The 56,087-nt window shown below is 70.7% G+C and carries 59 protein-coding genes (2 of these 59 only partly in view); 22 read left to right on the top strand and 37 right to left on the bottom strand.

All coding sequences use genetic code 11. The annotated features are described in order from the left end of the window. A protein-coding gene (locus tag MUY22_RS10505; protein ID WP_247059202.1) for a hypothetical protein crosses the window boundary here: on the bottom strand, positions 1–325 show its beginning. The gene continues 1,544 nt to the left of window position 1, outside the view; 325 of the gene's 1,869 nt are visible here — the first part of the coding sequence; the start codon lies at positions 323–325; the stop codon falls past the left edge of the window. Between the two features lie 864 nt (positions 326–1,189). Further along, complete coding sequence (locus MUY22_RS10500; protein WP_247059200.1) at positions 1,190–2,770, bottom strand: GMC family oxidoreductase; 1,581 nt, start codon at positions 2,768–2,770, stop codon at positions 1,190–1,192. A gap of 173 nt (positions 2,771–2,943) precedes the next feature. On the opposite strand from MUY22_RS10500, the gene purS reads away from it, so the two are divergent. Together purS and purQ are read left to right on the top strand one after the other, a co-directional pair. Then, positions 2,944–3,183, top strand: coding sequence for a phosphoribosylformylglycinamidine synthase subunit PurS (purS, locus tag MUY22_RS10495; protein WP_247059198.1), 240 nt, complete (start codon positions 2,944–2,946; stop codon positions 3,181–3,183). Further along, positions 3,180–3,857, top strand: a complete 678-nt coding sequence (gene purQ / locus MUY22_RS10490; protein ID WP_247059195.1) for a phosphoribosylformylglycinamidine synthase subunit PurQ — start codon at positions 3,180–3,182, stop codon at positions 3,855–3,857. The genes purS and purQ overlap by 4 nt, the downstream gene beginning before the upstream one ends. Positions 3,858–3,986: 129 nt before the next feature. Here the strand turns inward: purQ and MUY22_RS10485 are convergent, their stop codons facing one another. From MUY22_RS10485 to MUY22_RS10475, 3 genes are all read right to left on the bottom strand, one after another. Then, positions 3,987–4,415, bottom strand: coding sequence for a pyridoxamine 5'-phosphate oxidase family protein (locus MUY22_RS10485; protein ID WP_247059193.1), 429 nt, complete (start codon positions 4,413–4,415; stop codon positions 3,987–3,989). A gap of 66 nt (positions 4,416–4,481) precedes the next feature. After that, positions 4,482–6,227, bottom strand: a complete 1,746-nt coding sequence (locus tag MUY22_RS10480) for an ABC transporter ATP-binding protein (protein WP_247059190.1) — start codon at positions 6,225–6,227, stop codon at positions 4,482–4,484. After that, on the bottom strand, positions 6,224–7,858 hold the full coding sequence (locus tag MUY22_RS10475) for an ABC transporter ATP-binding protein (RefSeq protein WP_247059188.1): 1,635 nt from the start codon (positions 7,856–7,858) through the stop codon (positions 6,224–6,226). Before MUY22_RS10475 ends, MUY22_RS10480 begins: the two co-directional genes overlap by 4 nt. Positions 7,859–8,135: 277 nt before the next feature. Between MUY22_RS10475 and purL the strand changes: the two genes are divergently transcribed. Continuing rightward, positions 8,136–10,442 carry a phosphoribosylformylglycinamidine synthase subunit PurL gene (gene purL, locus MUY22_RS10470; RefSeq protein WP_371827600.1) on the top strand — a complete coding sequence of 769 codons (2,307 nt, stop codon included), beginning with the start codon at positions 8,136–8,138 and terminating at the stop codon, positions 10,440–10,442. A gap of 72 nt (positions 10,443–10,514) precedes the next feature. On the opposite strand, the gene MUY22_RS10465 is transcribed toward purL, so the two are convergent. The 5 genes from MUY22_RS10465 to MUY22_RS10445 all read right to left on the bottom strand — a co-directional run bounded on the left by MUY22_RS10465 (position 10,515) and on the right by MUY22_RS10445 (position 15,496). After that, positions 10,515–11,618 (bottom strand): pentapeptide repeat-containing protein, encoded by a 1,104-nt coding sequence (locus tag MUY22_RS10465; protein WP_247059186.1) that lies wholly within the window; start codon positions 11,616–11,618, stop codon positions 10,515–10,517. A 4-nt stretch (positions 11,619–11,622) separates the two neighbouring features. Then, positions 11,623–12,549: a hypothetical protein gene (locus MUY22_RS10460; protein ID WP_247059184.1), complete on the bottom strand. Its 927-nt coding sequence runs from the start codon at positions 12,547–12,549 to the stop codon at positions 11,623–11,625. Positions 12,550–12,723: 174 nt separating this feature from the next. Continuing rightward, positions 12,724–13,599, bottom strand: a complete 876-nt coding sequence (locus MUY22_RS10455) for a lysozyme (RefSeq protein ID WP_247059182.1) — start codon at positions 13,597–13,599, stop codon at positions 12,724–12,726. Between the two features lie 266 nt (positions 13,600–13,865). After that, complete coding sequence (locus tag MUY22_RS10450; protein WP_247059180.1) at positions 13,866–14,708, bottom strand: lysozyme; 843 nt, start codon at positions 14,706–14,708, stop codon at positions 13,866–13,868. 80 nt (positions 14,709–14,788) lie between these two features. Continuing rightward, positions 14,789–15,496 carry a type VII secretion system-associated protein gene (locus MUY22_RS10445; RefSeq protein ID WP_247063795.1) on the bottom strand — a complete coding sequence of 236 codons (708 nt, stop codon included), beginning with the start codon at positions 15,494–15,496 and terminating at the stop codon, positions 14,789–14,791. 56 nt (positions 15,497–15,552) lie between these two features. Between MUY22_RS10445 and MUY22_RS10440 the strand changes: the two genes are divergently transcribed. Then, a complete protein-coding gene (locus MUY22_RS10440; protein ID WP_247059178.1) occupies positions 15,553–15,933 on the top strand; it encodes a sterol carrier family protein in 381 nt (126 codons plus the stop codon). Here the strand turns inward: MUY22_RS10440 and MUY22_RS10435 are convergent, their stop codons facing one another. Continuing rightward, positions 15,934–16,767: an SAM-dependent methyltransferase gene (locus tag MUY22_RS10435; protein ID WP_247059176.1), complete on the bottom strand. Its 834-nt coding sequence runs from the start codon at positions 16,765–16,767 to the stop codon at positions 15,934–15,936. 164 nt (positions 16,768–16,931) lie between these two features. Between MUY22_RS10435 and MUY22_RS10430 the strand changes: the two genes are divergently transcribed. The 6 genes from MUY22_RS10430 (at position 16,932) to arfB (ending at position 21,808) form a co-directional block, all read left to right on the top strand. After that, positions 16,932–17,810: a helix-turn-helix transcriptional regulator gene (locus MUY22_RS10430; protein WP_247059174.1), complete on the top strand. Its 879-nt coding sequence runs from the start codon at positions 16,932–16,934 to the stop codon at positions 17,808–17,810. A 251-nt stretch (positions 17,811–18,061) separates the two neighbouring features. Further along, on the top strand, positions 18,062–18,301 hold the full coding sequence (locus MUY22_RS10425; protein ID WP_247059172.1) for a DUF397 domain-containing protein: 240 nt from the start codon (positions 18,062–18,064) through the stop codon (positions 18,299–18,301). Beyond that, complete coding sequence (locus MUY22_RS10420; RefSeq protein WP_247059170.1) at positions 18,288–18,596, top strand: hypothetical protein; 309 nt, start codon at positions 18,288–18,290, stop codon at positions 18,594–18,596. The genes MUY22_RS10425 and MUY22_RS10420 overlap by 14 nt, the downstream gene beginning before the upstream one ends. Positions 18,597–18,715: 119 nt before the next feature. Continuing rightward, complete coding sequence (purF, locus tag MUY22_RS10415) at positions 18,716–20,245, top strand: amidophosphoribosyltransferase (protein ID WP_247059168.1); 1,530 nt, start codon at positions 18,716–18,718, stop codon at positions 20,243–20,245. A 26-nt stretch (positions 20,246–20,271) separates the two neighbouring features. Further along, positions 20,272–21,342, top strand: a complete 1,071-nt coding sequence (purM, locus tag MUY22_RS10410) for a phosphoribosylformylglycinamidine cyclo-ligase (RefSeq protein ID WP_247059166.1) — start codon at positions 20,272–20,274, stop codon at positions 21,340–21,342. A gap of 34 nt (positions 21,343–21,376) precedes the next feature. Beyond that, a complete protein-coding gene (gene arfB, locus MUY22_RS10405; protein WP_247059164.1) occupies positions 21,377–21,808 on the top strand; it encodes an alternative ribosome rescue aminoacyl-tRNA hydrolase ArfB in 432 nt (143 codons plus the stop codon). A gap of 16 nt (positions 21,809–21,824) precedes the next feature. On the opposite strand, the gene MUY22_RS10400 is transcribed toward arfB, so the two are convergent. The 3 genes from MUY22_RS10400 to MUY22_RS10390 form a co-directional block, all read right to left on the bottom strand. Then, positions 21,825–22,577 (bottom strand): GNAT family N-acetyltransferase, encoded by a 753-nt coding sequence (locus tag MUY22_RS10400; protein ID WP_247059162.1) that lies wholly within the window; start codon positions 22,575–22,577, stop codon positions 21,825–21,827. A 172-nt stretch (positions 22,578–22,749) separates the two neighbouring features. Continuing rightward, positions 22,750–23,409, bottom strand: a complete 660-nt coding sequence (locus MUY22_RS10395) for a VanZ family protein (RefSeq protein ID WP_247059160.1) — start codon at positions 23,407–23,409, stop codon at positions 22,750–22,752. A 265-nt stretch (positions 23,410–23,674) separates the two neighbouring features. Then, entirely contained in the window at positions 23,675–24,586 is a 912-nt protein-coding gene (locus MUY22_RS10390) for a Gfo/Idh/MocA family protein (protein WP_247059159.1), read from the bottom strand. Between the two features lie 77 nt (positions 24,587–24,663). Here MUY22_RS10390 and MUY22_RS10385 point away from each other — a divergent pair, with 77 nt between their 5' ends. From MUY22_RS10385 to MUY22_RS10370, 4 genes are all read left to right on the top strand, one after another. Then, positions 24,664–25,290 carry a hypothetical protein gene (locus MUY22_RS10385; protein WP_247059157.1) on the top strand — a complete coding sequence of 209 codons (627 nt, stop codon included), beginning with the start codon at positions 24,664–24,666 and terminating at the stop codon, positions 25,288–25,290. Next, positions 25,287–26,366: a CbiQ family ECF transporter T component gene (locus tag MUY22_RS10380; RefSeq protein WP_247059155.1), complete on the top strand. Its 1,080-nt coding sequence runs from the start codon at positions 25,287–25,289 to the stop codon at positions 26,364–26,366. Before MUY22_RS10385 ends, MUY22_RS10380 begins: the two co-directional genes overlap by 4 nt. Continuing rightward, a complete protein-coding gene (locus MUY22_RS10375) occupies positions 26,363–27,973 on the top strand; it encodes an ABC transporter ATP-binding protein (RefSeq protein ID WP_247059153.1) in 1,611 nt (536 codons plus the stop codon). Before MUY22_RS10380 ends, MUY22_RS10375 begins: the two co-directional genes overlap by 4 nt. 499 nt (positions 27,974–28,472) lie before the next feature. Next, the gene (locus MUY22_RS10370) at positions 28,473–29,321 is read left to right on the top strand and encodes an ECF transporter S component (RefSeq protein ID WP_247059150.1); all 849 of its coding nucleotides are present in this window, start codon (positions 28,473–28,475) and stop codon (positions 29,319–29,321) included. On the opposite strand, the gene MUY22_RS10365 is transcribed toward MUY22_RS10370, so the two are convergent. The 3 genes from MUY22_RS10365 to MUY22_RS10355 form a co-directional block, all read right to left on the bottom strand. Further along, on the bottom strand, positions 29,297–30,232 hold the full coding sequence (locus MUY22_RS10365) for an alpha/beta hydrolase (RefSeq protein WP_247059148.1): 936 nt from the start codon (positions 30,230–30,232) through the stop codon (positions 29,297–29,299). The two genes, MUY22_RS10370 and MUY22_RS10365, sit on opposite strands and share 25 nt — an antisense overlap. Positions 30,233–30,325: 93 nt before the next feature. Further along, positions 30,326–31,180 (bottom strand): 3-hydroxybutyryl-CoA dehydrogenase, encoded by an 855-nt coding sequence (locus tag MUY22_RS10360; protein ID WP_256475830.1) that lies wholly within the window; start codon positions 31,178–31,180, stop codon positions 30,326–30,328. Positions 31,181–31,290: 110 nt separating this feature from the next. Next, entirely contained in the window at positions 31,291–31,479 is a 189-nt protein-coding gene (locus MUY22_RS10355; RefSeq protein ID WP_247059144.1) for a DUF3073 domain-containing protein, read from the bottom strand. Positions 31,480–31,686: 207 nt separating this feature from the next. On the opposite strand from MUY22_RS10355, the gene MUY22_RS10350 reads away from it, so the two are divergent. Then, entirely contained in the window at positions 31,687–32,583 is an 897-nt protein-coding gene (locus MUY22_RS10350) for a hypothetical protein (protein ID WP_247059142.1), read from the top strand. Here MUY22_RS10350 and MUY22_RS10345 read toward each other — a convergent pair whose 3' ends face one another. Genes MUY22_RS10345 through MUY22_RS10335 form a run of 3 tightly spaced genes read right to left on the bottom strand, consistent with a single transcriptional unit; the run spans position 32,584 to position 35,262 of the window. After that, positions 32,584–33,519 (bottom strand): asparaginase, encoded by a 936-nt coding sequence (locus tag MUY22_RS10345; RefSeq protein ID WP_247059140.1) that lies wholly within the window; start codon positions 33,517–33,519, stop codon positions 32,584–32,586. Further along, the gene (locus MUY22_RS10340; RefSeq protein WP_247059138.1) at positions 33,516–34,082 is read right to left on the bottom strand and encodes an aerial mycelium formation protein; all 567 of its coding nucleotides are present in this window, start codon (positions 34,080–34,082) and stop codon (positions 33,516–33,518) included. Before MUY22_RS10340 ends, MUY22_RS10345 begins: the two co-directional genes overlap by 4 nt. A 49-nt stretch (positions 34,083–34,131) precedes the next feature. Beyond that, complete coding sequence (locus MUY22_RS10335) at positions 34,132–35,262, bottom strand: folate-binding protein YgfZ (protein WP_247059136.1); 1,131 nt, start codon at positions 35,260–35,262, stop codon at positions 34,132–34,134. Between the two features lie 31 nt (positions 35,263–35,293). On the opposite strand from MUY22_RS10335, the gene MUY22_RS10330 reads away from it, so the two are divergent. Next, on the top strand, positions 35,294–36,142 hold the full coding sequence (locus MUY22_RS10330) for an aminodeoxychorismate lyase (RefSeq protein WP_247059134.1): 849 nt from the start codon (positions 35,294–35,296) through the stop codon (positions 36,140–36,142). Here the strand turns inward: MUY22_RS10330 and MUY22_RS10325 are convergent. From MUY22_RS10325 to MUY22_RS10280, 11 genes are all read right to left on the bottom strand, one after another. Continuing rightward, positions 36,121–36,540, bottom strand: coding sequence for a hypothetical protein (locus tag MUY22_RS10325; protein WP_247059132.1), 420 nt, complete (start codon positions 36,538–36,540; stop codon positions 36,121–36,123). The genes MUY22_RS10330 and MUY22_RS10325 overlap by 22 nt on opposite strands. Before the next feature lie 259 nt (positions 36,541–36,799). Next, the gene (locus MUY22_RS10320; RefSeq protein WP_247059130.1) at positions 36,800–37,657 is read right to left on the bottom strand and encodes a biotin-dependent carboxyltransferase family protein; all 858 of its coding nucleotides are present in this window, start codon (positions 37,655–37,657) and stop codon (positions 36,800–36,802) included. Next, positions 37,654–38,250, bottom strand: a complete 597-nt coding sequence (locus MUY22_RS10315; protein ID WP_247059128.1) for an allophanate hydrolase subunit 1 — start codon at positions 38,248–38,250, stop codon at positions 37,654–37,656. The genes MUY22_RS10320 and MUY22_RS10315 overlap by 4 nt, the downstream gene beginning before the upstream one ends. A gap of 11 nt (positions 38,251–38,261) precedes the next feature. Then, the gene (locus MUY22_RS10310; protein ID WP_247059125.1) at positions 38,262–38,876 is read right to left on the bottom strand and encodes an FABP family protein; all 615 of its coding nucleotides are present in this window, start codon (positions 38,874–38,876) and stop codon (positions 38,262–38,264) included. Positions 38,877–39,003: 127 nt separating this feature from the next. After that, complete coding sequence (locus MUY22_RS10305) at positions 39,004–40,362, bottom strand: DHA2 family efflux MFS transporter permease subunit (RefSeq protein WP_247059124.1); 1,359 nt, start codon at positions 40,360–40,362, stop codon at positions 39,004–39,006. 145 nt (positions 40,363–40,507) lie between these two features. Continuing rightward, positions 40,508–40,819 (bottom strand): DUF1416 domain-containing protein, encoded by a 312-nt coding sequence (locus tag MUY22_RS10300; protein WP_247059122.1) that lies wholly within the window; start codon positions 40,817–40,819, stop codon positions 40,508–40,510. Next, complete coding sequence (locus tag MUY22_RS10295; protein ID WP_247059120.1) at positions 40,819–41,655, bottom strand: sulfurtransferase; 837 nt, start codon at positions 41,653–41,655, stop codon at positions 40,819–40,821. Before MUY22_RS10295 ends, MUY22_RS10300 begins: the two co-directional genes overlap by 1 nt. A 30-nt stretch (positions 41,656–41,685) precedes the next feature. Next, positions 41,686–42,120 (bottom strand): DUF4395 domain-containing protein, encoded by a 435-nt coding sequence (locus MUY22_RS10290; protein ID WP_247059118.1) that lies wholly within the window; start codon positions 42,118–42,120, stop codon positions 41,686–41,688. 91 nt (positions 42,121–42,211) lie between these two features. Further along, positions 42,212–42,307, bottom strand: a complete 96-nt coding sequence (locus tag MUY22_RS49725; RefSeq protein WP_371827599.1) for a putative leader peptide — start codon at positions 42,305–42,307, stop codon at positions 42,212–42,214. A 142-nt stretch (positions 42,308–42,449) separates the two neighbouring features. After that, positions 42,450–42,884, bottom strand: a complete 435-nt coding sequence (locus tag MUY22_RS10285; protein ID WP_247059115.1) for a thioredoxin family protein — start codon at positions 42,882–42,884, stop codon at positions 42,450–42,452. Positions 42,885–42,893: 9 nt separating this feature from the next. Continuing rightward, positions 42,894–43,793, bottom strand: a complete 900-nt coding sequence (locus MUY22_RS10280) for a DUF2993 domain-containing protein (RefSeq protein WP_247059112.1) — start codon at positions 43,791–43,793, stop codon at positions 42,894–42,896. A 174-nt stretch (positions 43,794–43,967) separates the two neighbouring features. Here MUY22_RS10280 and MUY22_RS10275 point away from each other — a divergent pair, with 174 nt between their 5' ends. The 6 genes from MUY22_RS10275 (at position 43,968) to pstB (ending at position 49,878) form a co-directional block, all read left to right on the top strand. Then, positions 43,968–44,723: a response regulator transcription factor gene (locus MUY22_RS10275; RefSeq protein WP_247059110.1), complete on the top strand. Its 756-nt coding sequence runs from the start codon at positions 43,968–43,970 to the stop codon at positions 44,721–44,723. Between the two features lie 68 nt (positions 44,724–44,791). Then, entirely contained in the window at positions 44,792–45,697 is a 906-nt protein-coding gene (gene mshD, locus MUY22_RS10270) for a mycothiol synthase (protein WP_247059108.1), read from the top strand. A 227-nt stretch (positions 45,698–45,924) separates the two neighbouring features. Continuing rightward, positions 45,925–47,055 carry a phosphate ABC transporter substrate-binding protein PstS gene (gene pstS, locus MUY22_RS10265; protein WP_247059106.1) on the top strand — a complete coding sequence of 377 codons (1,131 nt, stop codon included), beginning with the start codon at positions 45,925–45,927 and terminating at the stop codon, positions 47,053–47,055. 199 nt (positions 47,056–47,254) lie between these two features. Beyond that, positions 47,255–48,175 carry a phosphate ABC transporter permease subunit PstC gene (gene pstC, locus MUY22_RS10260; protein ID WP_247063793.1) on the top strand — a complete coding sequence of 307 codons (921 nt, stop codon included), beginning with the start codon at positions 47,255–47,257 and terminating at the stop codon, positions 48,173–48,175. A gap of 2 nt (positions 48,176–48,177) precedes the next feature. After that, positions 48,178–49,092: a phosphate ABC transporter permease PstA gene (gene pstA, locus MUY22_RS10255; protein WP_247059104.1), complete on the top strand. Its 915-nt coding sequence runs from the start codon at positions 48,178–48,180 to the stop codon at positions 49,090–49,092. A gap of 9 nt (positions 49,093–49,101) precedes the next feature. Then, positions 49,102–49,878 (top strand): phosphate ABC transporter ATP-binding protein PstB, encoded by a 777-nt coding sequence (gene pstB, locus MUY22_RS10250; RefSeq protein ID WP_247059102.1) that lies wholly within the window; start codon positions 49,102–49,104, stop codon positions 49,876–49,878. Positions 49,879–50,038: 160 nt separating this feature from the next. Here the strand turns inward: pstB and phoU are convergent, their stop codons facing one another. From phoU to MUY22_RS10220, 6 genes are all read right to left on the bottom strand, one after another. Continuing rightward, positions 50,039–50,704: a phosphate signaling complex protein PhoU gene (phoU, locus tag MUY22_RS10245; protein ID WP_247059100.1), complete on the bottom strand. Its 666-nt coding sequence runs from the start codon at positions 50,702–50,704 to the stop codon at positions 50,039–50,041. An 83-nt stretch (positions 50,705–50,787) separates the two neighbouring features. After that, positions 50,788–52,248 (bottom strand): LCP family protein, encoded by a 1,461-nt coding sequence (locus tag MUY22_RS10240; RefSeq protein WP_247063791.1) that lies wholly within the window; start codon positions 52,246–52,248, stop codon positions 50,788–50,790. Between the two features lie 1,083 nt (positions 52,249–53,331). Then, the gene (locus MUY22_RS10235; RefSeq protein ID WP_247063788.1) at positions 53,332–54,036 is read right to left on the bottom strand and encodes a GGDEF domain-containing protein; all 705 of its coding nucleotides are present in this window, start codon (positions 54,034–54,036) and stop codon (positions 53,332–53,334) included. A gap of 120 nt (positions 54,037–54,156) precedes the next feature. Continuing rightward, positions 54,157–54,720 (bottom strand): isopentenyl-diphosphate Delta-isomerase, encoded by a 564-nt coding sequence (gene idi / locus MUY22_RS10230; protein WP_247059098.1) that lies wholly within the window; start codon positions 54,718–54,720, stop codon positions 54,157–54,159. A gap of 82 nt (positions 54,721–54,802) precedes the next feature. After that, on the bottom strand, positions 54,803–55,636 hold the full coding sequence (locus MUY22_RS10225; RefSeq protein ID WP_247059097.1) for an alpha/beta fold hydrolase: 834 nt from the start codon (positions 55,634–55,636) through the stop codon (positions 54,803–54,805). Continuing rightward, positions 55,633–56,087 carry the end of an NACHT domain-containing NTPase gene (locus MUY22_RS10220; RefSeq protein WP_247059094.1) on the bottom strand. Its footprint extends 2,716 nt past the window's final position, so the window shows 455 of its 3,171 coding nt (coding positions 2,717–3,171); its start codon lies off the right edge, out of view; its stop codon occupies positions 55,633–55,635. The genes MUY22_RS10225 and MUY22_RS10220 overlap by 4 nt, the downstream gene beginning before the upstream one ends.

The following is a 56,087-nucleotide window of genomic DNA, read 5'->3' as shown; positions in this document are numbered from 1 at the left end:
CGTATCCGGCTCGCCATGCGGTCGCAACGATCAGGCTGCCACTGAATGTGGCCAGGCTGGCGCCGACTGCACTGAACTCCAGTGTGGAAACGCCAAAGATGCTCGCGATCGGCGATTGCGCTAACGCGATCATTGATCCTAGGGCGAAAATTCCCGCGACGGTGGCGGTCGACATGTTTCGAAGAGCCCTGCTGTCCGGGTCACGGGATTTGCCGACCCAGCGCAGTACGATAAAATACGGGAAAAAATAGATGACGGCCAACGCGGCGTACTCGGCGGCAAAAGATGACCCGTGATTAATGAACTCGTCGGTCTCGGGAATCATCCAAGCGTTATTGGAATCCTTTTCAGACTTGGCTAATACATATGTGTCGACGGAAGGCTTCCCGTCAAATGTGATTGTAGTCGGTCCTTGCTTCGTAGGCACCGGACCCTGAGAGCCGACAATGGACAATCCAACTGTTTCGATCGTGATACTGCGTTTTGTTACGCGATTTGACAGGCGATTAGTGTCCTTCTCTTCGCTCAGTTCGAGAGGTAGCTCAACTATGTTCGAGCTCTGATTCGTAGTGCTGATGGAATAACTAAGAGATCCCTTAACGTGTATCTGAGCCACGGGTGAACCGGGCAGTAGATCTACTGTCGGAAGGCCGTCTTGTAGTATGTCGACCGCAGTAACCGCGGACATGAGTGCGTAGACGTCGCTGCTGCCTGATCTGATGCTTGTGAGTATTGGATCTTTTTGGTCGACGGTGACGTCACAATTTCCGGTTGCGGTAAGCTTTTCCGATGTTCCGTCGATCAGGAATCTGCATGACTCCGAGCGAGGTGGATGTGGGCCTGGCAAGAGCGTCAAGGGCGGTACTTCGTGGACAATGTCAGGCTTTTCCCTGTTGGGTGAAAGCTGGGTGCTCACTTGATGAACAAACCAGGAACTGCTTGCAATGACAGTGGTAAACAGAAATGCGACGGCAACTGTTCTGCATATGTGAATTACCCGCGTCCACACGCTACCACCCAGCTCTGTTGACAGATGTCGAACCTCTGGAGAGTGGGTCGCGTGCGACAGGCTGTTGTTACGGTCTCCGGGGTGGCTTGGTGTAGATGTGATCGAAGTGTTGAAACGCCGCGAAGTGGCGGCTCGGAGGTGTCTGTGCCGAGGGCGCTCCGCTGCCGGTCAACTCCGTCCTCAGCGCCCCCGGATGAGGTCCGCCGCCTTCTCCGCCACCATGATCGTCGGCGCGTTCGTGTTCCCGCGCGGCACCACCGGCATCACCGACGCGTCCACCACCCGCAGCCCCTCGACCCCGCGCACCCGCAGCTGCGGGTCGACCACCGCCTGCTCGCCCGTGCCCATCGCGCACGTGCCGACCGGGTGGTACAGCGTCTGCGTGTTCTCGCGGATGTGCTCCACGAACTCGGCGTCGGTCAGGTCGTGCCGCGCGGGCAGGAACGGCTTGTCGAGGAATCGCTTGAGCGGCCCCGACTTCCCGATCTCGACGAGCGCCTTCAGTCCGGCGATCATCGCGTCCATGTCCTTCGGCTCCGCGTAGTAGGCCGGGTCGATTTCCGGTTTCCACAACGGATTCGCCGACTTCAGCCGCAGCCGGCCGCGGCTGGCGACGTCCACCAGCGTCGCCGCCGACGTGAAACCGGGGACGGTCGGTTCGCGCATCCCGTTGTCGTAGAACAACGTCGGCGCCACGTGGATCTGCATGTCCGGCGCGGGCAGGCCGTCGCCGGTCGGGAAGAACGCGCCCGCCTCGCCGATGTTCGACGCCAGCGGCCCGCGCTTGGTCAGCTGGTAGCGCACGAGTCCGGCCGGCGTGGCGGCGTTCACCAGGTCGGTGGTGCCGCGGGTGGACCAGATGATCCCGCACGCCGGGTGGTCGTGCAGGTTCTCGCCGACGCCGGGCAGCGCGGTGACGACGTCGATGCCGTGCTCGCGCAGGTGCTCGGCGGGGCCGACACCGGAGACCATCAGCAGCTGCGGTGAGTTGACCGCGCCGCCGCTGAGCAGCACCTCGGCCGACGCGCGCGCGGTGCGCTCGACGCCGTTGTCCACATAGGACACGCCGACCGCGCGGGTACCCTCGAACACGATCCGGGTGGCCTGCGCGCCGGTCTTCACCGTGAGGTTCGGCCGGTCGAGCGCCGGGCGCAGATAGGCGTCCGCAGTGGACCAGCGACGGCCCTTCTTGCAGGTCACCTGGTAGTTGCCGGCGCCTTCCTGGCTCTCGCCGTTGAAGTCGTCGGTGCGCTTGAGGCCCCACGCGACGGCGGAGTCGACCCACGCGCTCGACAGCTCGTGGGTGAACCGGCGGTCCTCGACGTGCAGCGGGCCGTCGGTGCCGTGCAGCGGGCCGCCGAGGCGCTGGTTGCCCTCGGCGCGCTTGAAGTAGGGGAGGACGTCGTCCCAGCCCCAGCCTTCGGCGCCGTGGGAATCGCGCCAGCCGTCGTAGTCGGCGCGGTTGCCGCGGATGTAGATCATGGCGTTGATCGACGAGCAGCCGCCGAGCATCTTCCCGCGCGGCCAGTACGCGGACTTGCCGGTGTGCTTCTGCTCGACGGTCTCGTAGTTCCAGTCCCACCGGGTCTTGAACAGCGACGCGAACGCGGCCGGAATGCGGACCTCGTCGGCGGTGTCCTCGCCGCCCGCCTCCAGCAGCAGGACCTGCGCCGACGGATCCTCGGTGAGGCGGTTCGCCAGCACGCACCCGGCGCTGCCCGCACCGACGATCACGTAGTCAAAGGAGTCCTGGACGGCCACGGTGCCTCCACTCGCTGTTGGCGCGATGTCAACGACTCATCATGGCGCAGGGCCGCGCCGTGGGCCAGTCTAGGTTTTCCGGTGGCCCTCGCCACCTGGGCGCGGGTCCGGTGAACCGGGTGAACTATGCTCGCCGGGTACCCACGACCTGCGTGAATAAGGAGCAGCCTGCCGTGGCCCGAGTTGTCGTCGACGTCATGCCCAAGCCCGAAATCCTCGACCCGCAGGGACAGGCCGCGCTCGGCGCCGCCGGCCGTCTCGGCTTCACCGGGATCAAGGAGATCCGCCAGGGCAAGCACTTCGAGATCGAGGTCGACGACTCCGTCGACGACGCGACGCTCGAGAAGATCGCCGAAGGTTTCCTCGCGAACCCGGTGATCGAGCAGTGGACCATCACGCGGGTCGGCGCGTGAGCGCCCGCATCGGCGTCATCACCTTCCCGGGCACCCTCGACGACGGCGACGCGGCCCGCGCGGTCCGCTACGCCGACGCGGAGGCCGTGCCCCTGTGGCACGCCGACGAGGACCTGCACGGCGTCGACGCCGTGGTCGTCCCGGGTGGCTTCTCGTACGGCGACTACCTGCGCGCGGGCGTCATCGCCCGGTTCGCGCCGGTGATGACGTCGGTGATCGAGGCCGCGCGGGCCGGGATGCCGGTGCTCGGCATCTGCAACGGGTTCCAGATCCTCTGCGAGGCCGGCCTGCTGCCGGGCGCGATGATCCGCAACCAGGGTCTGCACTTCATCTGCCGCGACCAGTGGCTGCGCGTCGAGAACACCTCGACGGCGTGGACCTCGCGCTACGAGCAGGGCGCCGAGATCCTTATCCCGATGAAGAACATCGACGGCTGCTACGTGGCCGAGCAGTCCACTTTGGACGCGCTGGAGGCCGAGGACCGGGTCGTGTTCCGCTACGTCGGCGGCAACCCGAACGGCTCCCGCAACGACATCGCGGGCATCCGCAGCGAGAACGGCCGCGTGGTCGGGCTCATGCCGCACCCGGAGCACGCGATCGACGCGCTCACCGGCCCGTCCGACGACGGTCTCGGCATGTTCTACAGCGCGGTGGACGCGCTGATCAAGGCTTGACGCACCGGCCGGGGGAGGTTCCACTTCCCCCGGCCACCGCGCCGACCCTCCCGGCACGCGACCCGACTCCCCAGGTGCGCGACTCGTTCATCCAGGTACGCGTGTCGTCCCGCTGATCACGCGTGCCGATCAGGTCTTGCTCTGGTCGTTCGAGAGCCACTTCTCCGGCCGCACCCGCACGAGCACCGACTGCGGGCCCAGCGCCGAGTCGACGTACTCCCTCGCCTGCTCCGCCGGCCAATACCGGCCTGCTATCCGCAACGCCTGGTCGCGCGTCGGGGGCTCGTCGTTCGCGATCACCGGGCCCTCCACCGTCACGTACCTGTACGGCGGTGTCTCGTCCTGTGCGGCCAGGCTCAGCCGGCCCGCCGCGCGGATCGCGCGGTCCTTGACCGTGTCGCGTTCCATCCAGATCAGCAGCTCGCCGCCCGGCGCGTAGTCGTACCAGACCGGGACCGCCAGCGGTGCGCGTCCGGCGCGCTCCACCGCCAGCACCCCGACGTGCACCCCGCTCAGGAACGCTTCGCGCTCCACAGCCGTCATGACGAAAGACGACATGTCACTCCCCAGGTAGCCGGTCATCTACCGGGGAGCAACACGTCGGCGAGTCCGGACATTCCGGACTCAGCTCGCCGCCGCCACCAGGCGGGCGTACGAACCGCCCGCCGCCAGCAGTGACGCGTGCGGGCCCAGCTCCGTGATGCGGCCGCCCTCGACCACCGCGACGCGGTCGGCCGCCGCCGCGGTGTGCAGGCGGTGGGCGATCGCGATCACCGTGCGTCCGGCCAGCACGCTGTTCAGCGAACGCTCCAGGTCGCGCGCCGAGCCCGTGTCCAGCAGGGACGTCGCCTCGTCGAGCACCAGCGTGTGCGGGTCCGCGAGCACGACCCGGGCCAGCGCCAGCTGCTGCGCGACCGCCGCCGGCACCGGGTACGCGCCCGAGCCGATCTTCGTGTCGAGGCCGTCCGGCAGGCCCGCGACCCAGCCGGACGCGCCCGCCGACTCCAGGGCCGCCGTCAGCTCGGCGTCCGGCCAGTCGCCGCCCGCGCGGCGGGCCGGCAGGGCCAGGTTCTGCCGGAGCGTCCCCGAGAAGACGTGGTGCTCCTGGGTCAGCAGCAGGACCTCGCCGCGCAGCACGTCGTCGGCCAGCGCCGAGACGTCCTGGCCGCCGATCCGCACCGAGCCCGCGGACGGCACCGCGATGCCGGCCAGCAGCCGCCCGAGCGTCGACTTGCCCGCGCCGGACGGGCCGACGATCGCCAGCCGCTCGCCGCGCGGGACGCGCAGGTCGATGCCGTGCAGCACTTCGCGGTCGGCGGTGTAGGCGAACCGGACGTCGTGCACGTCGATGTCACGCCCGCGCGGCACCTGCGTCACCTTCGGGGTCTCCTCGACCGCGACCTCGCGGATGCCGAGGATCCGGCGGGCCGCGGCCGCCGCGACCTGCAGGTCCTCCAGCCAGAACAACGCGGAGTTGAGCGGGTTCGCCATCGCCTGCATGTAGAGCAGCATCGTGGTGATCTCACCGAGCCCGGCCCAGCCGCGCGTGTACGCGAGCAGCCCGAGCAGCAGCATGACGGCCAGCGGCAGCACGTAGCTGATCTCCAGCGACGGCAGCCAGCGCAGCTGCAGCGCCCGCATCCGGCGTTCGCCGAGGATGCTCCGGTCCAGGTCGTCGTGAGCGCCGGTGACCCGGCGTTCGGTCAGCCCGAGCGCCTCGACCGTCCGCGCGCCCTCGGCCGTCTCGTGGACGCTGGTCGTGAGGTCCGCCCAGCGGTCCAGCATCGCCTGCATCAGCGCCGGGATCCGCCGCTGGTACCAGACGTTGACGCTGATCAGCAGCGGTGCCGCGACCAGCAGGCCCAGGGCCAGCAGTGGTGACGTCAGCACCATCGCCGCCACCGTGAACACCACGGTCACCGCCGCGACCAGGATCTCCGGCGCCGCGAACCGCGCCGCGTGGTCGATCCGGCCGAGGTCGGTGGTGGCCCGGCTGAGCAGGTCGCCGGTGCCGGCCGCCTCGACGGTGCCGAGCGGCAGCTGCAGCGCCGTGCCGACGAACTCCTCGCGGGTCTCGGCCAGCACCAGCTCGGCGAACACCGCGCCGCGCATCCGCGCGACCTTCCGCGACAGCGCCTGCAGCAGCAGGATCACGACGAACACGCCCGCCAGCACGTCGACGTGCGTGGTCGTGGTCCCGGCCGCGACGGCGTCGACCAGCGAACCGAGCAGCTGCGGGCCGGCCAGCCCGATCAGCGTGGACGCGGCGAGCGCGCCGAGCAGCAGCGCGACCTCGCGCTTGTGGGCCGCCGCCGTCCGCAACGCCCAGCGGCGGACGTCCCGCCGGGACGCCGTGGGGAGCCGCTTCACACCGTCACCACCTTCGTCGTGAATACCTCGTCGGCCACATGTGTCCACAATGGACTCTGGCTGAACACCACCGTCGTCTTGCCGCGGCGCAGGGCCGCGACGCGCTCGGTGATGCGTGCCTCCGTGTGCGCGTCGACCGCCGAAGTCGGTTCGTCCAGCACCAGGACGTCCGCGTCCACGGCCAGCGCGCGGGCCAGGTTCAGCCGTTGCCGCTGGCCGCCGGACACCTCGCGGCCGCGCTCGCCGATCACCTCGTCGACGCCGTCGGGCAGCGCCTCGACGATGTCGTCGGCGTCGGCCGCGTACAGCGCTTCGGTGATGTCAACGCCGCTCGGCCGCGCCGGTGTCAGCTGCTCGCGCAGCACGCCGGAGAACCAGATGTCCTGGTTGTGCGCGTACACCACCCGCCGCCGCAGCTCCACGAGCGCGACCTGGTCCGCCCGGACCCCGCCGACCAGCACTTCCTCGCCCGCGGCCGGGTCGGCGAACCGGGCCAGCCGGTCGGCCACCGCCTCGCCGCCGGCGCCGAAGTCGACGACCGTCAGCTGCCCGGCCACGACCCGCACCCCGGACTCCGTGTCCGCCAGGTCCAGCGGCCCGTCGGGCAGCCGCACCGGCGTTTCGGGGTCCGCCAGCGCCGGGTGCAGCGCCAGCAGCGCCACCACCTTCCGCGACGCCACCAGGCCGGACGTCAACGACCCGACGGCTTCCGTTGCGGCGGAGACCGGCCAGATGAGGAACATCGAAACGCCGTAGAACGCCACCAGCTGCCCGAGGTCGATGGTGCCGCCCACGGCCAGCCGCGCGCCCAGCCACGTGATCACCACGGTGACCAGGCCGGGCATCGCGACCTCGGCCGCGGCCAGCCACGACTCGGCCTTGCCGACCTCGACGCCGGCCCGGCGCACCCGCTGGCTGGTCTCGCGGAAGCGGCCGGAGAACCGCCGCTCACCGCCGATGCCACGCAGGATCCGCAGGCCGGACACGATGTCCGCGCCGAGGGCGTTGACCTCGCCGCGCATCTCGCGCTGGCTCGCCTTGCGCTTCTGCAGCGGGGCCAGCAGCGGCCCGATGCCCAGCACCGCGAGCGGCACGCCGACCAGCGCGACGACGCCGAGCAGCGGCGACGTCGAGACCAGCCAGATCGCGACCACGACGAACGCCAGCAGCGAGCCGAACGCCCGGCCGGCCATTTCGACGGTGTTGCCGATGTGGTTGATGTCGGTGGTGGCGATCGCGACCAGGTTGCCGGTGGTCGTCTGCTCGCGCAGGCCGGCGCCGACGCGCGTGGTGTGCGCCGACACGAGCCGCTGGGTGGAGCCCGCGCCGTGCAGCCACAGGCCGTAGTTGATGAAGTGCATCCAGGTCCCGGACACGGTCTGCACGACGCCGAGCACGGCCGCGGCCAGCGCCCAGCGCCCCACGCCCGCGCCGTCGTGCGCGGTGATGGCGCCGATGCCCTGGCCGATCACCAGGGGCAGCAGGGCGCCCGGCAGCGCCCACACGACGCCGATCGTCGCCGAGCCCAGCACCGTGCCGAGGCGAGCCCGGAACACGGCGAGCAGGAACCGGCTCGCGGTCGGCCGTGCGGGCAGCCGCAGCGGCGGAAAGGGATATGTGGCGGAAAGCACGATTCCCGACGTTAAGCCGACGACCCGGGGTTGGCGACCGATTTTCGCGACCACGGCCCAGCGTCGTCCGGCCCCATGCGCCCCAATGTGGCGTTCGGTGCGTCAGACGCACCGAACGCCACATTGGGTGCGTTGGACGCACCCAACGCCACATTGGGGCGCTCCGGCCGGTGGCGACCGGGGGCGCGGTGTCGGCTCCGTCACACCCGGAACGGCGAGATCCGGTGGGGCGGCCCAGTGTCCGGGGCACCCGGGCCCGGCACGTACCCTGGCGGCCGTGGCGAACCCTGACACGGACACCGTGACCAGCACCGTTGACACCACCGAGCGGGCCGGGGCGACCCCGGACCACACCCAGCCCTATCGCGAGCTCGGGCTCGCCGACGACGAGTACGCCCGCATCCGGGAAATCCTCGGCCGCCGGCCCACCGACGCCGAGCTGGCCATGTACTCGGTGATGTGGAGCGAGCACTGCTCCTACAAGTCCTCCAAGAAGCACCTTCGCTACTTCGGCGAGACCGCGACCGACGAGATGAAGGCCAAGATGCTGGCCGGCATCGGCGAGAACGCCGGCGTCGTCGACATCGGCGAGGGCTGGGCGGTCACCTTCAAGGTGGAGAGCCACAACCACCCGTCCTATGTGGAGCCCTACCAGGGCGCCGCGACCGGCGTCGGCGGCATCGTGCGCGACATCATGGCGATGGGCGCGCGGCCGCTCGCGGTGGCGGACGCGCTGCGCTTCGGCCCGGCCGACGCCCCCGACACCAAGCGCGTGCTGCCCGGTGTGGTCGCCGGCGTCGGCGGTTACGGCAACTGCCTCGGCCTGCCGAACATCGGCGGCGAGCTGGTCTTCGACCCGTCCTACAGCGGCAACCCGCTGGTCAACGCGCTGTGCGTCGGCGCGATGCGCGTCGAGGACCTGCACCTGGCCTTCGCGTCCGGCACCGGCAACAAGATCATCCTGTTCGGCGCCCGCACCGGCCTCGACGGCATCGGCGGCGTCTCCGTCCTGGCGAGTGACACCTTTTCGGGTGACGAGTCGTCGGGTGGCCGCAAGAAGCTGCCGAGCGTCCAGGTCGGCGACCCGTTCACCGAGAAGGTGCTCATCGAGTGCTGCCTCGAGCTGTTCGCGGCCGACCTCGTCGTCGGCATCCAGGACCTCGGCGGCGCCGGGCTGTCCTGCGCGACGTCGGAGCTGGCCGCGGCCGGTGACGGCGGCATGCACGTCTACCTCGACCGGGTTCCGTTGCGCGCCACCGGGATGACGCCGGCGGAGGTGCTCTCCAGCGAGTCGCAGGAGCGCATGTGCGCGGTCGTCTCGCCGGAGAACGTCGAGGCGTTCATGGCCGTCTGCCGCAAGTGGGACGTCATCGCCACCGACATCGGCGAGGTCACCGACGGCGAGCACCTGGTGATCACCTGGCACGACGAGGTCGTCGTCGACGTCCCGGCGCACACCGTGGCGCACCAGGGCCCGGTGTACGACCGGCCGATCGAGCGACCGTCCTTTCAGGACGCTCTGATCGCCGACACCTCGGCGAACCTGCCGCGTCCGGCCACTCCGGACGAACTGCGCGCGGACGTGCTCAAGCTGATCTCGTCGCCGAACCAGGCGTCGAAGGAATGGGTGACGTCGCAGTACGACCGGTACGTACGCGGCAACTCCGTGCTCTCGCAGCCGTCGGACTCGGGCATGATCCGGATCGACGAGTCGAGCGGCCGCGGTGTCTCGGTGGCGACCGACTGCAACAGCAAGTTCGTCTACCTCGACCCGTACCGCGGTGCGCAGCTGGCGCTGGCGGAGGCGTACCGCAACGTGGCGACGGGCGGTGCGACCCCGGTCGCGGTGTCGGACTGCCTGAACTTCGGCGCGCCGACCGACCCGGGCGTGATGTGGCAGTTCGAGCAGGCCGTGCACGGCATCGCGGACGGCTGCGTCGAGCTGGGCATCCCGGTCACCGGCGGCAACGTGAGCTTCTTCAACCAGACCGGCTCGACGGCGATCCTGCCGACGCCGGTGATCGGCGTGCTCGGCGTGATCGACGACGTCACCCGCCGCATCCCCACCGGCATCGGTGCCGAAGCCGGCGAAACCCTGCTGCTGCTGGGCGAAACGCACGACGAGCTGGACGGCTCGGCGTGGGCCCGCGAGCTGCACGGCCACCTCGGCGGCGTACCCCCTCGTGTGGACCTCGCCCGGGAAAAGCTCCTCGCGGACATCCTGGTGGCGGGCTCCCGTGACGGCATGATCTCGGCCGCGCACGACCTTTCGGACGGCGGCCTGATCCAGGCGTTCGTCGAGACCGTCCTCATCGGACAGTGCGGCGCCCGGTTCTTCCTCGACGCCGACCAGGACCCGTTCGTCCAGCTGTTCTCCGAGTCGTCGGGCCGCGTGCTGGTGGCGGTCCCGCGCACGGAGGAGCTGCGCTTCACGGAGATGTGCACCGCGCGGGGCCTCCCGTGGCGCAAGACCGGCGTGGTCGACCCCGAGTCGGGCAAGCTGGAGCTGCAGGACATCACGGAGTTCACGCTCGACGAGCTCCGCGAGGCGTGGGAGAAGACCCTCCCGGCCCTGTTCGACTGAGACCTGTGGACAGCTGACCGGAGGGCACCGATTTCTGTCGGTGCCCTCCGCTGGCGTGGAAACGGGGGCTGCTCAGCCGGCTTCGGCGACGATCCGCTTTTCACCGTCGCGCAGTTCCTCGCTTCTCCAGCCGTCCGGAAGCTGAACGTCCTTTTCGGACCGAACCCGCGTGTTGTACAGCGAAACGGATTCGGGCAGTGACGCGAACCGCAGATCGGTCTGCCCGTCGAAGCGGGTTCGGCGCAGATCCAGCTCGCTGGTCACGCACACGTCGTGGAAGACGGCGTCGCGGAGGAACTCGGCGTCCTTGAACGTGGTCCGCCCCGCGAAGGTCGTCGCGGTGAAGTCCGCCAGCTCGGCGAACCGGGTACCGCTGAACCAGGCGTGGCTCTCGAAAACCGCGCCACGGCACCGGAAGTTGCCGATGAGCCGGCCCTTGTCGGTGCCCGCCGCCGTGAAGTAGACCCGGCCGGTGAAGCGGCAGCCGCTCAGGTTGGTGCTGCTGTGCAGCGCCGCGTACCGCAGCACCATCCCGCCGATCCGGCACCCGGAGAGATCGAAGTATTCGACGACCGCACCGGTCAGGTCGAGGTCGTAGTCCGGCGCGTCCGCCTGGTCGGCCGCCGGCAGCAGCTCCCGGATCAGCCGCTGCGCGGTCAACCGGACCTGCAGTTCCTGTTCCCGCTCGGGGGTGTCCCGCTTGGCGTCGCGGTCGTGCCGGTCGAGGCCGTCCTGGTACCGCACGTGCTCGAACGGCCGCCGCAGGTACGAGCACAGCACGTCCAGCACCGTCTGCGTGTACGCTGGGCGGCTCCGCGCCAGGCCCGCCAGTGCGTGCAGCGCGCCCACCCGCACCTGGTCGGCCGCGTGCCCGAGCAGCTCGACCGCCTTCGCGAACCGCTCGTCCGCCACCCGCTCGCGGTCCTGCTCCGCGCGTTGCGACTCCAGCTCGTGCCGCTGCCGCTCGATGTCCTGGCGGCGTTCCTCGACGCGGCGGCGCCGGTCGTTCAGCCAGAGCGCGTACAGCGCCACGATCGCGCCGCCGGCCAGGCCGCCGGTCTTGAGCGCGTCACTGCGGCTGGTGGCGGGGTCGGTCAGCAACCAGCCGCCGACCCCGAGCAGCAGCACCAGCGACGCGGCGAACGTCCACGCCAGCGGTGATCGCCACAGCTTCACCCGCTCAGGACACCAGCATGGTGCTGACGCAGAAGCCCTTGTCGTCGAAGTTCGTCGCGCTCAGCGTGCCCTTGACCGACTTGCCCGCGGACGTCCCGGTGACCTGGCCCTCGACGAGGTACTCGTCGTCCGGCACGTCGCCGAGCTCCAGCTGCAGCGGCGACTTGAGGAACGTCTTGAGCCACGAGTCGAGCAGGTCCTTCGAGTCCGAGCAGCCCATCGCGATCGCGGCGTTGTTGTCGCCGGCGTTCAGCTTGTCGATGAAGCCCTGCAGCACGACCTTGCCCTGCGCCGAGCCCGAGCCGCCGCCCGGCGTCGACGTCTTGGTGCTCGGCGTCGTCGACTTCTTCGGGGTGCTCTTCGGCGTCGACGGCTTGGCCGAGGTGCTCGTGCCCGGGGACGCCACGGTGTTGTCGTCCTTCGAGAGGAAGAACCCGGGCGCCACGAACCCGGTGATGCCCAGGCCCGCCAGCACCAGCACCACGACGGCGCCGACGGCGATCCACATCCCGGTCTTGCTCTGCTTCGGCGGCGCCGGCGGCCCGCCGAAGCCCTGCCCGTAGCCGCCCTGCTGGTCCCAGCCCGACATCTGGCCGCCGGCGTTCGGGTCCCACGCCTGCTGGCCGTACTGCTGGGCGTTCGGGTCCGCCCACGCCTGCTGCTGCTGGGCGTTCGGATCGGCCCAGCCCTGCTGCTGGTTCGGGTCGCCCCAGCCCTGCTGCGGGTAACCGGCGGTGCCCGGCTGCTGGTAACCCTGCTGGTTCGGGTCCCAGCCCTGCGGGTACTGCTGCGTCGGGTACGGCTGTTGCTGCTGGTTGGGGTCCCACCCGCCCTGCTGGGGATACGGCTGCTGCGGGAAGCCGCCGGACTGCGGCTGCTGGCCGTACGGGTCGGGCTGGCCGGGCTGGCCCGGCTGAGGCGGGTAGGTCATCGGTCATGCCTTCCGGGCGCGGGGTGTTCGTGCGCATCCGACGCCCGGCGGACGCGTGCGGTTCCCCCAGGAGTCGTGAGCAGCATTCTGCAAGCTCGGACGGTACGGCATGAAACCGGCTCCCGGCCGCGACGACGCGAAGTCGTCACGATCCGGGAGCCGGGGTGGTGCGGGTCAGCCGTTGGCGAGGGCCTGGAGCCGGTCGAGGGCGCCGTTGAAGGTGTCCTGGTCGAGCGGGCTCGAGGTGTACTGCCAGACGGTGTAGAAGCCCCAGTTGTAGGGCAGGGCGCCGGCCGACGACGCGTACCGCGCGACCCACAGCGGGGCCGTGCTGGAGAAGTCGGCGCTGACGCACTGGTTCCACCAGCTCTGGGACGTGTAGATCACCGGGTACCGGCCGGTCTTGGCGTGGTAGGTGTCGTGGAAGTCGAGGATCCACGACGTCATCGCCGCCTTGCTCAGCCCGTAACAGGTGGCGCCGTACGGGTTGTACTCCATGTCGAGGGCGCCGGGCAGGGTCTTGCCGTCCCTCGACCAGCCGCCGCCGTGGGCCAGGAAGTAGTTCGCCTGGGCGGCGCCGCTCGCCGTGTTCGGGGTGGCGAAGTGGTAGGCGCCGCGGAGGAAGCCCTGGTTGAAGGAACCGTTGTACTGCTGGGCGAAGTAGGGGTTGGTGTAGCTCGTGCTTTCGGTGGCCTTGGTCCAGACGAACCGCTTGCCCTGGTTCCACCAGCTCGCCCAGTCGACGTTGCCCTGGTAGCTGGCGACGTCGATGCCGGCCACCGTGGCCAGCACCTGGCCGGGGATGGCCTGAGCGGGTTGCGGCTGCTGCGCCGCCTTCTGCGTGTCCGGCGTCGACTTGTCACCTTCGACGCGCCGGATCTGCGAGCCCATGTCGTGGTTGTGCACGGCGATGTCCGCGTTGATCGCGGTCACCGGGTCGACCTCGGGGGAGATGGTGGCGGCCGTCGCCTGGACCGTGCTGCCGAGCAGGAGCAGCGTGGCGGAGACGGCCAGGGCAGCGAACAGCCGCCCTCTTCGGGAAGTGGACATCGTTGAATCCCTTCACAGATACCCTCGCTGAGGACGGCTTACTGCAGGTAGCCGTCCGAGCACGATTGTTAGCGACGCACCCGGGGTTTGTCACTCAGTTCCGTGAAATTGGGTATACGCGTGGGTGATTTTCTGCGGAAGTCGATCATCAATTGGTGACTGGTTAACACCTATTACCGATGAGCTGCGCCGTTCAGCCGAGCGAACGCGCCCGCAATCGGTCGGCCGGGCACGCCCGGGCCGTTCCGGTAGCCGGCGAACCGCGGTCAGCCGAGCGCCAGGACCCGCAGCCGCTCGGCCGCGCCGTTGAACCAGTTCTGGTCACCGGGCAGTGTCCCCTTGTCGGCGAACTGCCAGATCGTGTGCACGGTCCAGCCGGCCGGGAGCTCGCCGATGTAGGTGTTGTAGCGGGCGATCCAGAGCGGGTTGGCGCCGAAACCGCCGTTGTTCGCCGTGCACCGCTTCCACCAGCTCGTCGACGTGTAGATCGTCGGGTACCGGCCGGTGGCCGCGCGGTAGGTCTCGGAGAAGTCGCTGAGCCAGCGGACCATTCCGGCGGCGTCCTTGCCGTAACAGGTTTCGCCGTACGGGTTGTACTCCGCGTCGAGCGCGCCCGGCAGCGTCCGGCCGTCGGCCGACCAGCCGCCGCCGTGGGCGAGGAAGTACCGGGCCTGGGACGCGCCGTCGGAGACGTCCGGCCGGGCGAAGTGGTAGGCGCCGCGGATGAGCCCGGCGTCGTAGGACCCGTTGTACTGCTGGGCGAACTGCGGGTTGACGAAGCCGGTGCCCTCGGTCGCCTTGACGTAGACGAACTTCGCGCCCGCCCCCGCCGCGCCGCCCCAGTCGACCGGCCCCTGGTGCCCGCTGACGTCGTGGCCGAGCTGCTGGTCGTCGGCCGCGTACAGCACGTCCGGGAGCGCTTCGATCCCTTCGACCTTGGCGATCTGCGAACCGGCGTAGTGGTCCTCGGCGCCCTCGTACAGGTCGACGGCGGTCGCCGGGGTCTGCCCGGCGACCAGGAACGCGGCGGCGGCGAGGAGCGGCAGCGAACGGCCTCTTCGTGAACGGCCCAGCACCCTCTTGCCCCCCACCAGTCCCGTGAGTCTCATTGAGCCTCACGATGCACCCGTGTCGCCGGATCGGCTACCCGGTGCCACTCGAAAGTGTGAGGGGCTGAAGGGTGACGCCGTCAGCGCTGCTGTTCGTCCGCGAGCGCCTTCACCAGGTGTTCCGCCGGCACGACGGCGGTGATCAGGTCGTGCGGGTTGATCGCGACCGGGTGACCACCCAGCAGGCTGACGATGTCGCGGCCGACGACCGCGCGGGCGTGCGGCCACTCGCGCGGCACCAGGGTCTTGCGCGTGTACGCCGGCACCATGACCCGGCCGTCGGTGTTGTGGAAGCCGATGACCGTGCGCTGCACCGGCGACATCGCGTAGACGAACAGCGTCGAGTCGAGGACGATCTTCGGCAGGTCCGACGGCGGCCGGTGCTCGGTGCGCACGAGCTGCAGCAGGTGCTCGAGGTCGTTCGACGGCTCCGGGAACCCGAGGGCCTTGGGCGAGGGCCGGTAGCGGTCGTTCGGGTGGAAGTCCGCGACGACGTCGCCGGCGGCGTTCACCGGGTACGCGCCGACGACCGCCCACGACGGCACCGGGCCGTTCGGGTCGAAGGCCTCGTCGATGACGTAGAGCCAGCTGTCGGGGTTGGCGCGCGCGTTCGCGCGCATCTCCTCGGTGATCTCGGGGGTGCCGTGCTTGCCGGAGCGCCGGGCCTGCTGGCCGCCGCGCCGCGCCGACCGGCTGTGCTTGCCGTGCTTGCCGGGGCGATCCGGTCCGTTTCCGGCTGGCTGCTGCGAAACCATCCGATCTGCCTCGTCCCGCTGCGCCATCGTGATCCCCACGTTCTCGGGTGTGCCGGAAAACTCTTGGTGCGCCACTCTACTGTTTGCCCATGGCCTCTTCGCGTTCGGTCGACCCCGGACAGTTACGTGCGGCGGTGCAGGCGATTTCCCCGTGGCTGCAGGGCGACGGGCCCGACCCGGCCCGCGCGGAGCTCGCCGCCGCCGTCCGGCTCAGCCTGCGCGCGCTGGCGGCCGACGCTCCCGGAAGGACGGTCGAGGTCCGCGTGCCGCCGTTCGCGGCGGTGCAGTGCGTGGACGGACCGCGCCACACCCGGGGCACCCCGCCCAACGTGATCGAGACGGACCCGCGCACCTGGCTGGAACTCGCGACGGGCCGAGTGGACTGGACCACTGCGGTGGCCGACGGCCGGGTGTCCGCTTCGGGCACCCGGGCCGACCTCGCGCAGTGGCTCCCGCTCGTCCGCGTCTGACTACGGCTTGCGGCCGACGCCGCCCGCGATGGTGCGCTGCGCGACGTTGAGCTCCTTGAGGCGCGGGCCGTCCGGCCACCAGTCGGCGCACAGGGTCACGCCGGGTTCGACCATTTCGAGGCCGGGGAACAGGGCCTCGATGTCCTTCTGCGTCCGGAACGTGCCCGAGCCCATCGGGCTGTGCACGAAGAAGTCCTCCATGCGGCGCGCGGTCGCGGAGTCTTCGTTCTCCGGGTCGAAGAAGTGGCTGAGCCCGACGAAGGAGCCGGACGGCAGCGCGTCGACGTACTCCCGCATGATCTCCGCCGGCCGGTCGTACTCGCCCTTGAAGTGGTGCAAGGTGCCCATCTGCAACATGATCAGCGGCTGCGTGAAGTCGATGTGCTCGCGCACGGTCTCGTTCTCGAGGATCCGCGCCGGCTCGAAGATGTCCTCGGCGACGAAGTGGGTGTGCTCGTTCTCCTCGAGCAGCGCCCGGCCGTGGGCGAGGACCACCGGGTCGTTGTCGACGTAGACGACCCGGGTCTCCGGGTTGATCCGCTGGACGACCTGGTGGGTGTTCTCGGCGGTCGGGAGACCGGACCCCAGGTCGAGAATCTGGGTGATACCCGTTTGGCCCGCGAGGAAGCGGCACGCGCGGATGAGGAAACCCCGGTTTTCGAAGGCCAGGTCCTGCGCTTCGGGGGCGGCCTGCTGGACCTGCTTCAGGACCTCCCGGTCGATCTCGTAGTTGTCCTTGCCCAGCAGGAACGCGTCGTAGACCCGCGCGATGCTGGCCCGGGTCGGGTCGACTCCAACGGGAACTCGTTCGGTCCGGGTCGCGGCGTCGGGCATCTTGAACCTCGCAAGTTCTGTGTCGAAAGTCTCGTACTCTACGTAGAGTAGGACTACACAAGCATGCGGTAAACCGGGTCACCTCTTTGCGCAGGACGGCCCAACGTGTACTTTCGGTAGTCGGGCTAGAGCCCCCTGGTGACTGACGCGCGGAAGGTCCGGGAATGAACGCGGTGAACGCGTCCAGTGCTGAACAGAACATCGGCCCGACGGCGCGCCGGATGATCCTCGGCTCGCAGCTGCGTCGACTCCGTGAAGAAGCGGGCATCACGCGGCAGCAGGCCGGTTACAACATCCGCGGGTCCGAATCGAAGATCAGCCGCCTCGAGCTGGGCCGGGTCGGCTTCAAGGAACGCGACGTCACCGACCTCCTGACGATGTACGGCGTCGAGGAGTCCACCGAGCGCCAGACGTTCCTCGACATGGTCAAGCAGTCGAACGAACCAGGCTGGTGGCGCCGCTTCGGCGAGACGATGCCGAACTGGTTCACCGACCTCGTCGGCCTGGAAGAGGCCGCGGCCCGGATCCAGATCTGGGAGCCGCTCTACGTATCGGGCCTGCTGCAGATCGAGGGGTACGCGCGGGCGATCTTCAGCCACGGCCGGCCGGACATGGCCGACGACCGGGTCGACCAGCTGGTCGCGCTGCGGATGCGGCGGCAGAAGATGTTCAGCAGGCCGGACGCCCCGCGCGTCTGGATGGTGCTCGACGAGTCCGTGCTGCACCGGCCGATCGGCGGCGTCAAGGTCCTGAAGCGGCAGATCGAATACCTGCTCGAGATGAGTGCGCTGCCGCACGTGTCGATCCAGGTGCTGCCGTACTCGCGCAGCGGGCTGTCCGCGGAGCACGCGTTTTCGCTGATGCGGTTCGGCGAGCCGGAACTGCCGAACATCGCGTACGTCGAATACCTCACCGGCGCGCACTACATCGAGAAGCGCGAAGAGATCGAGAAGTACAGCCGCGCGCTGGACATGCTCGCGGTCGACGCGGAGACGCCCGACCGGAGCCGGTCCATGCTCGCGAAGCGCCGTCAAGAGATCTAGAAGGCCCGCGTTCGACGGTATCGACGGGGTCCCGCTGATCGGTGACCAACCGTAGCGACTAGCCCATTGGGGAACACTTCCCTCGCCCGTTAGGTGAAGTGTGACCAGGTGATCCTTCACTGTGGGAGAACTTTGCAAGAACTTCTGCACGTGCATTTACCGCTGCAGGCACACGTGCTAGCGTGCTCTACGCGGGCAGATGCACATGCATTTGCACCGCCTCAGGTATCCCGCATCGAGAGGTTGGGACCATGGCAGAGCGATTCGAGAACGGCATCCCGGCCGATCGGCTGTCCGGTGCCCAGTGGCGCAAGGCGAGCTACAGCGGCGCCGTCGGCAACTGCGTCGAGGTCGCACCCCTGACCACCGGCGAGATCGCGATGCGCAACTCGCGTTTCCCGACCGGCCCGGCGCTCGTCTACACCCGCGCGGAGATGGCCGCGTTCCTCGCGGGCGCGAAGGACGGTGAGTTCGACGATGTCCTCGGCTGAGGCCCCCGTCGCTCCCGTCTACGACATCGAGACCGGACTGCAGGAACTGGTCGCCCGTGGCTACCAGTTCGTCCACCCCGCCGATGACCGCGGTGAAGTTCTCGCCGTCGTCGGTGTGCGGGTGCACGACAACGTCGTGGACGTGGTCCGGCTCAACGCCGAGGACGACGTGGTGGCGACGCGCATGCCCGGTACCGAAGAGAACATCTTCGAACCCGAGCGGTGGCTGTGGCGCCGCAGCGGTGATGGAGCCCGGGTGCTCACGGAAATGCTCGCGCTGCCGGATGCCTGCTAGCGCACGAAGAACTTCAGGCCCTGTCCGAAGTGGTCAGAACCACGTCGGGCGGGGCCTGACTCATGTCCGGACCGTTTACACTGAATTCGGCCTGACCGCGTCTTCCTGGGAGCACCTCGGTGGTTTCCGACCCACAGCACGTGTCCTCCGACCAGCCCGACCCGGAACCCCGCGAGGAGTGTGGCGTCTTCGGCGTCTGGGCTCCCGGGGAAGAAGTCGCCAAACTGACCTACTACGGCCTCTACGCCCTGCAGCACCGGGGCCAGGAGGCCGCCGGCATCTCCGTCTCCGACGGCTCCCAGATCGTGGTCTTCAAGGACCTCGGCCTGGTCAGCCAGGTCTTCGACGAACAGATCCTGCAGTCGCTGCAGGGCCACATCGCCGTCGGCCACTGCCGGTACTCGACCACCGGCGCGACCATCTGGGAGAACGCGCAGCCGATCTTCCGCACCACCGAGACGGGCAGCGGCCTGTCCTTCGCGCACAACGGCAACCTCGTCAACACGGCGGAGCTGCGTGAACGCACCATCGCCGCGGGCCTCAAGCCGCACGCGGGGCTGACCGGTTCGTCCAGCGACTCGGACCTGATCTGCGGGCTGCTCGCCGCGAACGCCGCCGACAAGGGCATCGAAGGCGCCGCGATGGAACTGCTGCCCACGCTCAAGGGCGCGTTCTGCTTGGTGTTCGCCGACGAGAACACGCTGTACGCCGCGCGTGACCCGCACGGCGTGCACCCGCTGGTGCTCGGCCGTCTCGAACGCGGCTGGGTCGTCTCCAGCGAGACCGCGGGCCTGGACATCGTGGGCGCGTCGTTCGTCCGCGAGGTCGAGCCGGGCGAGCTGATCGCCATCGACGCCGAAGGCCTGCGCTCGTCGCGGTTCGCCAACCCGGACCCCAAGGGCTGTGTCTTCGAGTACGTCTACCTGGCGCGGCCCGACACCACGATCGCCGGCCGCGGCGTGCACGCCACGCGCGTCGAGATCGGCAGGCGGCTCGCCGGCGAGGAGCCCGTCGACGCCGACCTGGTGATGCCGGTGCCGGAGTCCGGCACGCCGGCCGCCATCGGCTACGCGCAGGGCTCGGGCATCCCGTACGGCACCGGCCTGGTGAAGAACGCCTACGTCGGGCGCACGTTCATCCAGCCGTCGCAGACCATCCGCCAGCTCGGCATCCGGCTCAAGCTGAACCCGCTGCGCGACGTCATCCGCGGCAAGCGGCTGGTCGTCGTGGACGACTCGATCGTCCGCGGCAACACCCAGCGCGCGCTCGTGCGGATGCTGCGCGAGGCCGGCGCACTGGAGGTGCACGTCCGGATCGCGTCGCCGCCCGTCCGGTGGCCGTGCTTCTACGGCATCGACTTCGCGTCGCGGGCCGAGCTCGTCGCGAACGGCGTCGACCTCGACGGCATCCGCCGCTCGATCGGCGCGGACTCGCTGGGCTACATCTCGCTCGACGGCCTCGTCGCGGCGACGGAACAGCCGAAGACGCGGCTGTGCACGGCGTGCTTCTCCGGCGAGTACCCGATCGCGCTGCCCGACGACGCGCTCATCGGCAAGAACCTGCTGGAGAGCCTCGACGCGGTCAATGGCGCGGCGACCCCGGTCAGCCCGGCCGGGTACGGTGCCGAGGACGCTCTCCGGCGTCCCTAGTCCTTCCAGTTGGGAGTCCTTCTACCGTGAGCGAGTCCACGAGCGCCACGTACGCCGCCGCCGGCGTCAGCATCGACGCCGGCGACCAAGCCGTCGAGCTGCTCAAGCCGCACGCCGAACGGGCCACGCGGCCGGAGGTGCTGGGCGGTGTCGGTGGTTTCGCCGGGCTCTTCTCGCTGAAGCTCGACAAGTGGAAGGAACCGATCCTCGCCTCCTCCACCGACGGCGTCGGCACCAAGATCGCCGTCGCGCAAGCGCTGGACAAGCACGACACCGTCGGCATCGACCTGGTCGCGATGGTCGTCGACGACCTGGTCGTGACCGGCGCCGAGCCGCTGTTCCTGCAGGACTACATCGCCGTCGGCAAGGTGCACCCGGAGAAGATCGCCGCGCTGGTCGGCGGTATCGCCGAAGGCTGCGTCCAGGCCGGCTGCGCGCTGCTCGGCGGCGAGACCGCCGAGCACCCCGGCATGATGGGCGAGCACGACTACGACATGTCAGCCACCGGCGTCGGCGTGGTCGAGGCGTCCGCGCTGCTGTCGCCGGAGAAGGTCCGCCCGGGTGACGTCGTGTTGGCGCTCGGCTCGTCGGGACTGCACTCGAACGGGTACTCCCTGGCCCGGCACGTGCTGCTGGACATCGCGCGGATGCCGCTCGGCGGCCACGTCGAGGAGTTCGGCCGCACGCTCGGCGAGGAGATGCTGGAGCCGACGCGGATCTACGCGAAGGACTGCCTCGCGTTGGCCGCGGAGACCGAGGTCCGGACGTTCGCGCACATCACCGGCGGTGGCCTGGAGGCGAACCTCGCCCGCGTCATGCCGCGCGGCCTGGTCGCCCAGCTCGACCGCGGCACCTGGTCGCCGTCGGCGGTGTTCGCGCTGATCGGCCACCGCGGCCGGGTCGAGCGCGCCGAGCTGGAGAAGACGTTCAACATGGGCGTCGGCATGGTCGCGATCGTCGGGGCCGAGGACGTCGACCGGGCGCTGGCCATGCTGACCGCGCGGCACGTCCCGGCGTGGGTGCTGGGCGACGTCCAGCCCGCGAACGACGTCGACGGCCCGCGCGCGGTGCTTTCGGGCGACCACCCGCGCTTCTAGAAACAAGGTTGAACGCGGCTGTCACACTGGTGTCATGGCAGCCGGCGACGTGGTGATCGGCTCCCGGTTCACGATCCCGGGAGCCGAGCTCAACGAACGCTTCTCGCGGTCGTCCGGCCCGGGCGGCCAGGGCGTGAACACCACCGATTCGCGGGTCGAGCTGTCGTTCGACGTCGCCGCGTCGCCGTCGATCCCCGAGCACCTGCGGGACCGCGTGCTGGCCGGGCTCGAGGGCCGGCTGGTCGACGGCGTCCTGACGATCGCCGCCAGCGAACACCGCTCCCAGCTGCAGAACCGTGAAGCCGCGCGCGGCCGCCTGGCCAACCTGCTGCGCGACGCGTCGGCCCCGCCGCCCGCCAAGCGGCGCCCCACGAAGCCGTCACGTGGTTCGAAGGAGCGCCGCCTGGCGTCGAAGAAGCGCCGGAGCGACGTGAAGCGCGGCCGCTCCGGCCGCTTGAACGACTGATTGAACGACTGAGCGGCTAGCCCAGCGAGAGGTGCACGCACTCCCCGGCCGGCTGGTAGCCGACCCGGGCGTAGACGTTCCCGATCCCCAGGTCACCGGGGGTGAGGAACGCCGTGTGCGCGCCGGACTCGTGTGCTTCGCGGGTGAGCCGGGCGGTGATCGCCGCCGCGATCCCGCGGCCGCGGTACGGCTCGAGCACGGCGATGCCGGCGACCTCGGTGGTGCCGTCGACGATCGCGAGCGTGAGCCCGCCGCCGAGGACCGCGCCGGTGGCGACGTCCTCCGCCAGGAGGTGCCGCACCCCGGCCTCGATGCCGGACCGCAGGCGTTCGACCTCCTTGTCGGGCACCTCCGGCGACTCGCCGAACGCCGTGTTCTGCGCCGACCGCAGCCGCCGGATGTCGTCAGCGGACTCCGGCGCGCGCAGCCGGACCCCCGCCGGGACCGGTTTGCCGACCCGCTCGGCGGGCGTGCACGTCATCAACGGCACCTGCCGTTCGAGCTGGTAACCGGCCTCGACCAGGAGTTTCTCCAGGTCGGGGGCGACGTCGGTGAAGTACTCCAGCCGCGGGAGCAGGCCCCGCCGCCGGTACGCCGTGGTCAGCGCGTCGATCTCGGCCGCCGACGGCCGCGCGCCGTCGTCCGGGATCGCGTAGTTGAGCATCGGGTGGTCGTTGTCCGGCGAGTAGGTGGCCAGGAACGGCCCGACCTGCTCGGTCTCCCGGCCGCGGGGCGCCGTCTTGCGGACATACGTCTGGATAGCGGACATTGCTGGTGGAAGCCCTTTCGAGAGCACGTCGAGGAACCGCAGCTCGGTGCGGGTGGATCGCTGGGCGTCGGGCCTAGCGGAGGCCGACGCCGGAGACGGCGCCAGGCATAGGCGTTCATTCCTCGAGTCGAAAGGGCTCTTCGGAGCCAGTGTCGCACGGCTCGCAACCCGGTTACTGCCGGTCGGGGTGGGCGATGGCGGCGTACCGCGCGTCCCAGACCGATCGCGGGACCCGCATGGTGAGCGTCGGGGCTTCGCAGACCGTGCGGCGCTGCTGTGTCGGGATGACCACCGGCGGTGGCGGTGGCGGGTCCAGTGAGCGCCAAACGCGTCTGCTCAGGGCCGCGCCGAGCGTCGCGCCGGCGGTGTTGAGCAGGACGTCGTCGGTGGACGTCACCCGGCCGGTGTGGATCAGATATTGCGTACCTTCCACCAGCACGGAGGCGAGCAGGGCGACCAGCGCGATCCGGAGGAGGGTGCGCAGGCCGCGCAGCCGCAGCGGGAGCAGCGCGCCGAGCGGGCAGAGCAGCAGGACGTTGCCGATCACCTGCCAAAGTGAGCCGTCGTCGCCGAACGCGGCGGTGATGTCGGCGCCCGGGACGAGGTCGAGCGTGCTCTGGCCGGAGCCGCCGACAGGCATCGTGACCAGGCACAACACCAGGAAAGCGACCAGGACGGCGGCGCTGTCGACGCCGGCGGTCGCGCTCGCGTACCGGGGCGGGAGTCTTCGCCGCCGTCGAGCCGCGAGCAGTGGCCACCCGAGCAGCGCGTACGGCAGCGCGATGGCCGAAACCGGAATCATCCCCCAGAAGGCGCGCAGCAGGGTTTCCATGCGCCTCCCTCCTTGAGCACCCAAAGATCGTCTGTGCGCTGGAAACGGCCCTCCCAAGATCACCTTCGCATCACAAGATCGTCTCGGCATGCTGAGGGAGGCGCACTATTCGGTGATCTTTCCGGTGGCGCGACGGAACTTTCCGTGGTTCGGTCGGGAGGCGCACTGTCCACAGTGGATGCTGTGGACAACCCTGTGGATGAATCGGGGGATGCTTCGTAAACCCCTTGATTCACAACGGAAACTCGCAGGGGGTGCCTGTGTACTACTTTTCGCCGGCCAGCTCGCGAGCGCGCTCGATCAGGCCCTGCAGGTGCAGGCCGCGGCGGACGTCGCAGGGGTGGGCCGTGGTGCCGCTGGCGATCATCGCCGCGAAGTCGTCGAGCAACGCGGTGTAGGACTCCGACGCCGAACCGGGCTTGCGCCCGAGCGTGCGGTAGCCGTGCTGACCCCAGACGGCGACCTCGACGACGGTCGGCTGCACCGGCAGCCGCAGGGCCAGCGTGGCCGTGCTGACCACGTTGTTCTCGTGGGCCAGCATCAGCTGCCACGTGTCGCCGGGGCTCCGCCGCGCCGCGACGACGTCGGTGATCGGCCCGAGCGCGGCGTCCAGCAGGTCGAGGGCGTGCGGGCCGATGTCGAACAGCGCGCCGCCGTCGTCCTGACGCCACTCCGAGGCCGCGTACTGGCCGCCGAGCAGGGCGCCGGACAGCCAGCGCGCGCCGCCACCGGCCCAGCCGCCCGCCTGGGCGAGCCCGGCGAGCCACTCCTGGGTCTGCGCCGAGTACCGCAGGGTCAGCACGACGAGGGCGGCGACGTCGGCGGCCGCGACCGCGTCGGCCAGCCGCTGCGCCCCCGCCAGGTCAGCGGCGATCGGCTTCTCGAGGATCAGGTGCTTCCCGGCTTCGGCCGCGCGGACGCCCAGCTCGGCCTGGATCGACGGCGGGACGGCGAACGCCACGGCGTCCACCTGCGCGAACAGGTCTTCGATGCTCTCGGCGGCGGTCGCGCAGTGGGTGTCCGCAAGCGCTTGCGCCGCCTCCGGCCGCCGGGCCCAGACCGCGGTCAGCGCCGTGCCGGGGTGATCCGCCAGACCGGGCGCGTGAACCGTCGTGGCCCACGGGCCGGCGCCGACGAGGCCGACCCGCAGCTGTCCCTCCGCGATGCGCTGTCCCACGCGCCGCAGTCTAGGTGTGGTCGGCGTCGCGCCGGAACCGCACCTGCGACGGCGGCCGTCCTGGCTAAAGTGCCTGCATGATCACCCTGCCGTCCCGCATCGCCGCGGTCTGCCTGCTCCTCCTGGCCACCTGCCTCGCCGGGGCCGCGCCCGCGTCGGCGACGGGCACCGACGGCACCTGCCCGGCCGGTGGCGGCGTGACGGTGGTCGTGGACTTCGGCGACCTGGCCCCGCAGCCGCTGGTCCGCTGCGCCCCCGGCACCCCCGCGACGGGCATCGCGGCACTGCAGGGTGCCGGGATCGACGTCGCGGGCTCGCAGAAGTACGGCCTCGCCATCGCCTGCCGGATCGACGGCAAACCAGGTCCGGACGTCGAGTCGTGCGCGGGCATGCCGTCGGCGACGGCGTACTGGAGCTACTGGCACGCCGCGGCCGGCGGCAAGTGGGAGTCGAGCCAGGAGGGCGCCCAGACGTCGAAGCCGGCGGCCGACGGGTTCGAGGGCTGGTCGTTCGCCCGGCCGAAGACCGCCAACGACCTGCCGGCGCCGCCGCGGGTGGCGCCGATCCGCCAGGCCGTTTCGACCCCGTCCCCGGCGCCCGCGGCCACCAGCAGTTCCTTCCCGTGGGGCGTGGTCATCGCCATCGCGGCGATCCTGCTGATCGGTGGCGCGGCCTGGGTCGCCGCACGACGTCGCCGGACGTGACCAGCCGGGCGCTGCACCCGGGCGCGTGGTGGGTCTGGGCGCTCGCGCTGGCCGTCGCGGCCAGCCGGACGACGAACCCGCTGCTGCTGGGCCTGCTCATCGCGATCATCGGCTTCGTCGTCGCGAACCGGCGGAGCGACGCGCCGTGGGCGCTGGCGTTCCGGCTGTACGCCTACGTCGGCGCGGTGATCGTCGCGACGCGGGTGCTGTTCCGGATCCTGATCGGCGGCGAGGACGGCGGGCACATCCTGTTCACGCTGCCGCGGATCCCGCTGCCGGCGTTCGCGGCGGGCGTGTCGCTGCTCGGCTCGACGTCGGCGGAGGAGCTGCTCGGCGGCTTCTACGACGGCCTCCGGCTGGCGACGATGGTGCTCTGCGTCGGCGCGGCGAACGCCCTGGCCAACCCGAAACGCCTGCTCAAGGCCGTGCCGGGCGCGTTGTACGAGGTCGGCACGGCCGTGACGGTGGCGCTCACGGTGGCGCCGCAGCTGGTCGAGAGCGTGCAGCGCGTGCGGCGGGCCCGGCGGCTGCGGGCGGGGCGGACTCGCGGGCTGCGGGCGGTCAAGGGCATCGTGGTGCCGGTGCTGGAGGACGCGATGAACCGCTCGCTGCTGCTGGCGGCGGCGATGGACTCGCGCGGCTACGGCCGCCGCGCGTACCTGAGCGCCGGTGTGCGCGCGGCGATCGCCGGCTGCGTGCTCGGCGGGCTGGTCGGCGTGTGCGTCGGCGTCTACGGCGTGCTCGACGGGACGTCGTCGTGGCTGGGCGTGCCGCTGCTGGCCCTCGGGCTGGTCGTGGCCGCGGCCGGGTTCGTGCTGGGCGGGCGGCGCATCCGGCGGACGGCCTACCGGCCGGACCCGTGGCGCCGGCCGGAGACGCTGGTCGTCGCGTCCGGCGTCGGGGCGTGCGCGCTGCTGTTCTTCTCCGCACGGATCGATCCGGGGAACCTCTACCCGTCGCTGAGCCCGCTGAGCTGGCCCGAGGTGTCCTTGCTACCGGCGTTGTCGCTGCTGCTCGGGGCGTTGCCCGCGTTCGTCGCACCCCGCCCGCCGTCGTTGTCGGAGGTGGTCCGGTGATCGAGTTTTCGCAGGTCACGGTGACCTACCCGGACGCCGCGCGGCCGGTGCTGTCCGACGTCTCGCTGCTGGTCGAGGAGGGCGAGCTGTGCCTGGTCGCCGGCCCGACCGGCGTCGGCAAGTCGACTTTCCTCGGCGCGATCAACGGGCTCGTCCCGCACTTCACCGGCGGACGGCTGGCCGGGCGGGTGCTGGTCGACGGCTTGGACACGTCTTCCCACCCGCCGCGCGAGCTGGCCGCGGTGGTCGGCGTCGTCGGCCAGGACCCGCTGGCCGGCTTCGTGACCGACACGGTCGAGGAGGAGCTGGCGTACGCGATGGAGCAGCTGGCGGTGGCGCCGGACGTCATGCGCAAGCGCGTCGAAGAAACCCTGGACCTGCTGGGCATCGCCGAGCTGCGCCACCGTCCACTTCGGACGCTGTCGGGCGGGCAGCAGCAGCGCGTCGCGATCGGCTCGGTCCTGACGGCGCACCCGCGGGTCTTGGTGCTCGACGAACCGACGTCCGCGCTGGACCCCACGGCGGCCGAGGAGGTCCTCGCGGCGATCACGCGGCTGGTGCACGACCTCGGGACCACGGTGGTCGTCGCGGAGCACCGCATGGAGCGGGTCGTCCAGTACGCCGACCGGCTGCTGTACCTGCCGGGCGACGGCTCGGTGCGGTCCGGGCCGCCGGCGGAGATCCTGGCGACGGCGGAGATCGCGCCGCCGATCGTCGAGCTGGGGCGGCTCGCGGGCTGGTCGCCGTTGCCGCTGTCGGTGCGGGACGCGCGGCGGGTCGCGGGGCCGCTGCGATCGCGGCTTCAGTCACATCGTCCGAAATTGTCGGTGGTGGGTCGTACCCTCTCGGTGACCGGTCGAGCACTGGACGTGAGAGGGGTGGTGGTCCGCTACGGAGATGTCCTGGCGGTGCGTGGGGTGGACCTGCGCGTCGGGCCGGGGGAAATCGTCACGCTGATGGGACGCAACGGCTCCGGCAAGTCGTCGCTTCTCTGGGCGGTGCAGGGCAGCGGTCCGCGGTCGGCGGGGAAGGTCGACGTCGGCGGCGTGGATCCTGCGTCGCTCAAGCCGAGGGCGGCCCGTCAGCGTGTGGGGCTGGTCCCGCAGTCACCCGCCGATCTGCTGTACCTGGATTCGGTCGACGCCGAGTGCGCACAGGCCGACACCGAATCCGGCGCCACGGCAGGCACGGCGAGGTCCCTGCTGGACCGCCTGGCCCCCGCGGTCGCCGGTGAAGCGCACCCCGGCGACCTGTCCGAAGGGCAGCGACTGGCGCTGGTGCTGGCCGTCCAGCTGGCGGCGGCACCCCCGGTGGTCCTGCTCGACGAGCCGACGCGCGGCCTCGACTACCACGCCAAAAGGCGCTTCGCGGCGATCCTGCGAGAGCTGGCCTCGCAGGGCCACGCGATAGTGCTGGCCACCCACGACGTCGAGTTCGTGGCATCGGTGGCCCACCGGGTGGTGGTCATGGCCGAGGGCGAGGTGGTCGCGGACGGCCCGACGAAGGAGGTCATCGTCGCGTCCCCGGCCTTCGCGCCCCAGGTGGCCAAGGTGCTGGCGCCCCAGGAGTGGCTGACGGTGGACGAAGTAGCGGAGGCCCTGTCATGACGTCCGCCTCTCGACGTCGCTCGCCTGTTGCGCCCTCGCGCACCTTCGCGCCGCCGGTCGGTTCGCGGGCCGGTGTCGGTGGGCGGGCACGCTCCTGCGCGCATTTGTGCGGGTGGCCGTGTGTCGACCCCGCTCGGCGCCTGAACGCGCCGGGAGTTGCTTGGCGCACCTTCGCGCCGCCGGTCGGCTCACGAGCCGGTGTCGGTGGGCGGGCGCGCTCCTGCGCGCATTCGTGCGGGTGGCCGTGCGTCGACCCCGCGCGGTGCCTGAGCGCGCCGGGAGTTGCTTGGCGCACCTTTGCGGCGCCGTTCGGCTCACGAGCCGGGGTCCGTGAGCGGGCACGCTCCTGCGCGCATTCATGCGGGTGGCCGTGCGTCGACCCCGCGCGGTGCCTGAGCGCGCCGGGAGCGGTTTCGCGCATCTTCGCATCGCCGGTCGGCTCGCGAGCCGGTGTCGGTGGGCGGGCGCGGTCCCGCGCGACTTCGTGCGAGGTGCTGACGTGACCGGCTTCCTCGACCCGCCGCCCCGGGCCATCCGCCTCCGGCCGCGTCCTGCGCTGGTGCTCACCGTCGCGGCGGTGCTCGGCCTCGTCATGTTCTGCTGGCCGCTCTTCGCGCACCCCGCGCCCAGTGTGTCCGCGCACACCGCCGATGCGCCGTTCGTCTTCATGGCGACCCTGCCCGTGCTGATCCTCGTCGTGCTGGCCGAACTGTCGCGCGGGGGAATCGATGCGAAAGCGCTCGCGTTGCTCGGTGTCCTGTCCGCGGTGAACGCCGGGCTGCGACCGCTCAGCGCCGGGACCGGGGGGATCGAGCTGGTGTTCTTCCTGCTCGTGCTCGCCGGGCGGGTGTTCGGGCCCGGGTTCGGGTTCGTGCTCGGCTCGACGTCGCTGTTCACCTCGGCGCTGCTGACCGCGGGCGTCGGGCCGTGGCTGCCGTTCCAGATGCTCGCGTCGTCGCTCATCGGGCTCGGCGCCGGGCTGCTGCCGCGCGCCCGCGGGAAGGCGGAGATCGCGCTGCTCGTGGCGTACGGCGTTGTCGCGGCCTACCTCTTCGGGCTGCTGATGAGCCTGTGGTCGTGGCCGTTCCTCGCCGGGTCGTCGCTCGGCGGCACCACCGCGGGCCTCGGCTACGTGCCCGGCGCGCCGCTGCTGGACAACCTGCACCGGTTCGCCGTCTTCACCGTCCTGACCTCGACGCTCGGCTGGGACACCGGCCGCGCGATCACCAACGCCGTCGCGATCCTCGTGCTGGGGCCGGCCGTCCTGGCCGTCCTGCGCCGCGCGTCGCGGCGGGCGGCCTTCGACGCGCCCGTGGTCTTCGATCAGGAGCGCGTCAACCCGTCGTAGATGTCGACCAGCTCGGCCAGCTTCGCCGCGTCCGGGACGTGACTGGTGTCCAGGTCGACGACGTGAAAGCGGTTTCCCGGCGTGGCCGCGTCGGCCTCGCGGATCATGCGGTCCTGCAGCTCCAGGGGGATGATCCGGTCGCGCAGGTGCCGGACGTAGACGCGGGGCACGCGGCCCCACCTCGCGCGGTCGCCGCGGGCCGGGGTGGCGCCCTTGCCGAGGAGGTCGTCGGGGGCCATGGCGTTGAGGAACGCGTAGAACTCGGCGTCCGTGCCGTCGGCGACGAACGCTTCTTTGGCCTTCGCGAGCAGCGCGCGGTCCGCCGTGCGCCAGTTGAACCGGACGGCGCCGATCACCGACGGGTCGGCCGCGGCGAACCCCAAGAGATCGCCGACGCGGGTCTCGGCCGCCTCCGGGGTGGCCATGTACTCGTCCGGGGTCTCGAGGTCGACGCAGCAGAACGCCGTGTCGTAGACGAGCAGGTCGATCAGGTCCGGCACGGCGTCGGCGACCAGGCTGATCGCCGCGCCGCCGATGCTGGCGCCGACCAGGACCACCGGGCCGTGCGCCGCCGCGCGGCGGACCACCTCGACCGTGGCCGCTACCTGGTCGGCGAGCGTGACGCCGGCCAGCGCCGACGGCTCCGTCGCGAACGCCGCCAGGTCCTGGGGTGCCTGGTAGGCGAGCCGGAACTGCTGCCCCGGCTGGTCGACGCCGACGCCGCGGTGCCCGCGCAGGACCAGCTCGTCCGGGGCGGCCGAGACGCCGTTGGCGCCCGCGGCGAAGACGAAGGTGGTCACGCCGCGACGGCGTCGCGTGGTGGCGTCCGCGGGCGAAGCACCCGCGAAAGCGGGCGCCACGACGCCGGCGGCGGAAGCGGCGAGGGCGGTACGGCGGCTCAGCTCAGGCATGCCTGACAGTCAAGCGAGTCCGGCCGCCCGGCCCAAGACGACAAAGTCGCCGCACGGACCACCGAAAGTGGATCGGGCGGCGACGAAGGTCGGTCAGCCGTAGGAGTAGAAGCCGCGGCCGGTCTTCTTGCCCAGCAGGCCCGCGTCCACCATGCGCAGCAGCAGCGGCGGCGACGAGTACAGCGGCTCCTTGAACTCCGCGTACATCGAGTCCGCGATCGCCTTGATGGTGTCCAGGCCGATCAGGTCCGACAGCCGCAGCGGGCCCATCGGGTGGGCCGTGCCCAGCTCCATGCCGCGGTCGATGTCCTCCGCCGAGGCGAAGCCCGACTCGATCATCCGGATCGCCGACAGCAGGTACGGGACCAGCAGCGAGTTCACGATGAACCCGGCGCGGTCCTGGGACCGGATGACCGTCTTGCCCAGGGCCGTCGTCGCGTGGTCCTCCGCGCGGCGGGCCGTCTCCTCGCTCGTCAGCAGCGAAGGCACCAGCTCCACCAGCGGCAGCACCGGGACCGGGTTGAAGAAGTGGATGCCGACCACCTGCTGGGGGCGGTTCGTCGCCATGCCCAGCTTCATGATCGGGATCGAGGACGTGTTGGACGCGAACAGCGCGTCCTCCGCCTCGACGATCTTGTCGAGCTGGCGGAAGACGTCGACCTTCGCCTGTTCCTGCTCGAGGATCGCTTCGATGACCAGTTCGCGGTCGGCGAACTCGGCGATGTCCGTGGTGAAGCGCAGCCGGCCGAGGGCCGCGTCGGCGTCCTCGGTGGAGAGCTTGCCGTTCTTGACGCCGCGCTGGAGCGACTTCTCGATGCGCGCCTTGCCCGCGTCGAGCGCCGGCTGGTTCACCTCGGTGACCACGACGTCCAATCCGGACCGCGCGTGCACCTCGGCGATGCCGGAACCCATCAGTCCCGCCCCGACGACTCCAACCCGACTTACCACCGGCTCACTCCTTCATCCGCTACGCAGCCCACAGGGTTTTGGGCAGCACGCAGCGCGCGAGGGCGGTCGCCGGGTTGTGCCCAGCTACGCCCTCGCGCGGTTACGCGTGCTCAACGACGGTACTCGTCGTACCCGTCGTCGTACGGATCTTGATCATTGCTATCGGGCTCCTCATAGTGACCACTAGAGGAACCAGTCGACAGCTCGCGCTGCAAAGCATCGAAGTCGGTCTCGTGCGAGCTGTACTTGAGCTCGCGCGCCACCTTCGTCTGCTTGGCCTTAGCCCGGCCGCGCCCCATGGCTCGACCCCCTCGCACAGGGGCGGGGCGGCCGGGGGAATCGGCGGCCCCGCATCGTCTCGACAATTCTTTCCTGCTGACACCGTACCGTGTCCGGGGGGTTCGATGCGACGTGGCACGGTGTGCCGGTGGTGACAGTGTCCGCCGGACACCGGTTACCGGCCGGTCGGTGACGATCGGCGCAGGTCGGCGTGCCACGATCTACTCGTGCTCCGTCCCTTCGTGGCCTATCTGCGGGTGTACGAACCCCTGCTCGCCCTGGGCGAGCCGCCCGACGATCGGCTGCGCGCGGCCGTCGCGGCGGCCAAGCTGGGGCGGACCGACGCGGGTGCCCGCGAGCAGGCCATGTGGCTCAAGTCACAGGTCGCCGCGCCCCGCCGGTTGCTGCCCGCCGAGCTCGCCAACGGCAAGGCCGCGCCCAGCCTGCAGACCGACGTCCTGGTGCTCGATCCGGCCGACGTGCCGGCCGCCCAGCGCGTGCACGGCCCGTTCGTCTGCCCGCTGGAGCTGCGCGCCCGCTCGGCCGCCGCGCTGGTGACCTTCCTCGGCGACGCGCACCCGGCGCTGAAGAACGTCATCCTCGACGAAGCCGGCTTCACCCAGGACGCGATCCGCGCCCGCACGAAGTCCGCGCTGTCGGACCTCAGCACCTCCGCCGCGCACACGCTGTCGACCACCTGGACCGTTCCGCTGCCGTGGTTCGTGCTGGTCGACCCGGAGGAGCGCAAGCTCGTGCTGGGCTCCGGCCGCGACGACCCGAAGCGCGAACTGTCCTGGCGGAGCACCCTCGCCGACGCCCAGCACCGGGCGCGCGAGGCCGGTGACCTGCTGGAACAGACCTTCGGCGACTCCGGGCCGGGCCGGGTGCTGTTCGAGACGCGGCGCTGGCTGGACAACTTCCACGCGGACTCGATCGTCGAGCTCGACTACGGCGGCCTCGTGCAGCTGTTCGCGGACCCCATCCTCGAAGCCGACACCACCGCCGACGAGGTCCACGACATCCTGGACGCGCTGCGCTCGGGCAACGTCGAGGAGCTCGCCGAGCTGTTCTCCGACCTGCGGGAGTTCTGGGGCGACCTGGCCTCGCGGGAACGCGCGAACTAGCTAGCCGCGCAGCTCCGGCACCCGGATCTCGCCGACCCGGCGACCGCCGCCGAGCACCGAGCCGCGGGCGAGCTCGTCGAGCCCGGCGACGTCCACGCCGAGGAACCGCAGCGCTTCGACGGCCAGCGGCGCGCAGGCCCGCTTCGCACCGTCGTCGATCTTCAGCGCCACCGCGAACCCGTCCGGCAGCGCGAACGCCTGGACGCCCTCGGCGCCGCCCTTCGCGACGAGACCGTCCACGGCGGACATCAGCTCGGTGTCCTCGCGCCCGGTGCCGGCGACCAGCCAGGGGTGGGCGCGCATCGCGTCGGCGACCGTCCGTTCGGGACCGTCGGCCGCGCTGCCGACCCGGCCGAACGCGCGGGCCAGCCCGGTCAGGGAGAACGCGAACAGCGGCGCACCACAGCCGTCGACGCCGGTGTGCGCGATCGGCTGGCCGGTCAGGTCGGTGACGGCGGCGGCGATCGCCTGCTGCAGCGGGTGGTCCGGCGCCTCGTAGCCCGCGGTCGGCCAGCCGGCCCGGACGCAGGTGGTGAGCATGCCGGTGTGCTTGCCGGAGCAGTTCATCATCACGCGCCGCGGCTCGGCGGCGTCGCGCATGCTCGGCACGTGCAGCGGGAAGTCGGCCGGGCACGCGAGGTCGTCCTCGGTCAGGCCCGCCGCCTGCAGCAGCTCCAGCACGCCCTTGACGTGCCGGGGCTCGCCGGAGTGGGACGCGCAGGCCAGCGCCAGGTCTTCGCCGGTGAAGTCCAGCCCGGACCGCAGCATCCCGACGGCCTGCAACGGTTTGTTCGACGAACGCGGGAAGACCGGCGAGGTGACGTCTCCGAGAGCCAGCCTGACGTCGCCCTCGGGGCCCGTCACCACGAGCGCGCCGCGGTGGACGCTTTCGACGAAATCGGAACGGACTACTTCGGCCAGGACGGGATTGGTCACTGGGCTTCTTGCCCGCCTTCGCTCTCGAGCAGCTCGTCCACTGTGGCCGAACCTTGCTGGTAGCGCTGGGCGATCTCCGCGTTCAAGGTGTCCATGACGTTCTGGACCTCGCGCCGGAACGACGACACCGAAACCTCTTCGCTGGCGTAGGTGTCCAAAGCGGAGGCGAGCTTCTCGTCCGTCAGGGAACCGACGTCGGTCAGGTCGGTGTCGCCGATCAGCGCCTCGGCGTGCCGGCGGTGCTCGCCGGCGCGTGAGGGCTCCAGCTGCTGGTGCCGCCCGGAGCCCGCGGCCGGGCCCAGCGCGTTGTCGGCGAGGATCGTGGCCAGCTGGTCGACGATGCTGGACTCGCCGCCGGAGCTGCGCCGGGTCTGCTCGGCGCGGACGATGTCGATCCGGGCGTGCAGCAGCCTGCGCAAGTAGGAAAGATCGGTCTCTTCTTGAGCGGCTTCGTCGCGCCGCTCGCGGAGCACCTTCAACGGCAGGTCACCCAAGCCGCTGAGGTATCCCGGGCCGAGCACGCGGTCGATCCGCCGCCTGCCGCCGGGCCGCACTTCGATCACAGCGCAGTTTATCCCGGTTGGGCGTGATCCTGCTGTCAGGGGTTTTCGATCAGCCACGAAGTTGCGCCGCCGCGGCCCGCCCGGGCGCCGGGAGCTCCGACGGCACGGAGTCGGGGTCGATCGCCGCCTGGACGAGCTCGTCTTCGGAACCGGTCAGCAGCTCGGCACCCACCGGCGTCGACCGCTTGACCAGGGCCAGCGCGATCGGGCCGAGCTCGTGGTGCTGGATCACCGTGCCGACGCGGCCGACCGTGCGGCCGTCGAGCAGCACCGGGTCGCCGGGCTCCGGCCGGATCTCGGGGGAACCGTCCAGGTGGAGCAGCAGCAGGTTGCGCGGCGGGCGGCCGACGTTGTGCACCTTCGACACCGTCTCCTGGCCGCGGTAGCAGCCCTTCGCGACGTGCGCGGCCGACCCGACCCAGCCCACCTCGTGCGGGATCGTGCGATCGTCGGTGTCGACGCCCAGCCGCGGCCGCAGCGACTCGACGCGCAAGGCGTCGAACACCCAGCTCCCGGCCGCGCGGGCGCCGGCGTCGGTGAGCTTCTTCCACCAGCCGGCGAGCTCGGCGCGCGGCACCGCGAGGTCGACGCTGAACCGGCCGGGCCACGGCATCCGCCGCGCGAAACCGCCACCGGGCAGCGCCACGACCGCGTACGGCTCCGGCCCGATCTCGGCGCCGACCGCGCTCAGCACGCGTTCGCTGTCCGGGCCGAGCACGGTGAGCACGGCCAGCTCGTCGGTCGCGTCGCGGATGTCCACCTTGGACCAGAACTTCATGGCGTCGAGGTATTCGCGCAGCGTCTGGGGGCCGCCCTTCGGCAGCGCGCTGGTCACGCGCGGCTCCGGGTCGCCGTCGAGCCAGACGGTGCCGTCGAGGTGCGCGAGCACCATGTGCGTCTCGACCCGGCCCTGGCTGTCGAGCACCAGCGCCTCGGTGCCGGACCCCTCGGCGAGGTCGGTCACGTGCTGTGAGATCACGAGGTGCAGCCACGACAGCCGCTCCTCGCCGGTCACGGCCAGGACTTCGCGGTGTGACCGATCGATCACGACGACGCCGCGCGTCGCGGTGCGCTGCTCCGCGAAGGGGTCTCCCCAGTGCCAGGGGACGCCGGCTTCAGGGTGGTCGTCGGGCGGGGGGATGGATCCGGGCACGTCCAGCAGCGGCGAGCGGTACGGCATACGCCCCAGCCTAGGTGAGTACCGTGTGGGAATGCGCGTGCTCGTCTTCCTCGACGGAACCCTGGCCGACCCGGACACCGCCCAGATCAAGGTGGACGACCTCGGATTGACCCGCGGCGACGGCGTCTTCGAGACGATCCTCGTGGTCGGCGGCAAGCCCCGTGAGCTGCGGCCGCACCTGGAGCGGCTGGCGCGGTCGGCGGCCATGCTCGACCTGCCGGAGCCCGATCTCGCGGCCTGGGAGCGAGTGGTTTCACTTGTCCTCGAACACTGGACCGGCAGCCCCGAGATGGTGCTGAAACTGGTGTACACCAGGGGTTCCGACGGTGATCCCGCCGCGGCGCCGACCGGTTTCGCGCTGGGTTCGGAGGTCGCGCCGTCGATCCTGAAGGCGCGCGCCGACGGCGTGGCCGCGGTCACCCTGGAACGCGGTTTCCCGCCGGACCTCGCCGAGCGCGCGCCGTGGCTGCTGCTGGGCGCGAAGCCGTTGTCGTACGCCATGAACATGGCCGCGCTGCGCGAAGCCCGTCGCCGGGACGCCGAAGATGTGATTTTCACCGCCGCCGACGGCTCGGTGTTCGAAGGCCCGACGTCGACCGTGGTGCTGGCGAAGGGGCGGACGCTCTTCACGCCGCCGTCGAGCGTCGGCATCCTGCCGGGCACGACGCAGGCCGCGCTGTTCCGCAGCGCCGAAAAGGCCGGCTGGGCGGTCAAGGTGGAGCCGTTGCGCGTGGCCGACCTGGTGGCGGGGGACGGTGTGTTCATGGCTTCGTCGGTCCGCAAGCTGACGCGCGTCCACACGCTGGACGGCGCGCGGCTGCCCGACTCGTCGGCGGTGTACGCGGAGCTGGTGGCGGCCTACGAGGCCGAGTACGCCTGAGCGATCCGCACGACCGCGGGGGCGATCTCTTCGGCGCGGTAGGCGGCGATCTTGTGGTGGCCGTCGAGGATCAGCTCGCGCTCGCCGTCGGCCAGCACCACGGCGACCGGGCGGTGGCCGGTGCGGATCGCGGTCCGGTAGTAGCCGACGCGCGCCTCGTCGGACGGCGGCCAGGTGTCGGTGGGGGTGAGATCCTGGTCGTCCGGCACGCGTTCCGGGCCGCTGACGCGGTAGTCGCCGTCGACGAGCAGGTCGAGCACCGGGCCGAGCGTGGTGGCCAGCGGACGCCGCAGCTGCCCGGTGGCGAGCGCGATCCGCAACGCCTGGGGCAGCTCCGCCCGCGCGCGCACGTTCACGTCCAGGAAACCCGTGCCACCGCTGATCGTCACCTGTTCCACAGCTATCAGGACGGGTGGCGCCGCGACATGGTTCCGGGCGCTACCCGGACGGGTGCACCGGGTGATCCGGGTCTCACCCGCGTGGCGGTACAGACCTTTCACGTCACCCGGAAGCACGCCCTCCACCCCACCGAAAGCCGTGAAGGCCTCCTTCCCGGCCATAAGAGCCGGGAAGGAGGCCTTCACGGCTTTCCCGGCACCGGTGGCGCGGTTGGGGCGGAACCGCCGGCAGGGGCGGCTGTTGCGGTGGGCGGGCGCTTCACGTCATCCGGAAGCGCACCCGGGTGCCCGGCCGGGCCTGGGCGAGCGCGGCCAGCGCGGCGGTCCGGACCACTGCCGCGACGGGGTAGCCGCCCGTGGTGGGGTGGTCGTTCAGGAAGACCACCGGGAGGCCGCTCGGCGGGACCTGGATCGCGCCCGTCAGCACGCCTTCGCTGGGCAGCTCCGCCTCGGCGAACTCCGCGGCCCGGCGCAGCGGCGTGCCGTCCAGGCGCAGGCCGACGCGGTTCGACTCCGGCGTCACCGTCCACCACGCCGACAGGCCCTCGGCCGGGGACTCCAGCCAGTCGTCGCGGGGGCCCGGCGTCACCGGGATCACCAGGCTCGCGGGCGCCGCGGCCGGGACGACGACGTCCGCGCCCACCGGGACCCCGCGCACCGGGCCGAGCGGCAGGACGTCGCCGGACCGCAGTGGTGCCGGGCCGATGCCGGACAGGACGTCCCGGGACCGGCTGCCCAGCACCTCCTCGACGTCGATCCCGCCGGACACCGCCAGGTAGCAGCGCAACCCGGCACCGGGCGTGCCCACGGCAAGTGTCTGCCCGGCTCCGACGAAGACCGCCGTGTGGGAGCCGAAGGGACGGCCGTCGACGTCGACCGGGACCGACGGGCCGGTCACGGCCACCGTCGCCGATGCCGTGAAGCGCACCGAAAGCCCGCCGAGCAAGGCTTCGATGCCGGCCAGGCCCTCGGGGTTGCCGACGAGCCGGTTCGCCAGCCGCAGCGATGCCGTGTCGAGCGCACCCGACGGTGCCACGCCGAGGTGCGCGTAACCGGGCCGGCCGAGGTCCTCGATCAGCGCATGAGGGCCCGGCGAGACGACTTCCAGTGACCTCACCGGACGCTCCGGAACCGCACGCGATCGCCCGGTGCGAGCAGCGCGGGCGGGTCGGCGTGGGCGTCGAACAGCGGCGTGGTCGTGTGCCCGAGCAGCCGCCAGCCGCCCGGGGACTCGCGGGGGTAGACGCCGGTGAACTCGCCCGCCAGCCCCACCGACCCGGCCGGGACGCGGGTGCGCGGGGAGTCCAGCCGCGGCTGCCGCAACGGCGCGGGAAGTCCGGTCAGGTAGCCGAAACCGGGTGCGAAGCCGGTGAACGCGACCGTGTAGGCGGCGCCGGTGTGCAGCTCGGCCACGGCGTCTTCGGAGCAGCCGGCGTCGGCGGCCACCAGCGCGAGGTCCTCGCCGTCGTAGTGGACGTCGAGGGTCACTTCGCGCGGGTTGCCGCCGGGTGGGTGCGTGAGGTCGGCGCCGTCCAGCAACGCCCGTACCGCGGCGACCGCGCCGACGACCAGCAGGCTGCGAGCGCCGGGAACGAGTTCGACGACGCCGTCCGGGCGCGCGGCGAGCACCGTCGCGTGCGCCGCCCGCATCTGGTCGAGCGAGTCGCAGTCCAGCAGGGCGGCGTCCTCGCCACACCGCCGCCAGCGCATGCCGGGTGCCGTCAGCCGACCACGCGGTGCAGCAGAGCCGAGGTGTGCGGCTGCAGCTCCTGGCCCATCATCGCGCGCTCCTCGACGTAGCCGAGGGAGCCCTCGATCAGGCCGTACAGCCGCTGGGCGGCCTTGACTTCCTTCGCGCTGGCCGTGCGGATCACCGCGTCGGTGCCCAGCTCCCAGGACGTCTGGTTGCGCGGCTTGCCGTAGTACAGCTCGACGAGCCCGGTGTTGTGCGTGAGCAGCAGCTCGAGCGTGTCGTCCGCCTGCGGCCGCCAGAACCCGGTCTCGCGCGCGGCGGGGCGGATGACGTTGCCCTCGTCGTCGAGCAGCCAGGACCGCGACTCGTGGATCAGGAACGGCCGGCCGTCGTGCGCGATCGTCAGCTGCTGCGCGAACTTGCGGGGGCCTTCGATGGTCGGGTAGTCGACCTCGCCCTCACCGCGCCAGACACCGACCATCGGCAGCAGCGCGAGGCAGGCCTCGTTGAGGTCCGGCCCCTCGCGCAGGTTGGCCGTGTCGTTGGGGATGGGCAGGTCGTCCCACAACGGGAGGTTGCGCGCGCGGGTGCTCGCCGCGCGCATCTCCGCTGCTGCAATGGCGTCGTCGCCGCTGTCGGCCATCGGTCAGCGCTGGTCCGCGTAAAGCCGGTAGACGACGTACACGGCGAACCAGGTGATCGCGACGCCGGCGAGCACCAGCAAGGTCGTAAACAGTGCTTCCACGCCCAGCAGGATAGTCCGCCGCCGCTCAGCCGGCCCGGCGCAGGGTCACCGCGGTGAGCACGGTCACCGCGAGCAGCACCACGCCGGCCACGCCCATCGCCGCGTGCAGGCCGCTCGGCAGCGTCGAACCGCGGGCCAGCAACGCGCCCAGCGCGGCGACGCCGAGCGCGGTGCCGGTCTGGCGGGCGGCGTTGACCGTCGCCGACGCGATCCCGCTGCGGTGCCCCGGCAGCCCGGCCAGCCCGACGATGTTCGACGGCGTCACCGACAGCCCGACTCCGGCGCCGGCCAGTGCGAACGCGAGCGCCACCAGCCAGTACGGGCTCCGCGCGTCCAGTACCAGGAACGCGAAGGAGCCGGCGGCCGCGACGAAGTAGCTGACCGGCAGCAGCCGTTCCGCGCCGTAGCGGGCCGAAAGCCGGCCGGCGGTGAAGGCCGCGGCGACGTTCGCCAGCACGTACGGCAGCATCTGGACGCCCGCCTCGGTCGCCGTCGCGCCGCGGGCCTGCTGCAGGTAGACGCCGATCAGGAAGACCGCCGGGTAGGCCGCGAACCCGAGGCTCCACGCGGCGAAGATGGCCACCGAGAACCGGGTCCTGGCGAACAGCCGCACCGGCAGCATCGGGTGCGCCGCGCGCAGCTCGACCACGATGAACGCCGTCAGCGCGGCGAGCCCGAGAGCCCCGGTGACCAGCACGGACGTGCTCGGCCCGAGCCGGCCGGCCTCGATCACGGCGAACGTCAGCAGGCCGATCCACAGGGCGCCGAGCACCTGCCCGGTCAGGTCGAGCGCGCCGTGCGCCGGGTCGCGGGACTCGCTGATCCCGCGGCGGCCCAGCACGACCGCGACCAGCCCGATCGGCACGTTGATCAGGAAGATCGACGGCCAGCCGAACGCGTCGGTCAGCGGGCCGCCGATCAGCGGGCCGAGCACCAGCGCGCAGCCCGCGACCGTGCTCCACAGGCCCATCACCCGCGCCCGCGCGGCCGGCTCCGGGAACGCGTGCGCGAGGAGCGCGACCGAGCCCGGGATCACGGCGGAGGCGGCGAAGCCCTGGATGATCCGGGCGACGACCAGCACCTCGAGCGTCGGCGCCAGTGCGCAGCCGGCCGACGCGATCGTGAACAACGTCAGCCCGCACAGGTAGACGAGCTTGCGGCCGTAGCGGTCGCCGAGCGTGCCGCCGGACAGGATCACGGCGGTGAGCGCGACGGTGTAGCCGTCGATGATCCACTGCAGGCCGCTGAAGCTGGTGCCCAGCGTCCGCTGCATGGTCGGCAGCGCGACGCTCACGACGCTGACGTCGAGCAGGGCCATGAAGCTGCCCAGGAAGACGGCGGTGAGCAGGCCGGTCCGGCGCGTCTCAGTAGCGGTGAGGGTCACCTGAACAGGTTGCGATCTCAACCCGGGTCGAGGTCAACTCGTCTCATGCTGTCCGTCGGGGAAACCGCCGCTGCCGCCGAAAGCCGTGAGGGGCACCTTCAGGGACATGAAGTCCCTGAAGGTGCCCCTCACGGCAGAGCAGAACTCAGGCGACCGAGATGGCCAGCTGGTGCAGGCCGGGCCCGGAAGCGGTGACGGACGCTTCGCCGTTGCCGCTGCGGTGCAGCGCGCGCACGGTCCACTCGCCCGGCGCCGCGTAGAAGCGGAAGTCACCGTCGGCCGAGGAGACGACCTCGCCCGTGAAGTCGCCGCCGCCGTCCAGCAGCCGGACGAACGCGCCGCCGACCGGCCCGTCCGCGCCGGTCACCTTGCCGGCCAGGACGACCTGGCCCTTGGTGTCGTAGTCCGCCGGCGTGGCCTCCTGGACCGGTGCGCCGCAGCTGTCGTCGACCGCCATCACTTGGCTCCCAACTCGACCGGCACGCCGACCAGCGAGCCGTATTCCGTCCACGAACCGTCGTAGTTCTTCACGTCCTGGTGGCCGAGCAGCTCGTGCAGCGCGAACCACGCGATGGACGAGCGCTCACCGATGCGGCAGTAGGCGATGGTGCCCTTGCCGGCGTCGATGCCCTGCTCCTTGTAGAGCTCGTCGATCTCGCCCTCGGACTTGAAGGTGCCGTCCTCGTTGGCGACCTTCGCCCACGGCACGTTCAGCGCGCCCGGGATGTGGCCGGGGACCTGGGACTGCTCCTGCGGCAGGTGCGCCGGGGCGAGCAGCTTGCCGGAGAACTCGTCCGGCGACCGGACGTCGACGAAGTTCTTCGCGCCGATGGACTGGACGACCTCGTCGCGGAACGCGCGCAGGGACAGGTCCTGGTCCTTGGCCTTGTAGTCGGTGGTGTCGCGCTTGACGTCGTCGGAGTTCAGCTCCCGGCCGTCGAGCTCCCACTTCTTGCGGCCGCCGTCGAGCAGCTGGACGTTCTCGTGGCCGTAGAGCTTGAAGTACCAGTACGCGTAGGCGGCGAACCAGTTGTTGTTGCCGCCGTAGAGGATCACGCGGTCGTCGTTCGAGATGCCCTTCTCCGACAGGAGCTTCTCGAAGCCCTCCTTGGAGACGAAGTCGCGGCGCACCCCGTCCTGCAGGTCCTTGCGCCAGTCGAACTTCACCGCGCCCCGGATGTGGCCGCCGTCGTAGGCGGTGGTGTCCTCGTCGACCTCGGCGAACACGACGCCGGGGGTGTCCAGGTTCTCCTCGGCCCACTGGGTGGTGACCAGGACGTCTTCACGGCTCATGGAGATGAACTCTCTTTCTGGGTTGGATCTTCAGGACGACGCGCGGGCGGGACTGAAGCGTTTGAGGAGCAAGAACATTTCGCAGCCCAAGCAGAAGTTGAAGGCCGCGTTGAGGAAGGCCGCGAAGAGCGCGAAGGCCGTCGCGACGATGCCGAGGGGCGTAATCCCGACGGCGAAGCCGATGGTGCCGACGAGCGCGAACACGAACCCGACGGCCTGGGCGAACCGCAGCGGCGCCGCGTCCTCCCGCTCGGTCGTCGGGCCGAGGCGCGGGGCCACCAGGTAGCGGTAGGCGATCGAGTACGGCGCGGGCTTGAGCCCGACGAACGCGCCGATCGCGAAGACGACGGTCTGGATCGCCAGCAACGGCCACCACTGGGTGACCAGGACGACCGCGAGCACGATCGTCGTCAGGATGGCGGCGAACCGCGGGCCACGCGGGTCGACGGCCGGTCCGGCGGACATGGTTCCTCCAGCTGGAGCAGAGGGGATGCGTGCGAACGGCACGCGTCAGCGTTTTCAGGCTGGCTGGGGACCGAGGCGGTGAAGACGTCGTTCAGCGCTGGTCTGGCTGAAGGCGACACAGGCTGCTGCGGACGCGGCAGAGGTCTACCGCGCGTCGCTGCGTCAAGAAGGTGGTCAGCCTGGTCACGGGTGCGAGGGTACCCAGTGCTCCCTCAGAGTGGGAACCACGTTCATACCTTGGGACGATTCCCGCCTGTTGGGACCGCGCGACCCCCTGGACGCATCTTTCCTAGGGAAAGTGAATGTGCGAGTGCAAACAAAGGTGGGGTTCAGGGGGTGTGCGTGGTGAGGTGCGGGCGGAGTGCGTCCAGGAGGTCGGGGCCCTTCGGGACGCCGCCGACGCGCAGCAGCTCCCGGCCGTCCGGGGTCAGCGCGATCGTGGTCGGCGTCCGCAGCACGGCCAGGGCCTGCGCGACCTCCGGCTGGTTGGTGACGTCGAGTTCGACGTGGTGCAGGCCGTCGGTGCGCTCGGCCAGCGGCGCGAGGACGGCCTTCGCGTGCCGGCAGGGCGCGCAGAAGGTGGTGGAGATCTGGACCAGCGTCACGGCGGACGCCGGGTCGAGGACGGCGGCGACGGGGCCGGGCAGCTCACGCACGGGATCGGCGTCCCGCGCCTCCCGCACCCGGCCGTTGCGGGCCCGCAGCAGCAGCCCGGCGGCCGTCCCGGCCACCAGCACCGCCACGAGCACCCACAGCCCCGTCACCGGTCACTCCTACTTGCTCAGGTCCGCGAAGGACACGTTCGACGCCTCGCCCTTGATCGTCACCGATCCGCTCTGCACCCGCACGCCGGTCGGCGTCACCGACAGCGGCAGGTCCTTCGTCGCGATCGACGCGTTGAAGTTCGGCAGCAGCGCCTTCTGCACCGCCTGGGGAACGACCGTCGTCTCCTGGTCATTCCCGAACTGCAGCCGCTTCGGCGCGAAGGTGATCGTTCCCGCCTTCGCGTCCGCCTCGATCATCGCGAAGCAGAAGATTTCCAGATCCTTGCCCGCGAACTGAAGGTGTCCCGAAATGCGGACGCCGGTGCTCGACTCGTCGACCGGCTGGCCGTCGGCGGCGGTCGTGGTGGTCGTCGGCGTCGGCTCGGCCTGCCCGGAGTCGCCGTTCTGGACGTAGTCCGTGGTCGCGGGCTCGATCCGCAGGTCCTTGATCTTGTCCAGCGGCGAGATGCGGGCCAGGTCGGCGGCCTTGATGGTGACCGCCCCGGTCAGTTTGCCGATGGTGATGGCCTTGGTGTTGCCGTTCGTGAGGTCCGACAGCGGCGCGGTGACGTCCTCGAGCTCGGCGTTCAGCGCGACGTCCTGGAGCTTGTCGCCGACCGGCACGCCGGCGGCCGACACGCTGATGTGACTGTAGTCACCGCCCAGGGCCTGCGTGAGGAACGGGAAGCCGTGGATGGTGACCGACGGGTCGTCGGTCAGCTGCAGCTGTTCGCGCGCCTTCTGCGAGATCGTGTGCTCGGCGAACGCGGCGGCCCCGAAGTCGGCGCCGACCAGCAGCAGCACCAGCACGACCAGGGCGATCACCCAGCGACGGCCCCGGCGGCCGCGGCGTCGCGCGTCCGGCCTCGGTGCGGGTCGGTCGTCCCGGGTCACGGGCCTGCTCACCATCGCGTCCGTACTCCTGTTTCGTCGGGGTTGCTCGGGGTTCGTCGGGCGCACCGGGGGTTTCTCCAGGTGTGATCGATCCAGCAAGGGTTAGGTACCCGGCCGTCGAGCCGCTATTCTCACTTAGCACCGACTAACGCCACCGTGAGGCGACGACTTGAGAAGGCGGTGCGGCTCATGAGCCTGGACCTTCTGGTACTGACTGCGGAAGCGGATGCCACGTCGGTGCTGCCCGCGCTGGACCTGCTGCCGCACACCGTACGCGTCCGTCCCCCCGAGGTGACCGCCCTGCTCGACGCGGGTCACCGGGACGTCATCCTGCTGGACGCGCGCAGCGATCTGGCCTCGGCGAAGAGCCTCTGCCGGCTGCTCAAGGGCACCGGCGAAGACGAGGCCTCCACCCCGATCATCGCCGTCGTCGGCGAAGGCGGCCTGGTGGCCGTGAGCGCCGAATGGCGCACCGACGACATCCTCTTGCCGACGGCGGGCCCGGCCGAGGTCGACGCCCGGCTGCGGCTGGTCACCACCCGCGACGGCGGTTCCGCGCAGGTCGACGCCGAGCTGCGGGTCGGCGAGCTGGTCATCGACGAGGCGACCTATACGGCGCGCCTCAAGCGGCGCACGCTGGAGCTCACTTACAAGGAGTTCGAGCTGCTCAAGTACCTCGCGCAGCACGCCGGGCGGGTGTTCACCCGCGCCCAGCTGCTGCAGGAGGTCTGGGGCTACGACTTCTTCGGGGGCACCCGCACGGTCGACGTCCACGTCCGGCGGCTGCGCGCCAAGCTCGGCCCGGAGCACGAGCAGATGATCGGCACCGTGCGCAACGTCGGCTACAAGTTCGAGCGGCCCGCCAAGGGCGCGCAGCAGCGGCCGAACCTGCCGGTGCAGGCGTCCGCCGAGGCCCCGGCCGACACCCCCGAACACGCGCACTAGGTCCCCCACGCTCTCCAGGACGTCCCGCACGACCTTCGCGTTGCTCCGGTCCCGGGTACGGTCCAGGGGTGAGCGGAGACGGGGAATGGCTTCAGGAGCTGGACGAGCAGCAGCTCGCGCACGTGCGGCAGCTGCTGCTGGCCGTGCGCGAGGCGGACGGGCGGCCCGAGGTCGAACCCGACGGCGCGCTGCCGGGCGAGTTCGACGGCGGTGAGCACCTCGTCGCCTGCGTCGAAGGCGACGTCGTCGGCTACGCGCACCTCGACACCACGGGTGACTCCTTCGGCCACCAGGTCGCCGAGCTGCTCGTGCACCCCGCCCACCGCAACCGCGGGTACGGCGCGAAGCTGCTCCAGGCGCTCGACGAGCGCGCCGCCGTCGGGTTCCGCGTCTGGGCCCACGGCGACCACCCCGCGGCCCGGCAGCTCGCGCTGCGGACCGGGCTGGAGCGCAAGCGCGAACTGCTGATCCTGCACACCACCGTCGACGGCGCGGACTGGCCGGAGCCGGTGTTGCGCGACGGAGTCTCGCTGCGCACCTTCGTGCCGGAGCAGGACGAGGACGCCGTCGTCCAGGTCAACGCGCGCGCCTTCGACTGGCACCCCGAGCAGGGCGCGATGACCGCGGACGACATCCGCGCCGACGAGCGGCGGTCGTGGTTCGCCCCCGCCGGCTTCTTCCTCGCCGAGGAGAACGGTGCGGTGATCGGCTTCCACTGGACGAAGGTGCACGAGGCCACGCCGGGCCGGTTCGGCGGCGAGCGCGTCGGCGAGGTGTACGTCGTCGGCGTCGACCCGGCCGCCCAGGGCGGCGGCCTCGGCCGGGCGCTGACGCTGGCCGGGCTGCGGTACCTGGCGGAGCAGGGGATGCGGCAGGTGATCCTGTACGTCGAGGGCGACAACGCCCCGGCGCTGGCGGTCTACACCAAGCTCGGGTTCACGCGTCACGAGACCGACGTCCAGTACGGTCGGTGACCACGTTGGACGCCGTGCAAGCGGTCCGTCACTGTCGGCAAACCCCCAGGTCACGGCCAGGACACGGCATCCTTTCGGAGTAGTCGCACTGCTCACATCCGGGGCCTTGTTCACTTTGCGTTCATTTGTTCACGGCTGACCGTCCACCAGGGCTGCCTAATGTCCGGATCCGGCGCGGCGAAACACGCCGCTGCCGAACCCGTGATGCTCCTGATGGAGGAAATGCAGTGAAGATCATGCGGCCCCTGAGCGCGGTCGGCATCGTGGCGAGCGCCGCGCTCGTGCTCGCCGCCTGTGGTTCCGACCCGGCGGCGACGAACAGCAGCAGCTCGAACTCGGCTGCGGCTCCGGCCGCCACCGGCACGGCCGACGTGGCGTGCGGCGGCAAGAGCCCGCTGTCCGCCGAAGGCTCGTCGGCCCAGAAGAACGCGATCGACATCTTCACGCAGCAGTACAGCAAGAAGTGCTCGGGCCAGCAGGTCAACTACAACCCCAGTGGCTCGGGCGCCGGCGTCAAGCAGTTCAACGCCAACCAGATCGACTTCGGCGGCTCGGACTCGCCGGCCACCGGCGCGGACCTCGACGCGGCCACCAAGCGCTGCGCGAGCCCCGCCTGGAACATCCCGATGGTCGTCGGCCCGGTGGCCGTCGCCTACAAGCTGTCCGGTGTGGACAAGCTGACGCTGACCCCCTCGGTCATCGCCAAGATCTTCAGCGGCGGCGTCACCAAGTGGAACGACCCGGCCATCAAGGCGGTCAAGGGCAACGAGAGCGCGAACCTGCCGGACAAGGCCATCCAGGTCGTCTCCCGCGCCGACGAGTCGGGCACCACCGACAACTTCCAGAAGTACCTGGGCGCGGCGGCGAAGGCCGACTGGACCAAGGGTGCCGGCAAGAAGTTCAACGGTGGCGTCGGCAACGGTGCGCAGGGCTCCAACGGTGTCGCGACCGCGGTGAAGGCCGCCGACGGCGCCATCACCTACGTCGAGGGCGCGTTCGCCAAGGACGGCCTCACGCCGGCCCTGATCGACAGCGGCTCCGGCGGCGTCGAGCTGAACTCGGAGAACGTGGCGAAGTCGCTCGACTCGGCCAAGTTCCTCAAGGACGGCACGAACGACCTCGCGCTCGACCTCAACGGCATCTACGCCAGCAACACCCCGGGTGCCTACCCGCTGCTGCTGACGACCTACGAGATCGTCTGCTCGAAGTACGCGAACGCCGATGTCTCGAAGGCCGTCAAGGCGTTCCTGACGGTGGCCGCCACCGACGGTCAGCAGCCGCTGTCCGCCAAGGGCTACGTGCCGATCCCGCAGTCGCTGCAGACCAAGGTCCTGGCCGCGGTCCAGGCGATCTCCTGACCCCGCGTTGCGACTGGTACCCGAGTTGATAGAGGCTGGTCAGAAGTAGCTGATGAGCGAGTCATCCTCGACGCGAACGCCCACCGGCGACCCCGGTGGGCGTTCGTCGTCCGCCACCACGCCCCCGGAGGATCCGATTTCGGAGCAACCCACCTCGACGGCGGTGCCCGAGCCGCCCGCGAGCGAGAAGCGGAAGAAGGTGCGGCCCGGTGACCGCATCTTCCAGAACCTGACCACCGGGGCCGGGATCTTCGTCGTCGCCCTGATCGGCCTGATCGGGCTCTTCCTGCTCATCCAGGCGATCCCCGCGCTGCAGGCCAACAAGGCCAGCTTCCTGACCAACCACGGCTGGTCGACCAACGACCCCGCGAACATGTCGTTCGGCATCCTCGACCTCCTCGAGGTCACGGTGGCGACGTCGCTGGTGGCGCTGATCATCGCGATGCCGGTGTCGCTGGGCATCGCGCTGTTCCTGACCCACTACGCGCCGAAGCGGCTCGCGCGGCCGTTCGCCTACGTCATCGACCTGCTCGCCGCGGTGCCGTCGATCATCTTCGGCCTCTGGGGCATCCTGGTCTTCGCGCCGGCGATCGAGCCGTTCTCGCAGTGGATCAACGACACCTTCTCGTGGTTCCCGCTGCTGGCGCCCGGCAACGTCGCGCCGAGCGTGCGCGGCACGATCTTCACCGCCGGCATCGTGCTGGCCGTGATGATCCTGCCGATCATCACCTCGCTCTCGCGCGAGGTGTTCGAGCGCACGCCGACCCCGCACCTCGAAGGCGCGCTGGCGCTCGGCGCCACGCGCTGGGAAGTCATCCGCACCACCGTGCTGCCGTTCGGCAAGGCCGGCTACATCGGCGCGTCGATGCTCGGTCTCGGCCGCGCGCTCGGCGAGACGATCGCGCTGGCCGTCATCCTGCTCATCCCGCAGGGCCGGAACTTCGACTGGAGCCTCTTCGACGGCGGTTCGACGTTCGCCTCGAAGATCGCCGCCAACTACAGCGAGTTCAACAACGAGATCTCGGCGGGCGCGTACATCGCGGCCGGCCTGGTGCTGTTCGTGCTCACGTTCCTCGTCAACTTCGCGGCGCGGTCCGTCATCGGCAAGAAGGGAGAGTGAGCATGACCACCACGCTCGAAGCCCCCGCCACGACTCCCGCGTTCCAGCAGGTCAGCCTGGCCCGCAAGGTCAAGAACGGGCTGGCGACCACGCTGGTCTGGCTGTCGTTCCTGATCGCCGTCGTCCCGCTGGTGTGGGTGCTGTACACGGTCGTCGCGAACGGCATCAAGCGCATCCCGTACAGCAACTGGTGGTCGCAGGACCTGGGCAACTACCTGTCCGACGAGGTCGGCGGCGGCGTGCTGCACGCCATCATCGGCAGCCTGCTGCAGGGCCTGGTCTGCGCGATCATCGCGGTGCCGATCGGCATGCTCGTCGCGATCTACCTCGTCGAGTACGGCCGCGGAAAGCTCATGAAGGCCACCACCTTCATGGTCGACATCCTCTCCGGTGTCCCCTCGATCGTCGCCGCGCTGTTCATCTACGCGCTCTGGATCACCACGTTCGGCTTGCCGCGCAGCGGTTTCGCCGTGTCGCTGGCCCTGGTGCTGCTGATGATCCCGGTCGTCGTCCGCTCGTCGGAGGAGATGCTGCGGATCGTCCCGGACGACCTGCGCGAGGCCTCCTACGCGCTGGGCGTGCCGAAGTGGAAGACGATCGTGAAGATCGTGCTGCCGACGGCGTTGTCCGGCATCATCGGCGGCATCATGATGGCGCTCGCCCGCGTGATGGGCGAGACCGCGCCGCTGCTGGTCCTCGTCGGCTACTCGGCCTACACGAACTGGGACATCTTCAGCGGCGAGCAGGCGGCGCTCCCGCTGCTGATGAACAACGAGCGCGTCACCAACTCGATGGACCCCGGCTCGGTCGGCTTCGACCGGATCTGGGGCGCGGCGCTGACGCTGGTGCTCATCATCGCGATCATCAACCTCCTCGCCACCGTGTTCGCGCGCCTTGTCGCCCCGAAGAAGAAGTGAGCTGTAGCCATGGCAAAGCGAATCGACGTCAAGGACGTGGACATCTACTACGGCAAGTTCCACGCCGTCGACGGTGTCTCCCTCTCCGTGCCGCCGCGTAACGTCACCGCGTTCATCGGCCCGTCGGGCTGTGGCAAGTCGACGGTGCTGCGCACGCTGAACCGCATGCACGAGGTCATCCCCGGCGCCCGCGTCGAGGGCGACGTCCTGCTGGACGGCGAGAACATCTACGCGTCGGCCGTCGACCCGGTCCAGGTGCGCCGCACGATCGGCATGGTGTTCCAGCGCCCCAACCCGTTCCCGACGATGTCCATCCGGGACAACGTCGTCGCCGGGCTGAAGCTGGGCGGCACCAAGAACCGCAAGACGCTCGACGAGATCGGCGAGCGCGCCCTGCGCGGCGCCAACCTCTGGAACGAGGTCAAGGACCGCCTCAACAAACCGGGCGGCGGCCTGTCGGGCGGGCAGCAGCAGCGTCTGTGCATCGCCCGCGCGATCGCGGTGCAGCCGGACGTGCTCCTGATGGACGAGCCGTGCTCGGCCCTGGACCCGATCTCGACCCTGGCGATCGAGGACCTGATCGGTGAGCTGAAGAAGGACTACACGATCGTCATCGTCACGCACAACATGCAGCAGGCAGCCCGGGTTTCCGACCAGACGGCGTTCTTCAACCTCGCCGGCGTCGGGCAGCCGGGCCGGCTGGTGGAGCTCAACGACACGGAGAAGATCTTCTCCAACCCGGACGAGAAGGCCACGGAAGATTACATTTCCGGCCGTTTCGGCTGAGTAGTCGTTGTCACGGAAGGCCTTTCTCGCCCGCGCTCGGGGCCGGCGAGAAAGGCCTTCTTCTTTTGTCCGGGTAGTGTCCGAAGTGGATGTTCGAAACCATTTGATACACAAAGAAAAGCCCCCGGCGCCGGCCGGGGGCTTTCCTGTCGAACGAGGCTCAGATGTCGTCGTCGGAACCGTAGCCCGGCATCTTTCCGGTGACCACGAAGATCATCCGCTTCGCGACCGACACCGCGTGGTCGGCGTAGCGCTCGTAGAAGCGGCCCAGCAGGGTGACGTCGACCGCGGCCGCGACGCCGTGGGGCCACTCGCGGTCCATCAGGACGGTGAACAGGTGGCGGTGGATGTCGTCCACCTGGTCGTCGTCGGACTCCAGCGACTTCGCCGCCTCGACGTCCTTCGTCTTGATGACCACCTCGGTCTGCCGGGCCAGCTTGACCGCGACCTCGCCCATCTCGGCGAAGTACGGCCGCACGGCGTCGGGCAGCACCGGTTCGGGGTGCCGCCGCCGCGCCGCCTTCGCGACGTGCAGGGCCAGATCGCCCATCCGCTCCAGGCTTTCCGCGGCGTGGATCGCCGCGAGCACGGTCCGCAGATCGGTCGCCACCGGCGCCTGCAGCGCGAGGAGGGCGTACGCCTGCTCCTCGCACAGAGCGCGGGCGTCGTCGACCTTCGCGTCGTCGCTGATCACCTGCTCGGCGAGACTGAGGTCGACCTCCAGGAGCGACCGCGTGGCGCGCTCCATGGCGTCGGCGACCTGAAGCGACATGGCCGCCAGGTTGTCGGCGAGCTGTTCGAGTTCGACATGGTAAGCCTCACGCATGGCCCAACCCTACGGCCAACCGTGGTCCGATACCGCATCGCCGGGTGAACCGCACGTGAACCCGGACTAACGATCCTCGCGCGTCAGCCCGTGCTGCTCGTGCTGCTCGTCTTCTTGCTGCCGCTCGACGTCTTCGACGTGGTCTTGGACGACGATGACGACGACTTCGACGAGCTGCTGGGCGGCGGCTGCTCGCTCTGCGGGATCGGCGCGTTCGGGTCGGGCAGCGCGGTGTTGTTGCGCAGCGCGTCGAACAACGCCTTCGCCTTGCTGCGGACGAGGACCTCGTTGCCGCGGTTGTTGGGCAGCCCGACCGTCGGCACGGTGAGGAACGAGATCTTCGACTGGTCGAGGCCCTTCATCGACTGCGCGAGCGTCATCATCTGCTTGACGCCGAGGTTGTCGCCGAAGGTGGCTTTCGCGAACGCCGTGATGAAGTCGCTGAGCTTCCCGGGGTCGAGGACGACGTCGGACGACATGACCTTCTTCAGCAGCGCCCCGATGAACGCCTGCTGCCGCTTGATCCGGCCGTAGTCGGACGTCGGGTCGCCCTTGACGTGCCGCGCGCGGACGAAGTTCAGCGCCTGGTCACCGGAGATCGTCACGTCGCCGGTCTCCAGCAGCACCTTGCCGAGGATGGTGTCGTCGATCGGGATCTCGTTGTGGACGGTGACGCCGTGGACCGCGTCGACCATCTCCTTGAAGCCGTTGAAGTCGATCCCGACGAAGTGGTTGATCCGCAGCCCGGTGATCTGCTGGATCACCTTCGTGATGCAGGGCGGCCCGCCGACCGCGTACGCGGTGTTGAGCTTCGCGATCTTCTGGCCGGGGACCTTCTCGTCGGTGTCCTTGTTCTGCGCCGGGTCCCAGCGCTGGCAGTCGGGCCGGTCGATCTCGAGGTCGCGCGGGAACGACGTGACGACGACCCGCTGCCGGTCGGCCGGGATGTGCGCCACCATCACGGTGTCCGAGCGCGCGCCCGGCGTGCTGTCCGCCGTGCCGACGCCTTCTTCGGCCGCCGCGCCGTCGCGGGTGTCCGACCCGACCATGAGGAAGTTCTCGTCGTTGGCCTGCGCCGCGGCGTCCTGGATGTCGGACGAGTTCTCGTCGAGGGCCGAGATCTGTGTGAACTTCGCGTCGAAGTAGGTCTGGGCGCCCCACGCGCCGCCGACGCCGAGGAAGACGAGCGCCGCGACGGAGGCGGCGGCGATCCGCCCGAACCGGCTCACCCGCTCGTTCTTCCGCTGCTTCTTCTCCTGCAGCCGGGTCTGCGCGGCCAGCTCGGCGGCGTCGACCTCGGGCTCGTCGCCGCCGATCGGGGTGACGACGCGCTGAAGCGCCGTACGCGTGCTTTCGATCAGCGAAGCGGGGGAGAGCCGCTCACGGCGTTCGCGTCGCTTCGCCTCTTCGGCGTTTCCTTCGTCGTGCGCGGCCGAGAACCGGGCGAGGGTGTGGTCGATCTTGCGGCGGTACTGCGTCGCCTCGTCGATCGCTTCCATCTCGTCGGTCATGGTCAGCGGGTCGAGCTCGGCGCGCGACGGCACCGCGCCCACGGCGGGTGCGTCGGCCTGCGGGTGCCGGAGCGCGGTGGTGTCGGCCGCCGCGGCCGCGGGGCGCTGCGCCGGCGCGTCGGCCTGCGGGCGCCGCGGCGCGGTGGTGTCGCCGGCGGGCCGGGCGCGTCCCGGTGCCGAAGATTCCTTGGCCGCCGCGCGCTTGGCCGCCGGCGAGTCGGCCGGCGGACGCCGCCCGGGCGGGGTTTCCCCGGCGGGTCGGACGCGTCCCGGCGCCGACGACTCGTTCGCGGCGGCGCGCTTCGCCGCCGGGCCGTCAGCGGGCTTCGGCGGGGCAGTTGGTGGCCGCTTCACCGGAAACGCGTCGGGCCCCGGGGGGCGCTGGAGTGCCGGCGCGTCCGGCCGCGGCGGTACTGCGCCGTCCGGAGCGGGCGCCGGGCGACGGAGCCGGCGGGGCGGCTGTTGCGCGGCCGACGTCTGCTGCTGACCGGGGTTCGTGGCCGGCGGGCGGCGCTGGAGCGGGGCCTCGGGCTGCGGGGCGGCGGCGGTCGAGCGGCGGGGCTGCCGCGGCCGCGGGGGGCCCGGTTGCCGTGTGGCGTCCGCGGGTGCCGGGTTGTCCGAGGAGGGTTGCGCCGGTCGCGGCGCATGCGCCCGAGGCGGCTGCGCGGCCCGGGGCTGGGCGGCGGGCTCGGCCCCGTGCGCGCGGTGTCCCGGCTGGTCAGTGCGGTCCTGCTGATCACGCGGCGGGACAGGCCGGACACCGGTGGTCTTGGCGACGACGTCCGAAACGCTGATCCCGCCCTGGTCCTCCATGGACCTGCGTCTGCCGCTTCGGGGTCGCGCTGGACCATCGACGCGGCGACCGGTTCCCGGGCTGTCGTGCTCGTCCGGCACTCGGTCTCCTTTCGCGCGGTCGCAGGGCGGCTCTTCGACTAGGCCGTCTTCCCCCGCCAGAGGTGATCGTTCCCCCGGAGGTTTTCGTTATCGTACGGATACCCCCCGTTCGTGACGACACCCTCCCGGAATTTTCTTCACCTTGAGTCGACGAACGGCTGCTTGGCGTCGACAAACGGGTGAAGACGCCTTTACTCAATCCGGGGTAATCCGAAGTTTACGTTACTCTGAGTGGGTTATTAACCGAGTGGTTTGCGCGTCGTGATAGGCGACTTTGTTCCGCCCGGCACGTTTCGCGGCGTAAAGCAAGGTGTCCGCGCACCGAAGCTGGCGCTCCGGACTGGGCTCCGCGTCCGCCTCGGTCGCACCGTCGTGGGCGAGCCCGGCGCTGATCGTCACGCGGAGTCCCGGCTGGAGTTCTGACCACGGGTGACGGGCGACGCGCACCCGGGCGGCGTCGACGATGCGGACGGCGGCCCCGACGTCGACGCCGGGCAGCCACAGCACGAACTCCTCGCCGCCGTACCGAGCGCAGAAGCCGTCTTCGGGCAGTTCCTCCTGGAGGAGGTCGGCCACCCGGCGGAGGACGCGATCGCCGACGAGGTGACCGTACGTGTCGTTGACGAGCTTGAAGCGGTCGAGATCGATCAGCGCGATGGCCAGCGGCGGCCGCGGCCGGGCGGGGTGCCGGCCGGTGACCGGCCCGTAGAGGCGCTCGTCGAGGTACCGGCGGTTGTAGCTCGACGTCAGCGCGTCGCGCAGGCTGCCGTCGCGCGCGATGTCGAGCGCCGAGCGCAGGTGCTGGTAGGCGCGACGCCAGTCGCCTTGGGTGGCGAGCAGGCTCGCGACGGCCTCGTGGAGGCGGAGCAGGTCCGGCGGCCGGGGTCCGCCGGGCCGGCGCAGCGCGCCTTCGTCCTCGGCGACCATGCCCACCTCCACCACGCATTGGTTGTCGTCGTAGAGGTGCTCGTGCTTGAGGTGTGGGTACGGACGAAAGTGAATTTCGCTCAAACGGGAGGTCGCTGGTGACTCAGCGGAGTCGGGGCGTCAGAGGTCCGAGAACGGCTTTATGCCCTTGAGCTGCTCGAACTGGTCCTTGGCCCAGTAACTCACATTAGCCGTCTTGTCGGTCAACAACTCCGTGTAGTCGTTCCAGGAGATCCAGCGCCAGCCGTCGACCTCGGCGGGGTTCGGCGCGGGCTCGGTGTCGGTCCAGGCGGCGAACACCGGGCAGAACTCGTTTTCGACGATTCCCTCGAACGGCGGCGTCCGGTACCGGTACTTCGGCAGCACGCAGTGCAGGCCGGACAGCGACGGCAGCCCGATCTCGTAGGCGGCGCGGCGGCGGACGGCGTCCTCGAGGGACTCGCCCGGCGCGGGGTGCCCGCAGACGCTGTTGGTCCAGACTCCGGGCCAGACCTTCTTCTCGTGGGCGCGCTGGGTGATCAACAGGGCCTGGTCGCTGCGACGCAGGACGTAGCAGGAGAACGCCAGGTGCAGCCGGGTGTGCTCGTGGTGGCTGGCCAGCTTGGGCCCGGTCTCGCCGGTGGGCACGCCGTCTTCGGTGACGAAGACGACTCGCTCGGTCTCGGTTTCGGTCGCGGTATCCACGCGCCCCAGTAGACACGACGGCCGCGGGTGTCCCGTACCGCGAGGCGGGTGGCTGCGGTGATCACGGCAGGGTGATGGGCGGCTACCGCGCGTCGAGGTGCTCGACGAGCAGCGTCGTGACGGACTCCGGCGCCTCCTCGGGCGCCCAGTGCGTGACGTCCTCGAGCATCTCGAAGCGGTAGGGCCCGGTGACCCAGTTGCCGGTGTCGAGCGCGGCGGTCGAGCCGAACGAGACGTCCTCGGTGCTCCAGATGTAGAGCGTCGGCAGGTCGATCTTGCCGATCTTCCCGCCGGGCCGGCCCGCGCGGTACCAGTTGAGCGCGGCGGTGAGCGCCCCCGGCTCGGACAGCCGCCGGATGTACTCGTCGACCTTGCTCGGCGACACCCGCCGCTCGAACATGTCCCGCAGCGCCCGGCCGTCGTTCTCGAGCATCCGCCGTTCGGTGACGCGCGTCTGCCGCCACTCGGTCATGTACTGCGTCCGCAGGTACTGGTCCTCATCGGCCTTCATCGCGGCGGAGAGCGCGGCGGGGTGCGGCGTCGAGACCACGGCCAGGCTGCGCAGCCGTTCGGGGTGCGCGTCGGCGGTCCACCAGGCGACGGCCCCACCCCAGTCGTGCCCGACGAGGTCGAACTTCCCCCACCCGAGCTTGTCGGCGATGGCGATGACGTCCCCGACGAGGTGATCGATCCGGTAATCGGCGGCCGGTTCGGGCCGCACCCCGGGCGAATACCCCCGCTGATCGGGCGCGACGGCCCGGTAGCCGAGCACCCCGAGGGTGGCGACCTGGTGCTCCCACTCGACGGCGGCTTCGGGAAAACCGTGCAACAGCATCACGGGCCGCCCGTCTTCGGGCCCGGCGGCAATGGCGTCGAAGGAACCGGCTTCGGTGGTGACGCTGATGTGGTCGATCACGGTCCCGAATCTACTTCGGCCGAGTTGAGCGTGACGACGGCACTGCCGGGTCCCAGCGAGTCGGCTCCGATGAGTTCGATGTGGGTGCTCACCTCGACGCGCAGCCCGGAGTGCCCGGCGAGCGGCCGCAGGTCCAGCGGACCCGACCCGGTCACCCGCAGTGCTTCGAGTTCGTGGAGATCGGCCAGCGGCGTTAGGTCGGGCACCGTGCGGAGCGCCCGCAGCCGCAGCGTCCGCAGCCGGCTCAGCCCGGACAGCACCGACACGTCGGTCAGCTCGACGCCGGTGAGATCGAGCAACCGCAGCTCGGTCAGCTCGCCGACCGGGGCCGGGTCGACGGCCGGGCAGGCGATCAGCCGCAGCCGTCCCAGCCGGTCGGCCCACCGGCGCAGCAGCGACACGTCCGCGAGGGCCTGGCAGCCCTGGAAGCTGAGGGAAACCGGCGCGGTCA

The organism is Amycolatopsis sp. WQ 127309 (assembly GCF_023023025.1).
Taxonomy (GTDB): domain Bacteria; phylum Actinomycetota; class Actinomycetes; order Mycobacteriales; family Pseudonocardiaceae; genus Amycolatopsis.
Note: the sequence above shows the minus strand (reverse complement) of the source record. Positions and strands in the feature narration are given on the sequence as shown.

Excerpts from the sequence above, each read along its gene's own strand:
- phoU (WP_247059100.1), bottom strand. The coding sequence starts at position 50,704 with ATGCGTGAGGCTTACCATGTCGAACTCGAACAGCTCGCCGACAACCTG.
- MUY22_RS10280 (WP_247059112.1), bottom strand. The coding sequence starts at position 43,793 with ATGGTGAGCAGGCCCGTGACCCGGGACGACCGACCCGCACCGAGGCCG.
- MUY22_RS10365 (WP_247059148.1), bottom strand. The coding sequence starts at position 30,232 with ATGCCTGAGCTGAGCCGCCGTACCGCCCTCGCCGCTTCCGCCGCCGGC.
- MUY22_RS10395 (WP_247059160.1), bottom strand. The coding sequence starts at position 23,409 with ATGGAAACCCTGCTGCGCGCCTTCTGGGGGATGATTCCGGTTTCGGCC.
- MUY22_RS10400 (WP_247059162.1), bottom strand. The coding sequence starts at position 22,577 with ATGTCCGCTATCCAGACGTATGTCCGCAAGACGGCGCCCCGCGGCCGG.
- MUY22_RS10435 (WP_247059176.1), bottom strand. The coding sequence starts at position 16,767 with ATGCCCGACGCCGCGACCCGGACCGAACGAGTTCCCGTTGGAGTCGAC.
- arfB (WP_247059164.1), top strand. The coding sequence starts at position 21,377 with ATGGCAGCCGGCGACGTGGTGATCGGCTCCCGGTTCACGATCCCGGGA.
- MUY22_RS10310 (WP_247059125.1), bottom strand. The coding sequence starts at position 38,876 with ATGGCCGACAGCGGCGACGACGCCATTGCAGCAGCGGAGATGCGCGCG.
- MUY22_RS10235 (WP_247063788.1), bottom strand. The coding sequence starts at position 54,036 with ATGGTCGCCGAGGACGAAGGCGCGCTGCGCCGGCCCGGCGGACCCCGG.
- MUY22_RS10440 (WP_247059178.1), top strand. The coding sequence starts at position 15,553 with ATGGCCTCTTCGCGTTCGGTCGACCCCGGACAGTTACGTGCGGCGGTG.
- pstA (WP_247059104.1), top strand. The coding sequence starts at position 48,178 with ATGACCACCACGCTCGAAGCCCCCGCCACGACTCCCGCGTTCCAGCAG.
- MUY22_RS10275 (WP_247059110.1), top strand. The coding sequence starts at position 43,968 with ATGAGCCTGGACCTTCTGGTACTGACTGCGGAAGCGGATGCCACGTCG.
- MUY22_RS10425 (WP_247059172.1), top strand. The coding sequence starts at position 18,062 with ATGGCAGAGCGATTCGAGAACGGCATCCCGGCCGATCGGCTGTCCGGT.
- MUY22_RS10385 (WP_247059157.1), top strand. The coding sequence starts at position 24,664 with ATGATCACCCTGCCGTCCCGCATCGCCGCGGTCTGCCTGCTCCTCCTG.
- MUY22_RS10300 (WP_247059122.1), bottom strand. The coding sequence starts at position 40,819 with ATGGCGGTCGACGACAGCTGCGGCGCACCGGTCCAGGAGGCCACGCCG.
- MUY22_RS10455 (WP_247059182.1), bottom strand. The coding sequence starts at position 13,599 with ATGTCCACTTCCCGAAGAGGGCGGCTGTTCGCTGCCCTGGCCGTCTCC.
- MUY22_RS10355 (WP_247059144.1), bottom strand. The coding sequence starts at position 31,479 with ATGGGGCGCGGCCGGGCTAAGGCCAAGCAGACGAAGGTGGCGCGCGAG.
- pstB (WP_247059102.1), top strand. The coding sequence starts at position 49,102 with ATGGCAAAGCGAATCGACGTCAAGGACGTGGACATCTACTACGGCAAG.
- MUY22_RS10335 (WP_247059136.1), bottom strand. The coding sequence starts at position 35,262 with ATGCCGTACCGCTCGCCGCTGCTGGACGTGCCCGGATCCATCCCCCCG.
- MUY22_RS10420 (WP_247059170.1), top strand. The coding sequence starts at position 18,288 with ATGTCCTCGGCTGAGGCCCCCGTCGCTCCCGTCTACGACATCGAGACC.
- MUY22_RS10330 (WP_247059134.1), top strand. The coding sequence starts at position 35,294 with ATGCGCGTGCTCGTCTTCCTCGACGGAACCCTGGCCGACCCGGACACC.
- MUY22_RS10450 (WP_247059180.1), bottom strand. The coding sequence starts at position 14,708 with ATGAGACTCACGGGACTGGTGGGGGGCAAGAGGGTGCTGGGCCGTTCA.
- MUY22_RS10485 (WP_247059193.1), bottom strand. The coding sequence starts at position 4,415 with ATGTCGTCTTTCGTCATGACGGCTGTGGAGCGCGAAGCGTTCCTGAGC.
- MUY22_RS10460 (WP_247059184.1), bottom strand. The coding sequence starts at position 12,549 with ATGACCTACCCGCCTCAGCCGGGCCAGCCCGGCCAGCCCGACCCGTAC.
- MUY22_RS10295 (WP_247059120.1), bottom strand. The coding sequence starts at position 41,655 with ATGAGCCGTGAAGACGTCCTGGTCACCACCCAGTGGGCCGAGGAGAAC.
- MUY22_RS10430 (WP_247059174.1), top strand. The coding sequence starts at position 16,932 with ATGAACGCGGTGAACGCGTCCAGTGCTGAACAGAACATCGGCCCGACG.
- MUY22_RS10290 (WP_247059118.1), bottom strand. The coding sequence starts at position 42,120 with ATGTCCGCCGGACCGGCCGTCGACCCGCGTGGCCCGCGGTTCGCCGCC.
- MUY22_RS10315 (WP_247059128.1), bottom strand. The coding sequence starts at position 38,250 with ATGCGCTGGCGGCGGTGTGGCGAGGACGCCGCCCTGCTGGACTGCGAC.